This is a genomic window from Paenibacillus thiaminolyticus (assembly GCF_003591545.1).
GTDB lineage: Bacteria > Bacillota > Bacilli > Paenibacillales > Paenibacillaceae > Paenibacillus_B > Paenibacillus_B thiaminolyticus_A.
The window spans coordinates 412,414-462,909 of the sequence record NZ_QYZD01000002.1 but is presented as its reverse complement, the minus strand read 5'-3'; the positions used below and the strand labels follow the sequence as shown (position 1 = coordinate 462,909).

The window sequence follows — 50,496 nt, the reverse complement described above, 5'->3', positions numbered from 1 at the left end:
CCTGAATATATGGTTCCTGCGCATTTCGTGCATCTGTCGGAACTTCCGCTCACTAAAAATGGCAAGCTGGATCGGAATGCGCTGCCGGAGCCGGAAGAGACCGCTGTATCGTGCAATGAATTCATGCCGCCGCGGACATTAACGGAAATTAGGCTCGCGATGCTATGGCAGGACGTGTTAGGGGTTCAGCAGGTAGGTCTGAATGATGATTTCTTTGAACTTGGCGGCCATTCCTTGCGAGCAATGACGCTGGTCTCGCGGATTCATCAAAAGCTGAACGCGCAAATCAAGCTGCATGATGTGTTTCAGTCTCCTACTCTCGAACGGATGAGCCAAGTCATCGAATCATCCGCGGGTTCACCGTATGAAGGTTTGCTTCCTGCACCGAATCAGGATTACTATCCGTTATCCTCTGCCCAAAAACGGATGTATGTATTGCAGCAGCTTCAAGGAGAAGAACAGGCGTACAACATGCCGAACATCTTCCGGTTGGAAGGGCCGGTGAATCGGGATCGCATTAATGAGGCGCTTCAGGGCTTGATTAGGCGGCATGAGGTGCTCCGTACATCTTTTGAGATGGTGGAAGGCAGTCCCGTTCAGATCATACATGATACGGTGGAATTCGCCGTTTCATATACGGAATCAAAGGACGAAGAGGATGCGAGCAAAGCGATTCGCGCGTTCTACTTCCCGTTCGATCTGACCCGCGCTCCGCTGCTCCGCGTGGGACTGATACGCTTGCAAGAAGAGCAGCACCTGCTGCTGTTCGACATGCATCACATTATTTCGGATGGCGTATCGATGAGTATATTGATCAAGGAGTTCGGGAAGCTGTACTCCGGCGAGTCCATGCCGTCCCCACGACTTCAATATAAAGATTACAGCACTTGGCACGGCCGATATATGACGATGGATGGTTACAAAAAACAGGAAGCGTATTGGCTGGGGAAATACGCAGGAGAGCTTCCGGTATTGGAATTGCCATTGGACTACCCGAGACCGTCGGTACGCAGCTTTGCCGGAGGCAGGGTACACCTGGAATTGGACTCCTGTCTGACCGGAGAAATAACAAAGCTGGCGCAACATACAGGGACTACCTTATATATGCTGCTGTTGGCGACGTACAGTACGCTGCTGTCGCGTCTCAGCGGTCAGGACGATATCATTCTCGGCTCGCCGATTGCAGGCAGACCGCATGCAGATCTTGCCGATATGCTGGGCATGTTTGTCAATACACTGGCACTTCGCACATACCCGGCCGGCGAAAAAGAATTTGTAAGCTATTTGCGGGAAGTGAAGGAGAGCGCGCTTGATGCGTTCGTCCATCAAGACTATCCATTCGAAGATCTGGTGGAGAAGGTCGTCAGCCGGCGGGACATGAGCCGCAGCCCTCTCTTTGATGTCATGCTCGTCCTGCAAAATACAGAGCAAGAACCAATGGAGTTGGAGCATGTCCGGTTGTCTCCTTATCCGTACGAAGAGCACACTGCGAAGTTCGATCTCACGCTAACCGTCATTGAGCATGAAAAAGGCATGAGCCTCACTTTCGCATACGCTGCGGATCTGTTTGCCCGCACAACGATTGAACAATGGGCATCGTATTTTAAAGTGCTTTTGGAATCGGTCGTCTCGGATCCGAAGCAGCGGCTCGCGGATTTGCCGTTGCTGAACGAAGAGGAACGGCAGCGGATGCAAGCCTATTCACAAGGCGCATGGCTGGATATGAGTGCCGGACGCACTCTGGATCGATGGTATGCGGAGCAGGCTGCCAGAACGCCAGAACGGTACGCCGTCATCTCCGGGGAGCGACGGTTGACTTATAAGGAGTTGGACGAACAAGCAGAGCATGTCGCGGAGTTGTTACGGGACAGAGGCGTAGGCCCGGATCGGATCGTCGGACTCTTCCTGCCGCCATCGCCGGAAATGATCGTCGGGGTGCTCGCGATATGGAAAGCCGGCGGAGCCTACCTTCCGATCGATCCCGACACGAATTCAGATCGGGTGACATATATGCTGGAGAATTCGGGAGCTGCCTTGCTGTTGACGATGAGCGAATGGGAGTCTCGTCTGCAATTACCGGTAGAGTGCCTGAGCCTGGATCGGCTTCCTGCAAGATCGTCGGATGTCGGCACGGGGCGGATGGAAGCAAGCCGGAGCCTGGACAATTTGGCTTACGTGATTTATACATCGGGAAGCACCGGGAAGCCCAAGGGCGTTAAAGTCATGCATCGCAATGTGGCGGCCTATGCGGAATGGTTTATCGAAGAAGCTGGCATTGTGGAGGAAGATCGCACGGCCCTTGTTTCCTCCTTCGCCTTTGACCTGGGATATACGGCCGTATTTTCAGCTTTATTGTCCGGGGCGGCGCTGCACTTGCCGGGCAAAGATACCTACATGGATCCGGAAAAGTTGCTGGAGTACCTTATCCGGGAAAGAATCACTTACGTCAAAATGACGCCGTCCCTGTTCGGCCTCCTTGTGAGAAGTCATCGTTTTGCCGAGCATTCGGTCAACGGCTGTATCCGCTTGGTCGTGCTCGGCGGGGAATCAATCAACTGCGCGGATGTGGAGCTTTTCTTTGCCAAGCATGAGCGTGCCCATGTGATGCAGCATTATGGGCCGACAGAGACGACGATCGGGTCCATTGCCATGAGGATGGATTTCGAGCAGTTCCAATTCTTCCGGAACCGACCGGTGTTAGGACGGCCGATAGCGGGTGAACAGGTTTATATCGTCGACTCTGCAGGAAGACCGGTTCCGATGGGTGTTGTAGGAGAAATCGCGATTGGCGGACACGGAGTGAGCCGGGGCTATGTGAACCTGCCGAATGAGACGGAGGAGAGATTCGCGAGCCAACCATTTGCCTCGAACCAGCGGTTGTACTTGACGAGAGATCGGGGCCGCGTACTGGCGGATGGAACGATCGAGTACTTGGGCCGCAGCGATCATCAAGTGAAGATCCGGGGTTACCGGGTTGAGCTGGGAGAGATCGAATCGGGGCTGAGGCAAATTGAAAAAATCACGGAGGCGGCTGTATTAGCCATACCGGATGCCCAGGGTGTACTGGATTTGTGCGCTTTTGTAGCGGCCGAAGGTCAAGTGGACATGACAGGCTTGCGGGAACAATTGCGTTGGCAGCTGCCGGACTATATGATTCCGTCCCGCTTCCATCAGCTTGAAAAGCTTCCGCTGACAGCCAACGGCAAGGTTGATCGCGCGACGCTGGCAAAGCAGCAGATCACGATGCCTGTAGTTCAACAAGCTAGTTATGCGGCTCCTAGGAATGCGTTGGAGCAAGCGCTTGCCGACCTGTGGCAGGAGGTGTTAGGCATAGAGCGCGTTGGAATTGAGGATGATTTCTTCGAGATCGGCGGGCAGTCGTTGAAGCTGATTCAGGTGACCGGGAAGATTCGGCGAAAACTGAAGCTGGACATTTCCCTTCGCGATGCTTTTGCCTATACGACCGTGTCGGAATTGGCGCAATATTTTGAAGCACGGGGAAGCAAGGTTGAAGACAATGAAGTATCTGTGTGGAATCCGGACAACGGATTATCCTTGTTCTGCTTCCCGCCGATTGTAGGGTATGGGCAAGTGTTCATGAGAATGGCGGAGGAGCTGCAAGAGACTGCCGCGATTTATGCATTTGACTTTATCGAAGCGGAAGACGTGATCCGGCATTATACGAACAGAATCCAGACTCTGCAGCCTCAAGGAGCGCTCCATCTGTTAGGCTACTCGGCAGGAGGAAATTTGGCGTTCGAAGTGGCGAAACAACTGGAGAGCGAAGGGCGGGAAGTCGCTCATCTCATTCTGCTGGACTCTTATCCGAGGAAGAGCGCGCTTCAAGCTGCGGATCAGGCAGCGTATGCAGAGTCGCTGCAGGACGAAATCTCGCGCTTTATCGCTCATGTGCCTGAAGCGGATGTAGAGGAAGTGCTCCGGAATATTACCCAATATAAGTCATGGGTTGACAGCGTCGCGACGGATGGGCGAATTCAGGCCCGCATTCATTTGATTCAATCGGAAAGTGTTGAAGAGTCGTCGGAGCAATGTTACTGGAAGCCATGGACTGCCGGAGACCAAATACTGTACCAAGGCAGCGGGAAGCACGAACAGATGCTGGAAGGCGAAGAAGCAAGCAGGAACGGGTCTGTTGTCAGAGACATACTCCATCGAGAAATACAGTAAAAGCAACAAGGAGTATTCTTTGTTGAATTCAGATATCTTTTCATCAATTTGGCGGAAGCCGGGGGATTGCGTTCTCCCGGTTTTCCCCATATTTCACAAAATAAGAATCAACCCCATCGTAATTTCATAATATTCAGAGGGTGGCATGCTGTAGGCTTACCTGCAGCTAAAATTCACATTGACTCAATTGTCTATCTAGGCGGAAAGGAGATGAAGGCTTCGCAATAACCCCATTATTCAGGAGGTGCTTTTGGTATGACAAATGCTAAGCCAGCCAAAAAAACGACAAAATTATTGGTCGCTCTGCTCTCATTTTCTCTTCTTGTTTCCTTGTCCAGCATAAGTGCTCTGCTCCCATCGAAGGCTTCTGCCGCAAGCTCTCACGACGAAAACTTTTCACCGAAGACGCTTAAATTTCTTCGTGCCAATACGGGGCTTGATGGCGAACAGTGGGACAATATTATGAAGCTCATCAACAAACCTGAGCAGGACTCGCTCGATTGGACCAAGTACTATGGTTATTGTGAGGACATTGGCGATGACCGCGGCTATACGATCGGCATATTCGGAGCCACTACAGGGGGATCCAACGACAAACATCCGGATGGCCCGGCTCTGTTCAAGGAATTCGACGCAGCCAGCGGAGCGGCCAATCCTTCGGTGGAAGGCGGTCTGGCACGCATTGGCGTTAACGGGTCGATGAACGGTTCGATATTAAAAATAAAGGATAGCGAAAAAGTGTTTTGCGGCAAAATCAATAAATTACAAAACAATGATGCATGGAGAGAGGCAATCTGGCAAACCTTCTACAAAGTTTACATCAAATACAGCGTCCAACAAGCGCGTCAACGCGGCTTCAATTCCGCTCTGACCATCGGTTCCTTTGTCGATACGGCATTGAATCAGGGCGCTACAGGCGGTTCCGGAACGCTTGAAGGCGTTTTGTCACGCTCAGGCAAAAGTAGCGACGAGAAGACATTTATGAAGAAATTTTATGCCGAGCGCACAAAAATCGTAGACACCAATGACTACAATCAACCGCCAAATGGGAAGAACCGCGTGAAGCAATGGAGCCAGCTGTGGGATATGGGGAAGGCGGGTCTCAAGAACGCCGACGATGCGGTTGTCAAAGTCACTAGTTGGAAAATGAAGTGAGTCATCATTCCCGCGTCCGCATTGCGTCGGACCCGGGATTTTCTGCTGAACGCTTGAATTCGGTTGTATTATTTGAATATTAACGGCGGTCTTGGTTCGGCCTGCTGACATATCGCACTAAGTATATGAACGTTCCTTCTGTTATAATGGAGCTACTAATTTTTTATCTGCTGCAACGATAGCCCTACACTTTGCGACAACTTCAAGGAGGAACGGTTCGATGATGTACATATGCCAGATTGAACTAAATGACATCACCCCGAAAATATGGCGTCAGTTTCAGTTTCATGCAGACGTTACGTTTGACCAGTTGCACAATATCATTCAAACCGTCATGGGCTGGGAAAATTATCATTTGTATGAGTTCCGGCTCGGTTCAACAAGAATCAGCCTGCCGGACCCGAATTTTCCAGATGAAGGAAGACAGCTCAATGCGCGAAAAGAGACGGTCGAACAGCATGTGAATCGGGAGAAGACGGCTTTCACCTATTTGTATGATTTCGGCGACGGATGGGAACATACGATTACGGTGATGAGCATACAGACAGAGGAGTCGGCCGGCTTGCTCCCGCTCTGTCTGGAAGGAGAGCGCAGCTGTCCGCCGGAAGATGTGGGTGGTGTGCCGGCTTATTGTCATATGGCGGAGGCATTATCAGACCCCAGACATGATCAGCATGCTATGTTCAAGGACTGGTTGACGGAAGGATACGATCCTGAGCATTTTTCCTGTGATGAGGTGAATGCAGAGTTGCGGGAGCAGGGCAGCAAGCTGGTTCCCCAATCACGCCGGAAGCAGCCGGTGAAGCTAACGAAGGCCGGATTGAACAAGCGCTTGAAGCAGATGAGCCGGGAAGAGCTGATGGAGCTGGTAAAGGACGGCTATAGCGCGAGCAAGGATATGCAGCGTTTTCTCGCTGCCCGGTTGATCGGAAAAGAGGCGGTGGAGTCGCTTTTTCACGAATATCAGGATAAGATCAAGCAGGAGTTTTTCCCTGAGCGCGGTCACGCGAAGCTGCGGCTTCAAGAAGCCAAAAACGCGATCGCCGAGTTCAAGAAATTGACCGGCAGCGTCAAGCATACGCTGGAGTTGAAGCTCGTCTATGTTGAACTATCCGTCTTGTTCTCGAATACGTATGGTGATATCGATGCACGGTTCTATGACCAGCTGATGTCGATGTATGAAGATGTCATCGATATCTTGAATGAACATGAGACCGCCGAGCTATTCCATGAATATAAGGAGCGGATAGAGGCCGCGGCATGGAACGCAGCGGGCTTCGGCTGGGGCGTTCATGAAGTGATGATGGATCTGTATGACGACATAAGATGGAAATAATCAAATCAGGAAACAAGACAGGGCCCGCCTCGCTCGTGAAGAGGGATGGCGGGCTTATTTGTGCGCTCGGACACCAGGCCGCATGGGACGGAATCGGGAGATGACCGGCAGGTAAGGAAGAGGCCAATAAAGCGTTGCCCGCCCTCAAGCAGCGCGTCAGAGAGCGGGCTTCATGCGAGTCAAGGTGTGCATAGGCCCTGCAAATGCTGGTCGATAATCGCCTCGATCCGCTCTGCGGGCAGCCGTTCGGGACGCATCATGCGGTGCATGGATAAGCGTACAGCTTCTCCGCCTCCGTCCAGCCCGGGCTTGGCCAGCTTCTGCTCCAGTAGCGTGGTGACAACGAATGCCGCTGCCGTGTATAGGATGTGCTGCTTGAAGGGCTGGTGGCGAAGGAAGAAAGAGAGCGGTTCCTGAATGTGATTGCGCAGCTGAGCTGGTGGTGGAGGTGACTCGGGGGTGTTGGAACAAGGGGAATAATTGAAACTGTCAGATGTGGTGCAGTGCAGGCTTGTGGCGATGGTATCGCCGCGCTTGAGCGGATGCCGCATCCAATCGAGCGTAAGCTGCAGGTCCAGGTACTTGCCCTTGATGGCGTCTATGGAAGCTTGAAGATACGAAGCGGATAGCCGGGCAATCATCATGTCTTGGAAGCGAGAGCCGCTGTCATGAATCGGAATGGCCTGCTGGAACTCCCATACTGGCGGGTAATTGTTCTCAAAGAAGTATCCCTTCAGCATAGCGAACGTCTCACATGATAATGACCCGCCCAATCCGCGATAGGCAGAAAAACGCCGTCCTCTCGTGTGATCAAGCCAGCTTCCAGGTATCCCCTCACGATATCCTCGCGAATAACCTCATCACAGAAGAAAACGAAGTCAGTATCCGAATACTCGTCGCAGTTGCCGCGGGACACGTTGCCTTTGACAACGAGCGAGAGCTTGTCCCAGTAGCGGGACAATATCGGATGCTTGGACAACTCCTAGGCATATACGTGTGCTTGCTTCAATAATTCCTTACTTCTGTCATTCATGTTGTTCATCGGAATATCTTCTCTCCTGCCGGTAGTAGATAAGCATGTATATTGATTGTAGCCAAAAAATAAAGCCCCTGAAATAGGAGCTTTATTTCGAGGATATAGCCTGGATAGCTAGTGTAGCTACAGCAACAACGGTAGCCAAAAGACCAAAAATGGTTGTGATAACAAGGACTTTCGTATGTTTTTTCATCGAGTCGATTTTATCAACCGCCCGGTTAATTTCCTGCCGCATTTGGCTGTTCGATTCTTTTACATCGGAACGCAGCCCCTTGATCTCTTCTGAGATGCGGGAAAATAACTTTTCGTTCCTTTCTTCAATTGCTTTCATTTCTTCTCTGTATCTTTTATCCTGTTCTATTATTTGCTGGTGCAGCCTTGATTCTCGTTCGGCAGCGTCCTTAGAAAGACGTTGTTCCCACTCTCTGAGGTCGATGTCCAGTCTGTCGACATATCTTCCCAAGTCGTTGCTCATGCCATCACCATCTTTCTGATCATGCTTGCTTGGAGCGATTTGCGAATACCCTGCTATAATTTCATGGAATGGATTATATTTAAGGTCTTCAAAGGCTTGTTGGTCCATTTGATTATAATTGAATTCTAATTTTTTTGGCCATGAGGGGATGACGGGAAAAGTGTCGTTTTGATAAACTTTAAACTGTTTTTTTGCTTCGGCACGGCCAGAGCTATTCATGATCATCACCTGTGGCAAATGTTTTTAATTGATCAGCCAAGGTTTCTATTTGCTTCCGTTTTCCTTCGTCAAAGTCTGATTTTTCAAAATAAGATTCCAGGTAGACCTTAAAATTCGTAATCATGGAAATGATATTTTTTTCATTTAATTCAACATCAAAATATTGTCTATCCGCTCTTGTGATTCGTATCACCTTAGAATGATGAGATGCTGGAGCAAATCCAGTCAAGGATAAAGGCGAATCAATAAGAGATCTAAAATAACAATAAAAATCAAAATAGAAGCTGTTCTTCAAGGCCATAAAATATTCGCGGTTTTCTGTTATGTACTCATCATAATTGCGATCTGTCAGAAAGCTGCCGATAGCTAGCCCCGTGTTTTCCCCAAAAATGTCCTCCAGATAATCGTAGATGTCTTCATCCGCTCCTTTCGAAAAACTTTTCTAGGGATTTCCAGAGGAGATCTCTCATATATGGATTCTCTTTAAATAAGTTGTTAAGCGTCTGGAACCCTAATCTAATGTTTTCTTCGTTAAGTTCGATATCTCGTTCCGCAACGATTTCAGTGTTTGTAGCTGCAGTCATACGAATAACCTCCAACTTTTCATTTCGACGGACCCTTATGCATCTATTTTACCTAAATTAGGGAAGGTGTAGGATAAAGACGGAAAATGTCGAAACCTCAAAAAATATTTGCATTTACGAGGACTTGGTGCTCGTATCCGTCTTATAATGAATACATACAATAATCTACAAATCAGGAACGGGAGTCGACAATGATAGACATGAAGGAGATGCTTGTTGAATATATACGCAGCTTGAGAAGGGCAACCGTGTATACGGAGCAGTTGGAGCGTGCGGCAGAAGGCATGTTCCTCACCTATGAGGATTTTGCGGCAGCTATCCTTGATCTGGAACAGTCGGGGTTGCTGGAAGCGATCCGATCGGCAGGCAGGAACCCGAGGCCGCCGCATGTCGCCTATCGCTATCGAATTCATGCCGCCCAGTTGCGATCCGGCTTGCAGCAGCGGCTCCATCAATTGCGGCTGGAGCTTCATCCTTTGATCTCGCTAGATCGTTATTTCATGCTGGGGGAATCTATTCTTGATTCGGATCTGCCCTATATTATGAAAATCGATCGCTATTTGCAGAGATACGGTCTGCCAGCAGATAGCGCCGCTTCGCCGGAGAGAAGCTTCGCGTTAGTCGGCGACGAGAAGTGGATTAAGGAGAAGGACGGCCAAGCCCTGTTGGAACGGATTGGTCTGCTTGACAAGCTGAAGCTCAACTCATCCCCGGATCCGGTGATGTTCGCCGTGAATCCATCCCGAGGTGTTCACCCCGGCCGTGAAGAACCGCACACCCATCTTGTCGTGGAGAACAAGACGACGTTCCTGGCGCTGCTGCCTGCTCTGTCCGAGACGATCTTCCACACGCTTATTTATGGATGCGGGAACAAAATCGTCGGTAATATCGACATGTTCGCGCAGCAGTATCCTGCTGCTTCGGGAGCGCACCGCTTTTACTATTTCGGCGATATCGATTATGCGGGTATCCTCATTTGGAGCAATCTGTCCCGGAAGATTCCAATGATTCCTGCTCTTCCTTTTTATAGAGCCTGCCTGGAGAAGCAGGCCGTGCCCGGGAAGACCAGTCAACGGCCTGCCGCATCAGCCTTGCATCAATTCGGTATGTTCTTCGCTCCAGCCGAGCGGGAACGAATGGCAAGGAGCTTGACGAGCGGGCATTATTACCCGCAAGAGACATTATCCGCTCAACAACTGCAGCAGATCGGGAAGGAGGCTACATGGGAACCGTGGGAACCGTTGACGTAACTCAGATGGTAGTCGGCTTTCAGGAACGAATGGCGAAGCTGGCTTTGTTCGATCCGCTCTTCGAACTGCAGCGCCAGAGAAAATCCGATCGCAACGGAGAACCGATTGAGATGATGGAGATGGGGCTGTTGACGCTGCTGTTCTTCTTCGAGCAGAAGCTCATGCGCAATCCGAGAGCAAGCGTGAAAGATTTGGCGAAGTTTTTGCAAGAGACGGCAGCCGATGCGGTTAAGCTGGATGATGCAGCGTTCGAAGAATTGGCCAGAACGATCATTCAAGTGTTTCGGCCGTCCTCAGGCAAGAGGCGATCCTTCACTTTCTTTAATTGGGAGACGCGACAACAGGATACGGCCTATACCTCGATCTTGAAGGCCAATTCCTTCGACAGCAAGACGAACACGCAGTATTATGCGCTGGATGACGACGGGCTGGAGCTCGTATTTGCGACCAAAGAATTCTATATGGAGTTCCAGCTCTCTATTCATCAGCTTGTGCTGCGCAAGCAATTGGAGAAGGGGGAGTTCCAGGGGGCGCTGCGGCAAATCAATGAAATGCGCGTCGATGTGGAGTCGCTCCAAGAGCGCATGAGCAAGCTGGGGCATGAGATTAAGCGAAGTATCGTATCGGAAGACACGTTGAAGAAATACGGCGCCCTTCTCGAAGATATCTATTCTCGCCTGCAGCGGGAAAATGAAGAATTCGAAGAGCTTCGCAGCTTCGTCAAAGAGACGAAGGAACGAATCTATTCGGATACGCTGCAGATGAAGGAGCATCATGCGTACGAATATATTTTGCGGATATCCGCGGAATTGGAGAAGGTTCATACGGAGCATACCCTATTGCTGCAGCAAAGTATTGAATTGAAAAATGGCGCGCTGCATGCCGCCAAAGAGTCTCTTTATTATACGGGAATGGATTCTTTCAATTTTGATCAGGATATCGTGAATCTCCTGCTCGGGACTCCATTGCCATGGGAAGCGGCGAGGGGCGTGCTATCGCCGTTTCTTGGTCTGGAGCAGTTCGCATGCTGGTCGCCGCTGACGGTATTTGCGGAACAGAACATTACGGCGGACGGGGAAGAGGAGCATCGCGAGGAAGGATTTCTGGAGCCGGCCGAAGGTCAGGAAGCGGGAGCGTTCGTTCACTGGCGGGGCCGCTTGTTCAAGTCCATTATGGAAGAACTTCTGGTCCGGCTGGAGGAAGGGCAGACGATTCGTCTGTCGGAAGTCATTGAAGCATGCGATCAGCGTGAAGAGACGCGCGATTGGCTTTCTATGCGGGCATTTTATGATTTCTGGCTGATTCTGCATCAGCGGAGTCCGGTTCAAGCGGGACGGGAGAATACGGATGAGTCCAAGCCAACCGGGATGAAGGAGGCGATCCGGCTCTTGGGCAAGCATACGCTTATCGTAGAGGAAGCGGGACAGGTTATCGAGGTCAATGCGCGCTTCTCGATTCAGGAGATGGATCTGACGTTGACATTAGGAGGAAGAGACGATGCATTACCAGAATGAGGTTGTCATGCGGGCATTCCGGCTGTATGCGGAGTTGGCCCGAAGCGGGGTGGTGGAGCGGGAAGGATTGCAGCAGTATTTGGCCGATGACGGGGTGAGGGGGCTTGTCGATCAATTCGCAAGAGAGGTCGATTGCTTAACCTTGACGGCAGGCGATCAGTTGTTCCTCATTCCGCTCGTTCGCTTGTCTCCCTTCCATGTGTCCAATGAATATTTAAAAAGAACGTACATGCGAGGGCAAGCCGTCAACGCGGATTTATACCTAATGTATGTAGCTATCATCGTGTTTGTCGGAGCGTTCTATAACAGCTATCTCAGCATGGAGCCGACAAGAGATTTTATCCGGGTGGAAGATTGGCTGTTGCTTGTTCAGGAGCGGATAGACGGACTGAAGGAGCATGATCCTGAGGAGTTGAGAGAGTACGAGAAGCAATTCTCCTATAATTGGACGGCCATTATCGAGAAATGGGACGCTATGGATGATATTAAGGAGACGGCTAAGCGCCAAAGCGGGAATACGATCAGCCGCTTCAGCTTCATGGATACGGTGAAGCGACTCCTGCTGGCGGAGAAGCTTGCGGAGGAAGTCGGGGAGAATGAACTGGCGATGACGGAGAAGACCCGAATTATCGTTCAGCGCTATTTCATGGAGCTGCAGTATAATCGCGGCATATTGCAATTTCTATATCAGTTCGAAGAAGATCGTCAGGCCCATTTCACTCAGGAGGAGGAGAGAACCGGTGCCATCCATAGCCAAGATTAGATTTACGCATGTGTTATACGAAGGCGGGAATAAGCGATATAACGATGTTACGTTCCAGTTCCATGGCCATAATGGCGCGGTTATATTGGAAAATGGCGGCGGGAAGACTGTATTTATCCAGACTGCGATCCAGGCGGTGCTTCCTCATGAGGATCTCGCCGGACGCAAGGTGAAGGATACGCTGCAGTTGGACAGCGGTCCCGCGCATATCGCGATCGAATGGATTTTGACGGACAAGCCGTACCGCAGATATTTGGTCACTTGCGTCACCCTGTTCCAGTCCGGCAACGGCATTGATTCCTACCGCTATGTGTATGAATATGGCGAGCATGATGAACATCGGCTGGAGAACATCCCGTTCGCGAAGGTTCATATGGGGAAGTCCCGTCCGGCGGACAAGGGCGAGATTCATGACTATTACCAGATGATGACGCATCGGCACTCGCTTCATGCGAAGACGTTCCCTACGATTAAGGAGTATAAGGCATATCTTGAGCAGCAATATCAGATTATTACGGGCGAGTGGGAGGCCATCACGCGGATTAACGATACAGAGGGCGGGATCGAACAGTTCTTCGATGAATGCAAGACGACGAAGCAATTGTTTGATCGTCTGCTCATTCCGGCCGTGGAGCAGTCGATCGAAGGATATGAACAGGGGAGATTTGCCCGCATATTCGAGAAGCACCGGGAGGAGTTCAAGAGATATAAGCAGTTAACCGAACAGATCGACGAGAATCGGCGGATTCAGCAAGAATTGAACAACTATGTCACGCTGTTTGAACGTCTGGATCGGGAAGAAAGGAAGTATCAGGAGGCCCGGCAAGAGGCGAAAGCGTATTGGCAATCCACTGTCGAGCTGCAGCAGGCGGTCGAGAAGGAACGCCTTCAGCTTCAACTTCAGGCCGGGGAACATGGCGAGAGAAGCAAGCTTCTGCGGCGCAAGCAAAAATCATACCTCATCGCGCGGGAGATTCAGGAGCAAGAGGCGATTGCGGAGAAGCTGAATCTGGTCGAGGATGAAGCAGAACAGATCAGAGAGCGCTTGCACGATGCCGAGCATCAATATTATTCACTGCAGTATGCCGAGATCCGCGACAGATGTCTGGCAGCCGAGGCGAAGGTTATCCAACTCGGCGTGCAGTTGGAACGGTTATCCCTTACTGAGGATGAACGCAAGCTGGAAGAGCATTGGGAGCGCAACAGCGGACAGCTTCGCTACTTGTACGATGTGAAGGAACAGACGCTTGAGGAACAGCGCAGCTTGTTCGAGCGGCGTCATAGGCAGCTCATGGAACAGTTAGAGGCGATACGGGGGAGTCTGCGCCAGTTGGCTGAGGAACGCTTGCAAGCGGAGCGATCCATCGCGGAGAAGACAGCCGGGATTCAAGCAAGGCGGGATCATCAGAAGGATATCGCGAACAGCCTGCTGGCGAATCCGCAACTGGAAAAGGTGGAACAGCAGCTTCCGCTCTGGATGGAGGAAGAGCGGCAGTTGGATCAGAGCCGGATGACTCTGATGCAGGAGATGAAGCGGCTGGAAGAGGAAGCAGTGTATAAGGAGCAGAAGCGCAGAGAAGTGAGTGCGGATAGCCGCCGCGTGGGGGAAGAACTGGCGAAGCTAATGTCGCAGCATGAACGCCACCAATCCGATCTGGAGGAATTGAAGCAAGAGCTGTGCCGCCTCCGTCCCGCATGGGACAAATATTCATCCTTATATGAAAAGGAATCCACTATTCAGGAGCAACTGGCGGAAGGCATCGAGCGCTGCCGGCAGCAGAAGCAGCGGCTGCTGATGCAAGAGCGGCTGGCTTACCGCTTTGTCGATGATCATGGGCAGCAGCCGTTATTTTTCGCCGATGCTGTCGTGGCCAAATTATGCGAGCAATGGAGCCATCAATATTCGTTGCTGCAATTGGGAACGGATTATATACGCGGCCTGTCCGCAGAGAGTAAGGGAGAGCAGGCCAGCCGTGCGGATCAGCTGTGGGCCGTCACGCTGATTACGACGATGCATGAGAAGGAATCATTGCAGCAGCGCCTCCGGCAGGCGAGCGGGAGCTTCGCATTCCCGATTCGCGTCCTCGGCGCGCAGGAGGCGGCGGATATGCTTCAAGGAACGGGGGAGCCGCAATCACCTTCCTCATCCTGGATCGTGCCGCAGCATTGGTTAAGCAATGAAGAGGCGGACGCCTATGAAGAGTGGAAGTCCGAGCTTGCCCGGCAGGCGGAGCAAGCGAAGCAGGAACGGGAACGATCGGAGCAATCGTTACAGGAATGGCAGTCGGCGCAGACGCGGTTCCAGGCTTTCTTCGTGAAATATCCGCTAGCGGCTCAGCAGGAAGAGGAACAGAGAAGACTGACGCTCCAGGAGCTGAAGCTGGAACGGGCGCGTGAGCTTGAGCGGCTCGAGCATGAACTGGAGGTCAATCGCCGGACTGCCGAGCAGCGGCGCAGAGCGCTCGAAGAAATAGGAAGCCGAATTCAACAATTGCAGTATCAGCTCCAGCAGGGCCATCGGTATACGCTGCTTGGCAATGAAGCAAGCAAGCTGGAAGAAGAGCTTGCTCCTGTCCGGAATCAGCTTGAACTATTGGGCAATCAGCGGGAGCAGGAAGAGAGAGCGGAACGGCTGGTGCAAGAAGAGCTGCAGGCGATTCAGGGGCAACAGCGGGAGACGGGGCTCCGCCTCGAAGTGCTGAAGCAAGACGAGGACTACCGGAAAGTGCGGGAATATGCCACGCTGTCCTGCCAAGCTACGATCGAGGAACTGAAGGCGGAACGGAAGCGGCTGGAACTGGAACGTCATCAGGTTATGCAGGAGCAGACCCAGCTCGAATCGGCGCTTGCCAGCGAGCGGGAGAGGGTGGCGGAAAGCAATCGGTTGATGGAACAACTGCGCACGGAGCATAAGGGGATCGCCCTGGAAATGCCGCTTCCGCTAGATGTCATTGAGCGCCAAGAGCAGCTCTGGTCACGTATTGAAGAGCTGCGGCACCAGTTGAAGCGGATCGAGGGAGAGTATGCCCGGACGCGGGGTGAGATGCAGGCGAAGGAAGGAGCATGCCTCAAGCTGCGGCAGCAGTTCGGAGAGGAGTTCCCGGATACCGAGCCCGAACGGTTCGCCGAACCGCTCCGTTCGGTTCAGGATAAGCTGCGGGACGAGGAGCAGCGGCTGACGGACGAAGCGGAGCAGATTACTCGTCAGCAGAAGGTCAACCGCAAGCGTCTGGATGAGATGGAGCGGGTGCTGAACGTCTGGAACAAGCACTTGATTGTGTTCGCTCTGGAAGATGTGCGGCTGCAGGCCGCGATAATCGGAGAAGCGGATCGGACGGAATTCCCCTATAAGCTCTCTCGCTATGCCGATCACTGCATCGACAAGCTGAAGGACAGGCAGGCGCGCGTGGAGAAGGAGCAACGGTCGGTCAAGGAGGGCCGAACCCGGATGAAGGATTATTGCATTCACTCCGTCCAGGATACGAAGCTGCGGTATATGACGATTCAAGGCATCGAATCGAAGGAGCAATTCTCCGAGCTCGTGGAATTCCAGCAATCGATGGAGAAGGGCATTCGAACGGCCATTCACATCATGGAACAGAACCTGCAGACGCATGATCGGGCTCTGCAGCAGTTCATCGTGCATGTTCATTCCCATCTGAAGCTTATCGTTCAGGAACTGAAGGAGATTCCGAAGAAGACCCGGGTCAAATCGGCGGAGGGATGGAAGGAAATCTACAGCTTCACGTTGGCGGAATGGGACGAGCAGGACGGTAAGGAGCGCATCCGCAAGCATATGGATTGGATCATGACGAAGCTGGAGCGTTATGCCGATGAACAAGATCAGCCAGATTGGCAGGAGCAGCAAGCGCTGATTCGCAAAGACCTGGAGAAGTGGCTCGATTCGCGGCAGCTGCTTCAGATCGTTATGCAGGGCGAAGGGATGAAGGTCGCTTGCCGCAAAGTAACGAATGATCAGCAGATTACGCGCGCCGCCTTCTCGTGGGAGCAGTCCAACCGCTGGTCGGGCGGCGAGAAATGGAGCAAGAACATGACCTTGTTCCTCGGGCTGCTGAATTATATCGCGGAACGCAAGCAGTTCATTCAGGCACAGATGAAGCGGCATCGCACAGTGATTCTGGACAATCCGTTCGGCAAGGCTTCCAGCGATCATGTATTAAGCCCGGTGTTCTTCATCGCCGAGCAGCTTGGCTTCCAGATTATCGCCTTGACCGCCCATGTGGAAGGCAAATTCCTCCAAGATTATTTCCCGATTGTCTATAGCTGCCGTCTGCGTCATGCGGCAGACTCCGGCAAGCAGATTATCGAGGCGGTGCAGGCGATCCAGACGGCCTATTTCCGGGACAATGACCCGGTTGCGCTCGAACGGATCGACTCGCACGTCACGCAGATGGAATTGTTCTGAGCACGGATGGCCATTGCTGCCCTTGGAAGAGACAAGGGATTGTTCCATAAGCATTGAATCATGATGCAGGCCAAGACGGGACAACAGAAGGTAGAGGCGGGAAAGGGTGGTGCGGAACGAGCTGCGGAACGAGCTGGGGATGCGCTGTGGGACGAGCGGCGGAACGAGCTGGGGATGCGCTGTGGGATGAGCTGGGGGATGCCGGTGGAAGATGGCTAAGGCAGCGAATCCTGCATTTGTGCAGGAATTTACGCTGTTTAAGCCGCGATCTGATGCAATTCCTGCAAAAGTGCATCATTTTTGCTGATTTTTACCTTCCATCCATTAGCATGGCTTCAATTTCCTGCAGTTTCGCAGCAATTTAGGCAGTGGAGGAAATGTCACAAAGGAATACTGTATTTTCGCAGTATTGTCGGCAAGTCACCAAGTCGCGTTGCGAAAAGCGGGGCGGGGCTGTCTCCAAGTAGCTAAATCTGCTTATGGGACAGCCCCTTGTTGCGATCTGGGCGACCCGGAACGAACCCGGAACGATGCAACGGAACGCAAAAAAACGCATGGCCGGGTAGGGGAACAGAGGAATAAGCGGACCCAAAGGTAACCGATGTCCGGGGCAGGGAAGGCCGAGCAAAGCGCGCACCCGCAGGGGAAGACGGCGGCCGCCGTTTCATTTTAGTTCGTATATACAGCCGGCGGGACGATGTCTACTTTTATTTTGTGTTGCTGTAATTGATCGATAAAGCTTTGCGACGCGTGGGAATCCGTAATAATGGTTCCGATGTCCCGGGCGCTCGCGAACGAAGATATCGAGCGCTTCCCAAGCTTCGTGTGATCCAGAAGCCCGACGACTTGAGAGGAAGCCTGTACCATGGCCCGCTTCAGGTCAACTTCATAGACGTTGAAGTCCATCATTCCGTCTTCCAATGTAAACCCGTGAGCGGAAGTATACATCGTATCAATATGGATCTGGCTCAAAACGGAACTCCCCAACATGCCTTCCAGACCAACGGAACCGGCTCGGATGACACCACCAACCACAATAACCGTGAAATTCGGATTTTCTTTCAGTTCGAGAGCCGAGTAGATTCCATTAGTTACGACGGTAAGGCGGATCTGCCTGCTTGTGAGAGCTTTGGCCATCTCCAGCGCAGTGGAGCTTGCATCGAGCAGGATACACTGACCGTCTTGCGGCAGCATGGCCGCATTGCTTCCGATGGCCGATTTTTCTTCGTTATTTCGCTTCTCCCGCACGGCGAAGGCGGTGTCCGTTTGCATGTCTTCTGCAATCATGGCGCCGCCATGGGTGCGTTGCAGCAATCCTTCCTCTTCCATCATTTGAAGATCGCTTCGCAGCGTTGCCTCCGACACGGCAACGAGGCTGGACAATTCCTTCACCGTAGCGCGTTGCTTCTTTTTCAAGTACTCTAAAATTTTACTTTTTCTTTCCGCAGGAAACATCTTCTCCAATTGAGATCACCTTTTCAAGGTTGTTGTATTAGCTTGTGCCCATCATAACAAACAAAACCGAATTGTTCAAATAAAACTGCGCTGAAATGAAAAACCAAAACAGCAATAAATAATAAACGGAAAAATACGAAAATAATAACGAAAATGAAATTGACAAAACGAAAATAAATGATAGGATATGTGTAAATAAAACAAGAAATGAAGGTGGGGCCTAGGAAGAAAAGTTCAGGAAAACATGTCGATGTTTTGTAGCTTATTCTTATTTCTCGTCAATGAAAGTTTGACAACGGTTTCATTTTCAAGATCGGGGGAGTAATCGTGAACAAAATGTTAAGAATGATGGGGCTCTGGTTGTTGGTGCTTGTCTTATTCATGTCTGCCGCATGCTCATCGGCGGGCGATAACGCAGGAACCACGACGGCAAAGCCCCCTGAGGCCGAGAAGCGAGCCTCTGGCACAGAGTTCAGTTGGAAGCAATTCGATGGCCATGAGATTCAAGTGATGCTGAATCAGCATCCGTATGCTGAAGCGATCATACAGAGACTATCTGAATTTGAAGCCAAGACGGGCATCGCCGTGAAGTATTCCGTTACGCCGGAGGAGAACTATTTCGATAAGCTCACGACGGCATTGAATTCCCGCAACGGCAACCCGGATGTCTTCATGACGGGATCCTACCAATTGTGGGAATACGCTCCGGCGGATTATGTTCAGTCCCTGGATGAATATTTGGAAGATAAGGAAATGACGGACCCGGAATACGATCTCGATGATATCTACAAGGGAATTTTGGACGGCGTCCGCTGGGACCGGAAGCCGGGGCATCCTGTCGGAACGGGCAGCTTGTGGGCGCTGCCGCTCGGCTTCGAAGCGAGTGTTCTGCTGTATAACAAGAAAGCGCTCGCTCATGAAAATTTGAAGCCGCCCGCAACATTCGATGAATTGATCGACACCGCCTCGCAATTGAACGGTTGGAACGGTGATGGCTCATATGGCATCGCCGTTCGGGGCACCCGTTCCTGGGCCACGATCCATCCCGGCTATATGACCGCGTTCAGCCTGAATGGCGCGCAAGACTTCGCGGTTGAATCCGGGAAGCTGGTGTCCAGACTGGACAGTCCCGAATCGATTGAGGTAACGAAGAAATTTGCGGAATTGGTGAACAAAGCAGGGCCGAAGGATTGGACGAACTATACATGGTATCAAGTGTCCACCGATATCGGGGCGGGGAAAGCAGCCATGGCATTTGACGCGGATATTTTCGGTATATTCCAGGGTCAGGAAGGCGCATCCGCGGAATCAGGCAATATCGCGTTCGCCCCGCCGCCCGCCATGAAGATCGGGCAGGATGTGGGGTCGAATGAATGGATCTGGTCCATTGCCATGAACAGTTCCTCGAAGCGGAAGGAGGCGGCATGGCTCTTCATGCAATATTTCTCCGGCAAAGAACATACACTGTGGGGCGCGATCCAGGCGAGCGTCGTTAACCCGGTCCGTCAATCGGTATGGGACAATCCGGAGTTCATTGATCGTATTTCTATGTTCGAAGGTTATGAGGCCACGTTCAAGACCATTATTGATCACACATCGATTAAATTTACGCCGCAACCGGAATTTTTCAACACTACGACCGAATGGGCGGCTGCGTTTCAGGATATCGTCACGGGGCAAGCGCCGGCGGAAGAGCGGATGAAGAAGCTGGCTGAAGACATCAATAAGCGCGTAGCGAGGATTCGAACGGCAGAGTAAGCGGAGGGCCTCAGAGATCAGAGGGACCATCAACTGTCTTGCTTCTGATGTCTTAATGAAAGGAGGGCTCTCATGAGCTCGGTCGACAAGTATCGGGAGGCCCCGGCGGTGCCGCATGCTGATTCGGCAGAACACAACAACGCTGCCAATGCGATCAACATACCATGGAGAAGAAAGGCGCGCCCGTACCTCATCCTGGCGCCGGCGCTGCTTCTGACCATCGGCATTCTTATCCCTTTTTTTACTTCCGTGTATTATTCGCTGACGAATTATTCGTTTAAATATCCGGACGCTTCCTTCGTAGGATTGGAGAACTGGACGAGAATGTTTCGTGATCCGTCGTTCTGGCACAGCGTATCGGTGACCGGGCAGTATGCGTTTTTTGCAACCGCGATTGAAATGCTTCTTGGAATGGCAATTGCGCTGATGTTGAATCGGGACAATATGTTGTCGCGGGCGTTGCGGATGGTGCTTATCTTCCCGTTAATGATTGCGCCGGTCGTGGCCACGCTCATCTGGCAGCTGATGACGAACTCTTCCGTAGGCGTGATCAGCCGCTGGCTCCGTGCCATTGGAGTGACCGATTTTTTGTGGGGGGCCGATCCGGCTACAGCCATGTTCTCTGTCGTCTTGATTGACGTATGGGTATATACGCCGTTCGTTATCATTCTCGTATTGGCAGGTCTTCGTTCCTTGCCCAAGGCGCCATTTGAGTCAGCGATGATAGACGGAGGCTCAGCGTGGTTCACCTTCAAGACATTGACATTGCCGATGATTAAGCCTCTACTCTTCATTGCGCTGTTATTCCGCATGATGATATCGCTTCAGGAATTCTCTATTATTTTCGCCTTAACCCGCGGCGGACCCGGCGATACGCTCATGACGCTGCCGCTTGCGGCTTATAATGAAGCATTTATCTATAAGGAAATGGGGAGTTCCCTGCCCTATATGGTGATTCTATGGATCTTCGTCTATGTGGCGAGCCATTATATGATCCGTTATTGGAGCCGCGCGCAACAACGGGCCTCTGGCAATTAGGAGGGTGACGATGGAAATAACAAAGAAACTGACAAGCTTGTTGAAAAATTCAGCGCTCGTTCTCTATGCGGCATTTGCCTTGTTCCCCTTGTTGTGGATGTTGCTGATCTCGTTCAAGTTCGATCGGGAAATGTACGATACGGTCTTCGTGTTTACGCCCACATTGGAAAATTACCGGATGCTTTTTTCAACGGGAGAGTACCTGGGTTACTTCGTGAATAACGTAATCGTCAGCGTAGGGGCGGTGCTGCTGTCCATCGCCGTCGGCGTACCGGCGGCATACGCTCTGGCGCGATTCGATTTCAGAGGCAAGGAGAATTTGGCTTTCACTTTTTTGTCCTTCCGCTTCGCGCCTGAACTGCTGGTCATTCTGCCGCTGTTCCTTATTTATCAGAAAATAGGACTGTATGATTCGTATTTCGGATTGATATGGGTGTATCAACTCATCTCGCTTCCGTTCATCATCTGGATTCTCAGAGGGTATTTCGAGGATATCTCGCCCGAGATCGAGCATGCGGGGAGAGTGGACGGATACTCCTGGCGGCATGTGTTCATGAAGATCATGATGCCGCTAGTCAAGCCGGGGATGGTGGCTGCCGGACTCCTGTCATTCATTTTCGTATGGAACAACTTTACATTCGCGCTGCTTCTCGCGGGCCAGGGAATCGTCACTTCGACGGTGGCTTCATTAAAGTATATTTCTTCGGATACGGTTCACTACGGGCAAATGGCGGCCGCCGTTACCTTGTCCGCGTTGCCTGAGGTGGTTCTGGCGCTGCTCATTCAGAAGCATCTGGTTCGCGGATTGAGCATGGGAGCCGTCAAGGGATAGGAAGCTTGCGAGGAGGGAAACGGATGGCGGATATTTTACTGGAAAATATTACGATGAATTATAAAGGGAAAGCGGCTTTGAACAATGTATCGCTTGAGGTGAAGGATAAAGAGTTCTTTGTCGTATTCGGCCCGGCCGGAGCAGGCAAGACGACATTATTAAATGTGATCGCCGGGATTGTCTTGCCGAGCGAAGGGGTTGTCCGCATGAACGGCAACGTTATCAATGCGCTGGAGCCGGAAGAGCGCAATGTAGCTATGGTATTCGAGAACTATGCATTGTATCCGCACTTGACGGTGTTCGATAATATGGCTTCCCCCTTGCGCAGCCCCACATACCTCGAGCCGGATAGCGTCATCCGGGAGGAGGTTCGACGCGTGGCGCGTATTCTGCGTATCGACGGGCTGCTGGAGAGGCTTCCCTCGGAGCTCTCGAACGGTCAACAGCAGCGGGTGTCGTTGGGACGGGCTCTCGTAAGAAAGCCGGAGGTGTTCTTGATGGACGAGCCGTTGACGCATCTGGACGCCAAGCTGCGCCATCAGATGCGGGCCGAGTTCAAGGAGATGCAGCAAAGCTTGAATACAACCACCATTTACGTAACGCATGACTATCTCGAAGCGATTAGTCTGGGCGATCGGATAGCGGTCATTCATCAGGGCCGAATCGAACAAGTCGGCAAGCCTGATGATATCTATTACCGGCCGGCCACGGAATATGTAGCGGAGGCATTCGGCGAGCCGGAGATCAATTTGTTGGATGCGGATATCATACGGAGACCCGAAGCTGCTTATCTGAATCTCCTGGGGGACAGCGACCACTTCTCCGTTCCGGATGACATGTTAGAGCGGATAGATCAGGCGGGTTGCACGGTTGTCCGCGTAGGCTTCCGCCCGCGAGATATCTCCTACTCCTTCGAAGGAGATCCGGAAGGAGCGCTTGAAGCCCGAATCTACAGCTTCGAACCTCTGGGCGCCAAGGTGATACTTACCGTGGAACGGAACGGCCGGCAGATTCGACTGACAGCCCCGGCTGATCTGGAATGTTCGATGGATGAGCCGATCTATCTGACATTCAACACAGCGGAGGCTCTGTTCTTCGATTCCAGTACGAGATGCTTCCTGGGACGCTCTGGCGAGAAAGGGGGCCGTAAGGATGGCGGAGCTCATCATTAAAGATTTGTGCAAGGCGTACACCAAAAATAAAAAGCAGGTGCACGCCGTCCGAGCGCTCAATCTCATCTGCCGCGACGGAGAATTTATTGCCCTCTTAGGTCCGTCGGGCTGCGGAAAATCAACCACATTGCGTATGATTGCGGGCTTGGAGAACATCTCGTCGGGGGACATTATGATCGGCGGCAAGTCGGTCAGCCGATTGCATCCAAGCAGGCGCGGTGTCGGTCTGGCCTTTGAAAATTATGCGCTGTATCCGCCGTTGACCATTTACGAAAATATTGCCTTTAATCTGCGAGCCCGCAAAATACCGGAAAGTCAAATCAAGCAGGAGGTTAGCCAGATTGCGGAGCTGCTCCACATTACGGATCTCCTGCCCATGAAGCCATCCGCATTATCCGGCGGCCAGAAGCAGCGGGTCAATATCGCGAGAGCCATCGTCAGACGGCCCGGAGTACTGCTGCTGGACGAGCCGTTATCTCATCTCGACGGCAAGATGCGTCAGACGATGAGGACAGAAATCAAGCGGTTGCATACCGAAATGAAGACAACGAGCATCATCGTCACACACGATCAATCCGAGGCGATGGCCTTGGCCGATCGGATCGCCATTATTAATGAAGGAGTGCTTCAACAGTACGGCACCCCGCTGGAGATATACAACCACCCCGTCAATGAATTTGTTGCCGGATTTATCGGGGAGCCGCCGATGAACTTGTTCCATGTGAAGACGGTGCAATCGCAGGATAGGCTTCAGTTCCAGATCGAGGATTCCGAGCTGGTCTTTCCTGTACCTGACAAGTACATCCAGCGGGTGAGAGCGTCCGAGACCTATCGCCTCGGCATTCGTCCGACCGATATTTACCCGGTTGACGGGGACTCTCCTTGCACGTTGTCAGCCCGTGTAAGCATCTTCGAGCATCTGGGCGAGGAGAACCGCATTCATATCCGCATTCGCGAGCAACTGCTTAGTCTGATTACAATGCAGGATACCGTGTACCGGCCAGGGGACGAGATCCGACTGTTATTCCGGGAGGATCGCATCCATCTCTTCGATCCGCAATCGGGTAACCGGATCTGAGCAGGTCTTCTGACGGAATCGGATCATGCGAATCGAAGGGGGAGAACCATGATGACGAACGAATGGGTCGAGACGTTGGAAAGGAAAGCCATCATTCCGAAGACAATGAGAGCCATTGTCGCTTATGCGCCCGGCGATTATCGGCTGGAAGAAGTGCCGGTTCCCGAGATCGGAGAAGGCGAGATTCTGATCAAGGTAGAAGGCTGCGGGATATGCGCAGGGGATCTGAAGGCATTTGAAGGAGCTCCGAGCTTCTGGGGGGACGAGACTCAGCCCGCTTACATTAAAGCGCCGATGATACCGGGGCATGAATTCATCGGCCATGTGGCAGCGCTTGGACCCGGGGTAGAGGGGTTCGCCATTGGCAACAGAGTCATATCCGAACAGATCGTGCCTTGCTGGAAGTGCCGATTCTGCAATCGGGGGCAGTATTGGATGTGCGAGAAGCACGACTTGTACGGCTTTCAGAACAATGTGAATGGCGGCATGGCCGAATATATGAAGCTGCCGAAGGAAGCGATCAATTACAAGGTGCCTGCCAATCTTCCTTTGGAGAAGGCGATTTTGATCGAACCTTTTGCCTGCTCGTACCATGCGGTGCAGCGCGCACAGATTCAGTTGGGGGATATCGTCGTGTTGGCCGGAGCCGGAACGCTTGGGTTAGGGATGATCGGCGCGATTAAGAAATCGGGTCCGGGGAAGCTGATCGTTCTTGATTTGTTCGAGGAGCGGCTGCAATTAGCCAAGCAGTTCGGCGCCGATCTCGTATTGAATCCGAGCAAGGACGATGTTGCGTATATCGTGAAGGAGCTGACCGGCGGGTATGGCTGCGACATCTATATAGAAGCTACCGGTGCCCAGAAGTCGGTAGAGCAAGGGCTTGCCCTGATTCGCAAGCTCGGCCGCTTCGTGGAATTCAGCGTGTTCACTGACCCCGTAACCGTAGACTGGAGCATTATCAGCGACCGCAAAGAACTGGATGTGCTCGGTTCGCATCTGGGGCCATACTGCTACGAGCCTGTCATTAAGGGCATTGCCAACGGGGATCTTCCCACGGAGGGCATCGTCACGCATCAACTGCCGCTGGACCAGTTCAAGCGTGGATTTCAACTGGTGAAGAGCGGATCGCAATCGTTGAAAGTCGTACTCATCCCCTAGTCAGCGAAGAAAGCCCAATTCCCATCATGAATCATGAACAGAAAGGAACATGGCCATGAAAATCGGATTAGGTTCTGACCATAATGCGTATGCGATGAAAGAAGAGATCAAGGCGTATGTGCAAGCGCTCGGTTACGAAGTGCATGATTACGGCTGCAGTTCCTGCACGGAGGTGGATTACCCGGACGTTGCCTTCCGGGTTGCCGGCGATATCCTCTCCAACAAGATCGCGAGAGGAATCTTGATATGCGGGACAGGTATCGGCGTGGCTATCGCCGCAGGGAAAGTCCCGGGTATTCGCGCTGCCTTGTGTCATGACACTTATTCAGCGGAACGGGCACAGAAGAGTAATGATGCGCAGATCATGACGATGGGCGCGAAGGTTATCGGCGTTGAGCTGGCCAAGCAGATCGTCAAAGTATATCTGCAAGCGGAGTTTACCGGCGGCAATTCGGCGAGAAAGGTTCAGCAGATTAATGATAAAGAGCAGGATTTCTTGAAAGGGGCTGCATACCATTGAAGAAATTGATTAATGCTCCGAATGATGTCGTGGAGGAAATGATAGCAGGCTTCGCAGCGGCTCATCCGCAATATGTCCGACGGCTTCCGGAACATAGTCGTTCGCTCGTCACGGCGAAGGACACCGTGGAAGGCAAGGTTGGCATACTCATTGGCGGGGGAGCCGGCCATGAGCCTGCATTCATGGGCTATGTCGGGGGCGGGATGGCGGATGGCGTGGCGGTAGGCAATATTTTTGCTTCTCCGCCGCCCAATCCGATTCTGGAGGCGGCCAAGGCGATTGATAAGGGTGAAGGGGTCGTGTTTATTTACGGGAACTATGCGGGCGATGTGATGAACTTCGGCATGGCGGCGGAATTGGCCGCCCTTGAGTACGGTATTCCTGTAGGGGTGGTGATCGTAACGGATGACGTAGCCTCCGCCCCGACGGAAGACAGCGAGAATCGTCGCGGCATTGCGGGGGAGTTTTTGGTGACGAAGGTGGCAGGGGCTGCGGCGGCCAAAGGATATTCATTGAGCGAAGTCGTCATCGTGTCGAATAAGGCGAATGCGCGGACTCGGAGCATGGGAGTGGGTCTGACTCCGTGTTCCTTGCCCCAGACGGGACAGCCCAGCTTCGAGCTGGAAGCGGATGAGATGGAGATCGGCCTTGGTCATCACGGGGAACCGGGAATCGAGAAAGGGCCTCTGCAGACGGCCGATCGGGTAGCTGAACGTCTCGTTCATGATATTTTGGCGGATATGCCGCTCGAGCCAGGCTCCCGGACTGTCGTTCTTGTGAATGGACTCGGTTCAACGACGCGAATGGAGTTGTATATCGTGTTCCGGAGAGTCGAGCAATTGATGTCGGACAGAGGAATTATCATTCATCGTTCTTACGTAGGCGAGTACAGCACATCTCTGGAGATGGGAGGGTGTTCGGTTACGGTGTTGCATCTGGATGATGAACTGGAAGAGTTGATCGATTACCCTGCCGACTGCCCCATGTATGTGCAGAAGTGAGGAGGCTCGGTCATGAACATGACGGCGGATGATCTGAAGATGTATTTGACCCATGTTATCGCTGTAATGGAAGAGAATAAAGATTACTTATCCGAGTTAGATCGGAAGCTCGGCGACGGCGATCATGGGGTAACCATGTCGATCGGTTGGCAGGCCATCGGCGAACAATTGCGCGGTGCATTGAAGGACGAACAGGATTGCGCCAAGATTTGTACCGTTGCGGGACGCGTGTTCCTCTCTGCGGTAGGTTCTTCCGTGGGACCGCTCTATGCTATGGGGTTTCTGCGGGGCGCCAAGGCCATCCAGAACGTAGCGGTGCTGCGCGACGAGGATCTGGTGCGTTTTTGGGTCGCTTTCATGGAAGGAATCAAGGAGCGAGGGAAAGCGGAGATCGGCGACAAGACGATGATCGATACGCTAGAGCCAGCGATCACCGTGCTGCAGATCCGTTACCGGACGACGGGCGAGTTCAGGACTGCATTCGCCGACGCGGTATCGGCAGGCAGACGCGGGATGGAGGCGACCAAGGATATACTGTCGAGAAAAGGAAGGTCGAGCCGGCTTGGGGAGCGTTCTCTAGGTATTCAAGATCCGGGAGCAACATCCGCTTTTCTGATTCTTCGCGCGTTCCTGGACGTGATAAATGCCCAGGTCGGATCGCAAGCGGCTATTCCCATACGTGAGGGAGTGTGTACCATTGATAAGGAATGCGGAACGCAATGATGTGGTGGGCCAAATGTATATGGATTTTCTGGCGGTTACACAACAGGCAGCCATCGCCGCCTCTCTCTGGATAGGCAAGGGATGCAAGCAGGAGGCAGACGAAGCGGGCACGACAGCGATGAGGGAGAACATGAACCGGATCGGCATGCGCGGACGGATCGTGATCGGCGAAGGGGAGATGGATGAGGCGCCGATGCTCTATATTGGGGAGCAGCTTGGCACCGGACAAGGGCCGCGAGTCGATATTGCCGTAGATCCTGTCGAGGGCACGAGCTTGATGGCGACGGGACAGGACAATGCTATTGCCGTCATCGCCGTTTCATCCGGAGGCAGTCTGCTGCATGCTCCCGATATGTACATGAAGAAATTGGCGGTGGGACCGCAGGCGGCAGGCCGCATTCATTTGGACTGGCCTATGTCGGAGAATGTGCTCTCCGTGGCCGATGCACTTGGCAAAAAGGTGTCCGACATTACGGTCATGATTCAAGACCGCCCCAGACATGATGAATTGATCCGCGATGTGTTGGATACGGGAGCCAGAGTCCGATTATTTTCCGATGGCGACGTGACCGGAGCTATTGCGACAGCGATTGAAGAATGCAATGTGGATATGCTGGCGGGAACGGGAGGAGCGCCGGAAGGTGTGCTTGCCGCCGTGGCGCTGAGATGCCTCGGAGGTGATATTCAGGCTCAACTCCTTCCGCAACATGACGGAGAGTATGAGCGATGTATTCAGATGGGGCTGCCTCAGCCCGGCACAATCCTGACTCTCGACGATATGGTACAATCGGACGACTGTCTGTTCGTTGCCACAGGCATCACGGATGGCATGCTTTTGCAAGGAGTGCGACAGAGGAATGGAACCGCGCTAACCCATTCTTTTATCGCCTACGGGGGCAGCCATGCGAAGTTCCAGTTCATTGAATCCTATCATTAAGCTGGATGCGGCCTCGCGATTCACAGAGATCACAGACCGGTAAGGAGGAGGAGCGTGTGCGACAGAGAGGAATAGACATTGACGAGCGGTGCGTGAACACGATTCGAACATTATCGCTTGATGCCATCGAGAAGGCGGGATCGGGACATCCCGGCATGCCGATGGGAGCGGCCCCAATGGCTTATGCGCTGTGGAGCCGGTTCATGAGCGTCAGCCCTGCGAATCCGGGATGGTGGAACCGGGATCGCTTCATTCTATCTGCCGGACATGGTTCGATGCTCTTATACAGTATTTTGCATTTATTCGGCTATGACTTATCCCTGGAGGAATTAAGACAGTTCCGCCAATGGGGAAGCAGGACGCCCGGGCACCCCGAATATGGATATACCCCTGGAGTGGAGGCGACAACGGGACCTCTGGGCCAAGGCATTGCGATGGCAGTGGGCATGGCCATGGCTGAGCGGCATCTGGCGGCTGTGTACAACCGGGACGGATTTCCGGTCATTGATCACGATACGTACAGCATCTGCGGAGATGGCGATCTGATGGAGGGCGTGGCGGCGGAAGCGGCTTCGCTGGCTGGACACCTGAAGCTGGGCCGCCTGATCGTCATGTATGACTCCAACGATATATCGCTGGACGGCGAACTCTCGAAGTCGTTCACCGAGGATGTGGCGGGCCGCTTCCGTGCCTGCGGCTGGCAGGTGATTCGGGTCGATGGCGGGAACGATCTCGAAGCGATTGCCCAGGCCCTGGCCGAAGCCAGGGCCAACGCGGAGCAGCCAACATTAATCGAGGTGAAGACGGTTATTGGCTACGGATCGCCGAATAAGGGAGGCAAGTCGGATGCGCATGGCGCCCCCTTAGGCCCGGATGAGGTCAGGTTGGTCAAGCAGCAGTATGACTGGCCTTCAGATGCCGAGTTTTATATTCCAGAAGAGGTGAAGGCCCATTTCCTTGAACTGCAAATGAAGGGAGAACGCGCGGAACGGCAATGGAGCGAGCTGTTCGCCCAATATGCGAATGCGTATCCGGCCCTCGCGGCACAGCTGCAATTGGCGATGGATGGTGGCCTGCCGCCGGGGTGGGATTCCATGGTTCCCGTGTATCGCGCAGGGGAAGACAAGCTGGCGACACGCGCTTCCGGAAGCGAGACGCTGCAAGCACTGGCCAGCCGCGTTCCTCAGCTGCTGGGCGGATCAGCCGACCTGGCTTCGTCGAACAAGACATTGCTGCAAGGCGAAGCGGACTTCAGCCCGGCTGACTACAGCGGCCGCAACATCTGGTTCGGCGTGCGCGAATTTGCCATGGGCGCCGCGTTGAATGGAATGGCCTTACATGGCGGCGTCAAGGTGTTCGGAGCTACGTTCTTCGTCTTCTCCGATTACTTGCGCCCGGCGATTCGCTTGTCCGCGCTTATGAAGCTGCCTGTCGTGTATGTGTTCACCCACGACAGTATCGCGGTCGGCGAAGACGGGCCGACTCACGAACCGATCGAGCACCTGGCTTCCTTGCGCGCCATGCCGAATCTGTCCGTCTACCGTCCTGCAGATGGCAATGAGACGGCCGCCGCTTGGAAGCTGGCGCTGAGCAGCAAGGATCGTCCCTCTGTCCTCGTGCTTACACGGCAGGAGCTGCCTACGGTGGTTGATCAAGCGACTGCCGATGAAGGAGTAAGGCGTGGAGCTTACATCGTGGCACAAGCGGCGGGGGAGCCTCCTCACGGCCTATTACTGGCTTCCGGCTCCGAGGTGAGTCTGGCGCTTGATGCCCGGAAGGCGTTGGCAGCTCGAGGATTGCATGTGGTGGTCGTCAGTATGCCGAGTTGGGACCGATTCGAGCAGCAACCGGACGATTACAAAGAAACGGTGCTGCCCGCCAAGGTCACGGTGCGGCTGGCCATAGAAATGGGCAGTTCGTTGGGCTGGAGCTACTATACCGGTCCGGAGGGGAGCGTGCTCGCTATCGATCGATTCGGCGCATCGGCTCCTGCGGGCCGTTTGCTTCAGGAATATGGATTTACCGTCGATAATGTGGTGTCCGAATTCGAGAGGCTGCTTCCAAAAAACGTCCCGGATCTATGACCATACGGGCATTTTTATGAAGATGAATGAGTACGTAATAGAAAGACGAGGGTCTAGCGTAAATTGCACCTTCGTCTTTTTTTTGGTATGACATAGTTAAGAGCTGTACGGATTGGGTATTCATATTCACGGCATTCATGGGAGATGAGAGAATGCACGTCGAGGAGGGAGCAGGGATGCATTTTTATCCGCTCGGAGATGCCGCGGTCGTGGTGGAATTCGCTACGGTCATCGGACCGGCATCTCATGAACAAGTCCGATTGTTGTCGCTATATCTCGATCATCATCCGATCCCTGGAATGATCGAATATGTCCCCGCTTTTACCACGGTGACGGTATTTTACGATCCAGTGGTGCTGCGATATGCAGAGGTGCAAGCGAAGCTGGAGCGGGCCGTAGCGCAGACGGCAGAGATGCGGTTGGACAAGAAAGTGCGCACCGTCGAAATTCCGGTATGCTACGGCGGCACATTCGGTCTCGATCTGGAGGATGTCGCCGCGCATAACCGATTGACGGGGGATGAGGTTGTGCGCATTCATAGCAGTGCCGAGTACCTGGTATATATGATCGGGTTTGCACCTGGATTTCCATATCTCGGCGGTATGCCGGAGCGGATTGCCACGCCGAGGCGCTCTTCCCCGCGTCTGGCGATTCCGGCCGGATCGGTCGGGATTGCCGGGATTCAGACGGGGGTCTATCCCATTGTCACGCCAGGCGGCTGGCAGTTGATCGGCCGGACGCCGGTTCCGCTATTTCGCCCGGACATGACTCCTCCGACCTTGCTAAGGGCGGGGGATACGATACGCTTCGTCCCGATATCCGAGAAGGAATACGAGAGCTGGGAGGGGGAGCCGATATGAGCATCCGGGTTGAGGCGGCAGGCCTGCTTACGACGGTACAGGATAGCGGACGCTTCGGATTCCAGAAATACGGCGTGCTGGCGAGCGGCGCCATGGATACGGTGGGGCTCAGACTGGCCAATCTTCTGGCAGGCAATCAGGAAGGGGCGGCGGCTCTGGAGATTACGCTATTAGGGCCCAAGCTTGTATTTGAAAAGGCGGCCGTGATTGCCCTGGCGGGCGGAAATTTGTCCCCAGCCGTGGACGGTGTGTCCCTTCCACTATGGCGGCCAATCTATATACCTGCTGGCAAAACGCTCACCTTCGGCAGGGCGGTGTCCGGCTGCCGGATCTATCTTGCGGTCGCAGGGGGGATTCACGTCCCGGAGGTGATGGGCAGCCGCAGCACGTATTTGCGGGCCGGCATGGGCGGGTTCTGCGGCCGGGCGCTTCAGACGGGCGATGTGCTGGAGACGGGATCGTCGATGTTATGGCGGGACATGGCTTCGGACGGGGCCGTCGTGCTTCCGTGGGGGGCCAGTCATGAGCTTCGTCCGGCATATCAGGACCATCCGGTGCTGCGCGTGGTGCGCGGACCAGAATATTATCGCTTCGATGAGGGGAGCAGACGGAAGCTCTGGACGGAGCGCTTCCGCGTCACGCCTCAATCTGACAGGATGGGATACCGGCTGGAAGGCGTGCCGTTGGCATTGGCAGAACCGCCGGACATGATCTCATCAGCCGTTGGCGCGGGCACGATTCAGGTGCCGCCGGAAGGCAACCCGATCGTGCTGCTGGCGGACCGGCAGACGGCTGGCGGATATCCACGCATCGCGCATGTGATTAGCATCGATTTGCCGCTGATTGCCCAGGTGAAGCCGGGTGGGCAGCTACGGTTCGAAGAGGTTTCTCTGGAGGAAGCACAGGAGTTATATGTGATGCGGGAGCACAGCATCGCTCAATTCAGGCAGGGACTGGCCCTGCAAGCCCGTTAGGAGGGGGTGGCATGTACAAGATAGACATCAACTGCGATATGGGAGAAAGCTTCGGCGCCTACCGGATGGGGACGGATGAGGAGATTTTGCCGTTCGTCACCTCGGCGAATATTGCCTGTGGCTTCCATGCCGGCGATCCGTCGGTCATGAGGAAGACGGTGGCCGCGGCGCTTGCGCACGGGACCGCCATCGGGGCGCATCCGGGATTGCCTGATCTGGCGGGCTTCGGCCGCCGCAATCTCGACATCACTCCGGAGGAAGCCTATGACATTGTCGTATATCAGGTTGGCGCTTTATCCGGATTCGTCAAGGCGGCAGGCGGGAGCATGCGGCATGTCAAGCCGCACGGCGCCCTGTACAACATGGCCGCTGCCCGCCGGCCGTTGGCCGATGCGATCGCTCGTGCGGTCCATGACATTGACCCGGAGCTCATCCTGTTCGGCCTGTCTGGCAGCGAATTGGTCCGAGCGGGGCAGGCCGCGGGGCTTCGAACCGCGCATGAAGTATTTGCCGACCGGACGTACCAGGCGGACGGTTCACTGACCTCGCGCCGGGAAGCCCATGCGTTGATTACGGACACAGAGCAAGCGGTGCAGCAGGTTGTTCGCATGGTGCGGGAAGGCGTTGTCCGTTCCGTACAGGGCCATGACGTGGCGATACAGGCCGATACGGTCTGCATTCACGGCGACGGCGCCCATGCGCTGGCCTTTGCCCGCAGCCTTCGGGAGCGGTTGGAAGAGGCGGGTATTGCGGTTCAGCCTGTGAAGTAGAGAGGAAGCATAGTTGGATTGGGGGAGTTTCGGTGACCTCGTTCGAACGGGTGGAGCCTTGGGACAGGAGTCCTTTGCCGCTCCTGGCGGCATGGTTCGAGGATGAGGAAGCGAGTGCGGGAACGAAAGGACGGGATATTTCGGTTGGAAATGGTTCGGTAACACGTTGAGCAATGACACCCTGTACGATGTGAATGGATGCGCGAAGTGATGGAGCGTTGCATATACGGACTCAACAAGCACTATATTATGAAACTGCAAAATGTGGTAACTTATAGATATAGATTTAACGATAGAGAAGCCCCCATGTTCTAGTGCGAATGTATAGTGCACATGAATTTCCCGGGGGATTCGCACCATAAAATTTCTATATTATAGGTAAAGTCCATTTTATGGTTTGTTGTAAAGGTGAGAAATGACCTTCTTTAGATTGATTCTATAGCTAATTTGATTTGTTTAATCATAACAAGAACGAAAAATGATTGGAACAATCATTTTTCGCTGTCGCATCCTACGCGGATGCGTGGATTGAAATTCGATCTCCTCGCCCGTCTCTTCCTCCAGCCACTTGTCGCATCCTACGCGGATGCGTGGATTGAAATAGGATTGTTAATTACAAATGCTGCTGCTGCAACGTCGCATCCTACGCGGATGCGTGGATTGAAATCCCTTTTATACTGGCGCGAACGCATGCATCCAGACGTCGCATCCTACGCGGATGCGTGGATTGAAATGTCATGAACAACATCGGTTTATTTCGGAGATTTAGTCGCATCCTACGCGGATGCGTGGATTGAAATAGGAACGAGGGGCCCTACCTTTCGTCACATCTCAGTCGCATCCTACGCGGATGCGTGGATTGAAATCATTTTACGTGCGCAAATATCGGCGTACAGCGCTTGTCGCATCCTACGCGGATGCGTGGATTGAAATCTAATTTAGCATTACCCTTGATTCTGTCCGCAAGGGTCGCATCCTACGCGGATGCGTGGATTGAAATCGAATGCACAAGTGCGATCAACTCCCCGTATGTCGTCGCATCCTACGCGGATGCGTGGATTGAAATTCCGTTTTTTAAGGTGAAATCAATGAATTGCGTCAGGGTCGCATCCTACGCGGATGCGTGGATTGAAATCATCCATCGATGTACCGTAACCGCAGTATCATGTCGCATCCTACGCGGATGCGTGGATTGAAATATGGGGCGATCGTCTACGCGGTTCCATACGTAGAACCGTCGCATCCTACGCGGATGCGTGGATTGAAATTGGTAGAATAAAACTGAGGAGGTGCGGAAATGTCCGAGTCGCATCCTACGTGGATGCGTGGATTGAAATGTGGACCTCTCCAAGCAGCTCAAGCACACATTGAGCGTCGCAGCTTGCGCGGACGCGTAGAAAACAGTATGAAACCCAAAAAGCATCTACCCCCGTATCAAAAGATGACGTGGGGGTGGGATGCTTGTCTTTTTTTATAGAACATACGTTCCCTGACAGATTGTTGTCACTTTCTTCAACCATAATAGAGTTTAGAGTATCAATACGTAGGAAGGTGAGGATGTACGCAGCTATGAATACGACAGTTAGCGAGCAGCAACAATTGCATCCCAATGTGGTGCCATATTGGCGAATTTATCGTCTTTTCTCTGCATTGAAGCGGACTGCGCTGACAAGCATTCCTATCATCGTTTGTTTGATGTGGTTGCCCCAATGGAAGTGGATTATATATGTTTCTGCAGCTTATCTTTTGCTTCATTGGAGCAAGGACTTATTCTATATCATATATGGAGTTCGCTTCAGCTATGCCCGAAGAAGTTACGTTCTGACAAAGGATGAAATTGTGATTCGGTGGGGCAACATATGGTCCGTTAATTCATCGATTATTCCACTTAGCCGTGTTCAGCATGTAGATATTGAACAGGACGTCATTCAGAAAAAGCTAGGCATATCTGAAGTCGTTATCGTTACGGCAGGTGATGGGACTGGCATTGTCGGTTTATTGGAAGATGATGCGAATAAACTGAGGCGCCAGGTTATTGAACTGGCCAAGATAGGTGAGACTGATGCATACAATTCATAGGCAACATCCGATCAAGATTGCCGTACATTTGTATCGAACGATCCGCTACATGATCATCCCCTATACTCTCTTGTTATTCAGGGAGATCAAGGCTGGCACAGGTCAACAGCCTTATTGGGTATATGGGGTGGCTGTCGTTATTGCTCTATCTATCTTGCTGTGGTCTGTTATTTCTTGGTGGAAAGACACTTATCAGATTGGGGAATCTGAAATCGTCATTCAAAGAGGTGTACTTATCACCACCCAGCGAACAATTCCGCTGGAGCGAATAACGAATATATCGATAGAACAGACTTGGACCGATCGACTAGTAGGTTCGGCTACTGCCGAATTGCACACTTCAGATTCGAACGAAGAGGCTGATGCTAGGTTCGTATTGACTCGACGCAACGCAGACATGCTCCTTGCCAAAATGAATCGACCGATGTCGGGTGTCTCGAACCAAGCGAAGCCGAATTGGGTCCTTCAACCCAAGGATATTTTGATGAGGGCAATTAGTTCCAATTCGTTCTGGCTAGGGGTTCCTCTATGTCTCACTATCGTAACGTATGTATGGGAGTGGGTTGAACCAAGCACGGAAGAAGGAGTAAGCCTGATCCGTTTTTTTCAAGATGAAATATGGAAAGAAATATTGACGACGGAGCTTATCCCCGTTCTGCTTGCGCTTCTTGGCATTATTGCCTTGTGCGTATTCGCGTCTTGGTTGTTGTCTTTGGCCATGATGCAAGTTCGCTATCACAAATGGTCCGTTATCCGAGACAGTGACTATATTCATATCCAGTACGGATGGTATGAGAGGAAATCAATCTCTCTCCGCACTACGAAGATTCAGTCGATCCGGGTCAAGGAGCAGGTGTTCAGTCGTTTTTTTGGTTATGTGTCCATCTGGATGGACAGCGTAGGGTATGCAGGGGAGAAGAAGGTGAAACTGCTGCTGCCCGCGATCCACTGTTCAGAGATGCATGCTGCATTGGAGATGCTGTTGCCCGAATTTACAATCGTGACCCCGCAGCGTCATTTACCAGCCGGAAAGGCGATGTATTTTGTGTGGCTTCCGGTCATAGTTGTAAGCCTTGTCATAGTAGTCTCCGCAATTTTGTCGCTGTGGGCATGGTTGACGATTCCGTTCGCGGCAGCAATATATTGGCGAGAAAGCCGAAAATATTCGGGAACGCTATGGGAAGTTCATGGGAATCAATGTGTGATCGCGAAGCCGGGTCTTACGCGAACTACAGTCTATGTACAGCGCCAATCGATCCAATCGATAACTTCTCGTCAAACTCGGATCCAACGCATATTTGGCATTTTCCAGATTGAACTCGTGATAGATTCCCCATCCAAAGCGAAGGAATACGTCTTTACGGGCGCATCCCAAGAGGATGTACAGCAGCTCTTATATTGGTATAAAAATAGAGGAACTTCCAAATACCTATGGATTGTTAATGAGGAAAAGGTTGTTTAGTCCGATTTTTTTTGCAGAAGAAGGCAGGTAGACCTATAGATGATGTCGAATATCCAATATTTATAGGATATTATGAGAGCATCTGGAGGAGAGTACAACGATGTCAGATAAAATGATTCGGCTCATGAAAATGGTCATAGCCATACAGGCGAATCCTGGCATATCGGCGCAGGAACTGGCCGACAAATGTGAAACTTCCGAGCGAACCGTATATCGGGATTTGAGAATACTAGATCTTGTCGTGCCTATAACGAATGATGGATACGGAACAGGATATCGCTTTATAGGCAATTTTGCGATGTATCCGCTTAATTTTACAGAAGAAGAGGAGATGGTCTTCTCTATCCTCCCTTCCATGTTGGACAAAAGCAAGCTTTCGCCCTTGATCGATTCGGTTTACGACAAAGTCATGGCGACGCATGTCAAGGAGAAGCAAAAACGCAGGGAAGCAATAGAGAACTTCACGAATCTAATTCAGATGGGAACGCCTGCTTACAAGGCAGATGATGATAGTCCCAATTACCTACTCCCTATTATGGAAGCGATTATAGCCGAGAAGACACTTCGTGCAGTATACCATACCCAAAGTCGCAATACAGTGACAGAGCGCGAGATCGATCCGTACTGTCTTGTCCCTCGCGAGCAACGCTTCTACTTAATCGGGTATTGTCATCGGAAGCAGGACATTTTGATGTTCCGCATGAGCCGGTTTCATGGCGTCGAAATGACGACTAAAAACTTCGACAAAGGCGACTTCGACATCCACCACTATATGAAGCATACTTGGTCGGTACATCGGGGCGATTCGCTAATTACGTTCAAGGTCAAATTTCAGCCCGATGTGGTCAGATATATCAAGGAAGAGGAAATGTTCGTGCGCCCCAAAATGACGGACTTGCCCGATGGAAGCTTATTGTTCGAGGCGACAGTCAACCATGAGCAAGGCTTCCTGAATTGGCTCGCCCAGTATGGCCCGTCTGCCGAAATTCTGGAACCGCTATCAATAAGAAAGCAGTTCATCGAGCGGTTACAGCGTTGGATGGAGATTTATAACTAATGCATCATCTGGAATATATAAGTTCCCTGACATTCAGTTGTTACCTGTGGGCGGTACAGTAAATACGAGAGGTGTAGAAAGGAGTGCTGAAATGCAATCAATTGCTCATATTCGGGTGAGTGATAAGAAGGTGCAAACCGTGGAACGGCATTTGCTCGAAGTGAAGACGTTGGCGGAAGAGTACGGTAAGAAATTGAATATTCCTCATGTCACCGGGCTGGCGGGCATGCTTCATGATATGGGGAAATATACGGAGAAGTTCAAGACATACATATTGGAGGCTGTGAGCGGAGTCGAGAATCGGCTGCGTCGGGGGGATGTTGATCATTCTACGGCCGGAGGACGGTTGCTGTATGATCGTTGTCATGATGCGAAAGCGCCCTATAAAGCGATTTTGGCTGAGGTTGTAGGCAATGCGATTATTTCGCATCACTCCTATTTGCATGATTTTCTGGATCCGGATTTGGAATCTCCTTACTTGAGACGGGTTGCTTGCAAAAAGTTGGAAGAGTTTGATCAGAGCGTCGCAGCCTTTTTTACACATGTCATGAACGAGCAGGACTTCAAGCAATATGTGGAGCAGGCAGCTGTGGAGATAGAGCAGTATCTAGCTAGAGTACCTGCCACAACTATGGAACTGAAGCTTATGCTCCTGACGAAGTTCGTATTTAGCGCATTAATTGATGCTGATCGAACGAATACGAGATGGTTTGAAATGGGCGAGCCTGACGAGCCGGAACGGAATACTAAAGAATTGTTTTCAAGTTATTATGAAAGACTGATGGCGCAGATTCATTCTTTTAAGAAAAAGAAGGACGCCCATACGCCGATTGCCCTGTTGCGAAGCGAAATGTCCGAGCTATGCGAACGTTTTGCCGCGAAGCCGTCTTCTATTTATACGTTGTCGATTCCAACCGGGGGCGGCAAGACGCTGGCCAGCTTGAGATATGCCTTGAAGCACGCGTTAAACTTTGACAAAAAACGGATTATTTATGTCGTCCCTTTTACGACGATTATTGAGCAGAATGCAGCTACGGTACGAGAAATATTGCAAGATGAAGTGAATATTCTGGAGCATCATTCCAACGTCGTAGAAGTGGAGGTGGAGGAAGACGACGAGGATCAGGACGGGCTGGCGCTGACTGCGCGGCAAAAGGCGAATCTGGCTAAGGACAATTGGGATGCGCCGATTATTTTTACGACGATGGTGCAATTTCTAAACGTGTTTTTCGCTCACGGGAGCCGGAACATACGCAGGCTCCATAACTTGTGTGATGCCGTCATTATATTTGACGAAGTGCAGAAGGTCCCTACGCATTGCATCTCGCTGTTCAACCAGGCGCTGAACTTTTTGAAGGAGTACGGAGGCTCCAGTATTGTGCTGTGTACGGCGACGCAACCGGCGCTCCAGTTCGTGGAGCAGAAGCTGGAATTGGCAGAGGACGCTGAGATGATAAGTAATCTCGATGAGGTAATTGATGCGTTCAAGCGTGTTGATTTGATCGATAAAGCTACCGAGCGGGCCACGAGTACGGAAGAATTGGCATGCTTTGTCCAAGACACCATTCAGGAAGCAGGCAATATTCTGGGCATCTTGAATACGAAGTCGGTCGTGAAGTCGTTGTATGAGCGGTTGCAGGTGATGTGGGAACAACACCAGTTCGGCGAGGACGAGGAAATCTTTTTGTACCATTTGAGTACGTCGATGTGTGCCGCTCACCGGTCTGCCATTTTAAAAAAAGTAAGGGCGCATCTCGAAGCAGAGGAAAAAGTGATTTGCGTCAGCACACAGTTGATTGAAGCCGGAGTAGATGTCAGCTTCGAGTGCGTTATACGCTCCCTGGCCGGATTGGATTCGATCGCGCAAGCGGCGGGACGGTGCAATCGGCATAGGAAGGATGAGATCCGGAACGTCTACATTATCGACCACGCGGAAGAGAATCTGAAGCATTTGAAGGAGATTCAAATCGGCAAGGAACTGACACGCACGATGCTTGTCGATATGAAGCGGGATGCCGCGGCGCATGGGGGCCATTTATTGTCGCAGCAGGCGATGGAATTTTATTTTCAGAGGTTCTATATAAGGATGGAAGCGGATTTGAATAATTTTGTACCTAAGCTACACAAAAATATGACGGACTTGCTATATGCCGGACGGTATGAAACGGACAGCTATTTCCAGGCCTATCACAAGAAGAAGGAAGAGGAGAAGGCGAAGGACACATGGTTGCCGCTAGTTCTCGCCAATAGCTATGGCACCGCCGCGAAATATTTTCATGTTATTGACGATCATACCCGCGCTGTCATTGTTCCCTATGGAGGAGGCGCAGAAGTGATTGCCGACCTGAACGGAAGCGGCACGATCGATGATATGACGCGTCTGCTGAAGAGGGCGCAGCAGTTCACGGTCAACCTGTATGAACACGATCTCCGCCAGTTGGATCGCAGTGGCGGAGTGGAGAACTGTCTGGACGGAAAGGTGCTCGTATTAAAAGAGGGAGCCTACAGCGAGCATTTTGGAGTTGAACTGAACAGCGACAGCGCCATGGGATTTTTGGGTTGTTTCTAGAAGAGTGAAGCCTATCTTTTACAGATAGGCTCCTAATAAAATACTATATTTTTCAATCCGCGCTATTCCAGCGACAACTTAAACTATTATAGCACAATTAAGGTATTTGAGAATGCGGACATTTTTTGGTTTTCTGTTCAGGTGTGAAACAAAAAGTTCATATAATATTTTATTAGATTATCATTGACCCTGTTTAGAAGAGAGTATAGTATAAAAGGTGTAAGAAAATTATGGAAAGGGGGCAGCGCATTGATACGCAACAGCATTGAGTTCGAAGTGTTCGGGACTTACGCGTTGTTTACAGATCCGTTAACGAAACTGGGCGGGGAGAAGATGTCATATCCCGTCCCAAGTTATCAAGCATTAAAGGGGATCGTCGAGTCAATCTACTGGAAACCTACTATCCTCTTCATTGTGGATGCCGTTCGCGTCATGAACCCGATTCGGATGGAGTCCAAAGGAGTCCGACCGATTGATTATGGGGGAGGAAATACGCTTGCGTACTATTCCTATTTGAAGGATGTTCGCTACCAATGCCGGGCTCATTTCGTATTCAACCCGAACCGGGCGGACTTAGAGTATGATCGCAACGAAAATAAGCACCACAATATTTTGAAGCGCGCGTTGCGGGCCGGAGGACGCCGGGATATTTTCTTGGGAGCAAGAGAATGTCAAGGTTACGTAGAACCATGCGAGTTTGGCTCAGGAGAGGGCTTCTATGACAATTATGGCGAACTTCATCTCGGAACGATGGTGCACGGCATTAACTATCCCGACGAGACAGGAAGGCAGCAGATGGAGACGCGGCTATGGAATCCGGTCATGAAAAATGGTGTCATTGAATTTATCAAACCGGAAGAGTGTAAGATGGTTCGTCCCGTGGCTGAGATGCAACCGAAGACGTTCGCGGCCGGGGAGATCGAGGCGGTTGAGGAACTGGAGGCCCGCCTGGAAGCGGAGGGAAGCCGATGAGTTGGATGCAGCAATTATATGAGACGTATGAATCGAACCTGGATCGGGTCGGGGTTGTCGAGAAGAAGCATAACGGGCAGGAGTTTACGCTGCTTCCGATTTCTCATACGACACAGACGGCGCATATTGAAGTTCGTGTCACGGAAGACGGGGAATTCCATTCAGCCATCGTCGTTGACAAGAGCGATGCCAGTACTTTGATCCCGTGCACAGAGGACTCCTCCAGCCGTTCGGGGACTGCCGTATTTCCTTATCCGCTGCATGATAAGCTAAGCTATGTGGCTGGAGACTACATTGACTATGGCGGACAAGCCAAGAAAGCGGATCAGTTCAAAGCCTATATCGAAAAGCTGGAAGAATGGGCTTTATCGCCATTTTGCCATCCTCATGTGGCCAGTATTTTTAAGTACCTGAATAAAAAAAGGCTCGTTCGCGATCTGGTCGAAAAAGAGAACCTGTTGTCCCTCGATGGGATCGGGTGTCTGCTTGGGAAATGGGATAAAAAATACGGTGACGAGAAACCGCCGTTGTTTGGCGTGCTCAATGGCGAACAAGAAAGCGCATTCATTCGGTTTGCGGTCTACTCCCCGGTGCGGCCGCTCAAGGAAGTGTGGAAAGATCCGAAGGTGTATGATTCGTTCATTCGCTACTATAACAGTAAGCTGGGCAACAACAAGCTATGTTATGTGACGGGGCAATTGGTGCCAGGTACGGACAAGCATGCGAACAAAATACGAAATCCGGCAGACAAAGCGAAATTGATCTCGGCCAGCGATACAAGCGGCTTTACGTTCCGAGGCCGGTTCAGCAGCAGTCAGGAAGCGGCGGGCATTAGCTATGAGGTATCGCAAAAAGCCCATAATGCGCTGAAATGGCTGATTAACCGCCAAGGGAAAATCATTGATGGGCGCGTATTTCTCGTGTGGTCGAACGATGCGGTAGACGTGCCGGCTCCCGGAGAGGATACCTTTGCCCTATTTCCGGAACAAAGCGCGGCGCATAAAAGGGAGTCTTTCACGAACGAAGGGCTGGCGCGGGACATTGGGGGTTACCTGGCTGGGTATGGAGCAGGACAGAAGCTGTCGATTACGAATCCCGCTGTGAACCTGTTGATTCTTGATTCTGCGACGACCGGGCGTATGGCTGTGCTCTATTATCGCAATCTGGACAAGAAGCATTATTTTGAGAAGCTGGTGGAATGGCATTCCAGTTGCGTATGGCTGCACCGTTACCGTAAAGATGAGCAAGGCGACTATGTTCAATTTTTCGGTACACCGGCGACGAAAGATATTGCTTATGCCGCTTACGGAACATCAGCCAGCGACAAGCTCATAAAAGGGCTGATGGAACGCATGCTGCCGTGCATGGTCGACGGCGTCAAAATTCCGGCGGATATTGTGAATAGCGTTGTTCGCCGGGCGTCCAATCCGGTGGCGATGGAGAAGTGGGAATGGGAGAAGACACTGAGCATTGCTTGCGCGTTAGTCAATAAAGCTTATGAGAAGGAGGGGTTCCAGGTGGCGCTGGACAAGGAGAATACGGACCGAAGCTATTTGTTTGGAAGATTGTTGGCGGTGGCTGACGTATTCGAACGGAGGGTTTTGGACGAAGAGGCGAAACGTTCAGGCAAATCTGGAACGGGGCATGCAAGAGTCAGCAATGCCATCCGTTACATGAATTCCTTTGCGCAGCACCCTGCGAGAACTTGGAAAACGATACAAGCCGCTTTGCAACCCTATCAAATGCGGTTAGGTTCTAAGGGATATTATTTATCGAGTTTAATTGATGAGATAGCCTCGAAGTTCAATTTTGAGGATATGAACAACAAGCCATTATCTGATAAGTACTTGCTCGGCTTTTATAGTCAAAGGCACGAACTTTATCAAAAAAAGGACAAAAATCATGATTCAACCGAAACTAATCAATCCAACGAAGGAGCGAACGAACAATGACAATTCTCGATCATAAAATTGATTTTGCGGTCGTATTCTCAGTCACGAAAGCGAATCCGAACGGTGATCCGTTAAACGGCAACCGGCCCCGTCAAAACTATGACGGGCACGGCGAAGTATCGGATGTGGCTCTAAAGCGGAAAATTAGAAACCGACTGCAAGATAGCGGTGAGTCTATTTTTGTCCAATCTAATGATAGAAGCGATGATCAGCTCAAAAGCTTGCGCGAGCGCGCAGAAGCAAATGAAGCACTGGCGAAAATATTAAAACAAAAAGACAGTTCCGGCGAAGAGTTCGCGAAGATTGCTTGCGAGCAGTGGATCGATGTCCGCAGCTTCGGCCAGGTATTTGCCTTCAAGGGCAGTGGAGATAAAGGGGTATCTGTTGGTGTGCGCGGTCCGGTGTCGATTCATACGGCAACGAGCGTCGATCCGATTGATATTACGAGTATGCAAATTACAAAGAGTGTCAACTCGGAGCCGGGCAAAGAGAGAGGCTCGGATACGATGGGGATGAAGCACCGCGTAGACTTCGGCGTGTACGAATTTTATGGCAGCATCAATACGCAGTTGGCGGAAAAGACGGGCTTCACCGTGGAGGATGCGGAGAAAATCAAGCATGCGCTCGTTACGCTGTTCGAAAATGACGCTTCTTCCGCCAGACCGGAAGGAAGTATGGAAGTGCACAAGGTATATTGGTGGGAGCATAGCTCCAAGTTGGGTCAATATTCATCCGCGAAAGTGCACCGCTCATTGCATGTCAGCAAAAACAAGGAAGAACCAAAATCCTTTGAAGAAGACTATGACATTACGCTGAACGAGCTGGAAGGGCTGAAGGTTGAGATCATCGATGGCCTATAATGATGAGGACAACTACTTATTGCTGTCTGGCATCCAGCATTTTCAATTCTGCAAGCGGCAATGGGCGTTGATTCATATCGAACAGCAATGGGAAGAAAATGTGAAGACGATCGAAGGGCAACATCTCCATCGCAATGCAGATCAACCGTTCACGAGGGAAAAGCGCGGCGACAAGCTTGTCGTTCGCGCTATGTCTGTCAAGTCGCATGAATTGAAGCTAACAGGCATCTGTGATGTGGTGGAATTCGTACAAGACAGCCGCGGAGTAGAGATTCGTGGGGCTGAAGGCAAATATATCGCTTATCCTGTTGAGTACAAGCGCGGCAAGCCGAAGACGGATGAATCAGATGTATTGCAACTGGCTGCGCAAGCGCTCTGTCTGGAAGAGATGCTGTTGTGCGATGTACAGACCGGATATATTTTTTATCAAGAGTTGAAGCATCGAATTGAAGTTCCGCTTACGGATGATGTGAAGCAGAGGGTCAGAGTTGTCGCAGCGGAGATGCATGATTATTACAAGCGCAACCATACACCCAAAGTAAAAGGCGGGCCATATTGCAAAAACTGCTCGCTGCAATCCATCTGTCTCCCAGCTCTGATGAATAAACGGACGGTAAAAAGTTATATTGAGGGGAAGATCAGAGATGAAGCGTCTTCTTAACACGTTATATGTAAACCAGCCGGACGTTTATATGGCATTGGACGGGGACAATATTGTGCTGCTGAAGGGAGAAGAGAAGCTGGGCCGTCTTCCGTTGCACAATCTGGAAGCTATCGTCGCTTTTGGTTATACAGGAGCAAGTCCTGCGTTGATGGGGTATTGTGCGGATCGGAATATAGCGATCACCTTTATGACGATGAGTGGGCGGTTTTTGGCGCGTGTCATTGGACAGAGCAAAGGGAACGTTGTTCTGCGAAAAAAACAATATCTTGTCTCCGAGAATGAGACTTCGTCAGCCCAAATTGCACGCAACTTTATAGTGGCCAAAATTTTCAATCATAAATGGATGATTGAACGAATGACGAGAGACTACCCGCTAAGGATAGATGTCGCTCAGTTCAAGGAGATTTCCGGGCAGTTGTCATCCTTTATGCTGGAAGTGAGAGAGTGTGAGGATCTGGAGCGGTTAAGAGGCTTGGAAGGACAGGCTGCGGTCAGTTACAATAAGGCGATGGGTCAAATGATTCTGCAGCAGACAGACGATTTTTATTTTCGTTCCCGTTCGCGCAGACCACCGCTGGATAATGTGAATGCAATGCTGTCCCTTGCATATACGTTATTAGCGAATGATATGGCAGCTGCCGTGGAAGCGGTTGGTCTGGATGCATATGTTGGGTTCCTGCATCGGGATCGTCCAGGGCGGGCTTCACTGGCGTTGGATGTTATGGAAGAATTGCGGGGAATCTATGCAGATAAATTTGTTCTAACTATGATCAATAAGAAAATCGTGAACAAAGATGATTTTTATACAAAGGAAAATGGCGCTGTTCTTATGACAGATGAGGCCAGAAAGAAATTTTTAACGGCATGGCAAAATAAAAAACAAGAGAAAATCATGCACCCGTATTTAGGTGAGAAAATAAGCTGGGGCTTAGTGCCACATGCCCAAGCATTGTTGCTGGCGCGTTATTTGCGCAATGATCTGGATGAATACCCTCCATTTCTATGGAAGTAGGTGTTTCGATTGCTAGTGTTAATCACATATGATGTAAAGACGACGACCAGTGCGGGCCAACGAAGGCTGCGCAGAGTCTCAAAACTGTGCCAGAACTACGGCCAGAGAGTTCAAAACTCCGTCTTTGAATGTAATGTAGACGCTGCTCAATTCGCCAGCCTGAAGATTCAATTGGCGGATATTATAGAACAAAAGGAAGACAGCCTGCGCTTTTATCAATTGGGGAACAACTATAAAAACAAGGTTGACCATATCGGCGTGAAAGAATCAATTGATATGGAAGGGCCACTAATTATCTAGTGCGAATGTAGAGTGCACATGAAATCCCTGGGGGATTCGCACCATGTTTTTTCTATATTATAGGCAAAATCCATTATATGGTTTGTTGCAAAAATGAAAAAGACCTATTTTTAGCTTGATTCTATAGCTCTTTTGATTAATTCCATCATATTAAGAACGAAATGTGATTTTCACAATCATTTTTCGCTGTCGCATCCTACGCGGATGCGTGGATTGAAATCTTCTCCGATCATCGCCAACGTCGGCCCTGTAGCGTCGCATCCTACGCGGATGCGTGGATTGAAATATTCAGCTCCAGGAGCCGGCACCACTCAAATCACGTCGCATCCTACGCGGATGCGTGGATTGAAATGTCTAAACAAATGATGCTACTCGGCTGCTGCGCAGTCGCATCCTACGCGGATGCGTGGATTGAAATTCGACTTCGTAATGCAGATCCCTGATCGTGTAGGGGTCGCATCCTACGCGGATGCGTGGATTGAAATAAGCAACATAGAAGACTTTCCGCCTCCAGATTTAGTCGCATCCTACGCGGATGCGTGGATTGAAATCGGGTGGAAATGCCACTCATAGAGAACAACATATGTCGCATCCTACGCGGATGCGTGGATTGAAATTTCGTAACGCCAACCGAGTCCGTCAACGTACTATGTCGCATCCTACGCGGATGCGTGGATTGAAATCCTGATATTGCGCCGTGGCCGTTTTTTGGAGCTGTCGCATCCTACGCGGATGCGTGGATTGAAATTTACTTTCAGGATATGGATGGATTGCTTACATAAGTCGCATCCTACGCGGATGCGTGGATTGAAATGTAGATCCCCATATTCCAGTGTTTCATCTCATCGTCGCATCCTACGCGGATGCGTGGATTGAAATTGTAACGCTATCGCTAAAGCTTCATCTTTCGAAAGTCGCATCCTACGCGGATGCGTGGATTGAAATTCGATCCGTGAGTCCATGTCGGTCTCGGATCTCACGTCGCATCCTACGCGGATGCGTGGATTGAAATCAGAAAACTGGACGAGGATCGATTAAGAGCATTGGGTCGCATCCTACGCGGATGCGTGGATTGAAATATTGCTCCATGAATTGTACGAAGTCAGAGAGATGTCGCATCCTACGCGGATGCGTGGATTGAAATATAATACCCATAGGTATGAAAATGACATTTTCAAGTCGCATCCTATGCGGATATGAAATTAAAGTTAAAAGAGGAGGATAGTAAAATGGAAGCGATGCTAGACAAGTATAAAGGATGCCTAGTCGGGCTGGCCGTAGGGGACGCATTAGGGACTACGGTGGAATTCCGTTCTCCGGGAACTTTTCCTCCGGTAACGGATATGGTCGGAGGCGGCGTATTTGATCTGCAGCCCGGTCAGTGGACGGACGACACTTCGATGGCGCTCTGTTTGGCAGATAGTCTGCTCGCTATGAAGGGATTTGATCCCGTTGATCAGATGGAGCGATACAAAAAATGGATGAGAGAAGGGTATATGAGCAGCACGGGAGAATGCTTTGATATAGGCAATGCGACACGTGAAGCCATCCTCCGGCACGAAAGAACGGGCGAAGGCTACTGCGGGTCCGATAATCCGAACGCTGCTGGCAACGGCTCTATTATGAGACTGGCGCCAATCCCTATGTATTATGCAGAGCAGCCGAGGCCGGCAATGATCTATGCTGCGGCAAGCTCCAGGACGACCCATGCCGCTGCGGTATGCGTGGATGCTTGCAAGTTGTTCGCAGCTTTTATAATGGCTGCACTGAAAGGATGGCCAAAGGAACGGTTGCTGGACTCCGCGGCATTTGATGAATGGTTGGGAACAGAGCCCTTAATGCCGCGAATCGAGGCTGTTCGCAAGGGCTCTTATCGCTTTAGTGAGCCGCCTGATATTAAGGGCTCGGGATATGTCGTAAAATCGCTTGAAGCCGCTTTGTGGGCCTTCGCCAAGTCGTCATCTTTTGAAGAAGGCGCATTGTTGGCGGTTAATCTCGGCGATGATGCCGATACGACCGGAGCGGTTTATGGTCAGTTGGCAGGAGCTTATTATGGTTACCAGGGCATTCCGCAGCAATGGTTACATAAGCTGGCGATGAGAGAAATGATAATGAGTTTATCTGTCGATTTATATAATAATAGGATTGCTGGCAATTGCTAATAGCGGTGTATGCTGCAATCGCTGTGTTCTATACCCTTAGCGATTCCTGCCTCTTGATTGAAAAACAATACATTAACGCAGCCCGGCTTATAGGAATTTGACAGGGGGAATAACCTGCATGAGAGGTCGTCGAAGTATAGTGTGGCTTGTTGTGGTAGGCATATTTTTAGTTGCTGGAATGGCGGGAATCGGTTGGGATAATCTTCAGAGCGGCACTAGGGCCAAACCTGTATCGTTGGGGACGACGATAAAAGGGGATCCGCGTACTTCCCGGGCATTTACTTGGCATACCGCAAGCACTGGCTTGCAAGGGAAAGTGCAAGTGAAGGAGGGAATGGAAGCTGACACTTGGGACGGAGAAAATGTACTGACCTTTACTGCAGACTCAGCGAGTATCATTTCCGAGAAGGGGAAGCCGGAGAGCATACATAAAGCGGAGGCGATTGGCCTTAAGCCGGGTACGACTTACGTGTATCGCGTAGGCAACGGAGAAAACGGGGGATGGAGTGAGCCAGCTGTATTTGTGACGGAAGAGGCGGAGCCAGATACATTTTCGTTCATTAACGTAACCGACTCGCAAGGCGTAACCGAAGCGGATTTTACTTTGTGGGGACGCACGCTGAATCAGGCATTCGCGACTTTTCCTGATGCCCGGTTTATTGTTCATAACGGTGACTTGACGGAAGAACCGGACAATGAAAAAGGATGGGAGTCTTTTTTTGGACAAGTTGCTAAGTGGCTGGTCAGTGTTCCGTTGATGCCGGTAACAGGCAATCATGATGAAATTGAAGGCAACGCAGAGCGCTTCACTTCTCATTTTAACGTGCCGGATAATGGGGCGGACGGATCGATTCAGGGCACGAGTTATTCGTTCGATTACGGCTATGCTCACATCGTAGTGTTAAATACGGAGTCGAACATTAAGCGGCAGACCGACTGGCTGCGGGAGGATTTGGCGAACAATGACAAGCCTTGGGTTATCGCGGCAATGCATCGTCCGGCTTACGGAGGCAACACCAATAAGAAGGTACAGGATTGGGTAAAGGTATTCGATCAATTCGGCGTCGATTTGGTGCTGCAAGGCCATAATCATGAATATTCGAGATCGCATCCAGTTCGCAACGGACAGATCGCCCCTGAAGGAGAGGGCACGGTATATGTTGTCACTAACGCAGCAGGCCCCAAATTTAATGCTTTGAAAAAAAACAAGTTTTATCATGCCGTCCATTTTCAAAACAACAAGCAGATGTTTGCGGGGATCACTGTCAGTGAGCACACCCTCAGCTATCAAGCCTATGATGTGGACGGTATTCTACAGGATGAATTCGTGCTAACTCGTGAGTAGAGGCCGGAATGATTGACTCGTTTGCGGTAGAAGTCTTAGGGACGAGCTTTATGCTTCTTCTAGATCTTATTAATGGCGAAATCGTATCCGTCAATGTTTCAGGATTTTAGATATTTGCTGGGAACAACGGTAGAGGCAAAAATACGATGCGAACTGTGAGCGTGGACAGGTTTGGCATTAGTAACTTGCTCAGCACTATAAAAATATACACATAGGCAACAGCCCTTTATTAGTGGATAACAACTTTAAAAACAAGACTGAGCATAATTGGTGTGTACGAGTTGCACGATATGGAAGAGTCACTGATTATCAAGTGCGAATGTATAGTGCACATGAAATCCCCGGGGGATTCGCACCAGATTTTTTCTATATTATAGGTAAAATCCATTTTGTGGTTTGTTGCTGAAATGAAAAATAACTTACTTTTAGATGATTCTATAGTTATTTTGATTAATTGAATCATATCAAGAACGAATTGTGATTGTTACAATCATTTTTCGCTGTCGCATCCTATACGGATGCGTGGATTGAAATAGCTCCTCCGCTTGCTTGCGCCAATTGTGAACGTCCGTCGCATCCTATACGGATGCGTGGATTGAAATAAATCTCTGACCCTGAATGACGTCGAATCCGTCGTCGCATCCTATACGGATGCGTGGATTGAAATGGCTATAACAGCCTCTTGCTTTGCCGGATCCATGGTCGCATCCTATACGGATGCGTGGATTGAAATCTGTGCTGTTTGGCTCATTTTGG

At 51.4% G+C, this 50,496-nt stretch carries 40 protein-coding genes and 2 CRISPR repeat arrays; of the genes, 35 read left to right on the top strand and 5 right to left on the bottom strand.

Annotation, left to right across the window (positions count from 1 at the left end; genetic code table 11):
• From DQX05_RS04990 to DQX05_RS04980, 3 genes are all read left to right on the top strand, one after another.
• On the top strand, positions 1-4,188 hold a 4,188-nt coding region (locus DQX05_RS04990), incomplete at its 5' end, for an amino acid adenylation domain-containing protein (RefSeq protein WP_147385152.1).
• A 255-nt stretch (positions 4,189-4,443) separates the two neighbouring features.
• Positions 4,444-5,343, top strand: coding sequence for a chitosanase (locus tag DQX05_RS04985; protein WP_119791406.1), 900 nt, complete (start codon positions 4,444-4,446; stop codon positions 5,341-5,343).
• 220 nt (positions 5,344-5,563) lie between these two features.
• Positions 5,564-6,679 (top strand): plasmid pRiA4b ORF-3 family protein, encoded by a 1,116-nt coding sequence (locus tag DQX05_RS04980; RefSeq protein ID WP_119791404.1) that lies wholly within the window; start codon positions 5,564-5,566, stop codon positions 6,677-6,679.
• Positions 6,680-6,858: 179 nt separating this feature from the next.
• Here DQX05_RS04980 and DQX05_RS30550 read toward each other — a convergent pair whose 3' ends face one another.
• The 4 genes from DQX05_RS30550 to DQX05_RS30545 form a co-directional block, all read right to left on the bottom strand.
• The gene (locus tag DQX05_RS30550; protein ID WP_182914623.1) at positions 6,859-7,419 is read right to left on the bottom strand and encodes a hypothetical protein; all 561 of its coding nucleotides are present in this window, start codon (positions 7,417-7,419) and stop codon (positions 6,859-6,861) included.
• A gap of 384 nt (positions 7,420-7,803) precedes the next feature.
• Positions 7,804-8,409 carry a hypothetical protein gene (locus DQX05_RS04965; RefSeq protein WP_119791400.1) on the bottom strand — a complete coding sequence of 202 codons (606 nt, stop codon included), beginning with the start codon at positions 8,407-8,409 and terminating at the stop codon, positions 7,804-7,806.
• Complete coding sequence (locus DQX05_RS04960) at positions 8,402-8,710, bottom strand: hypothetical protein (protein WP_119791398.1); 309 nt, start codon at positions 8,708-8,710, stop codon at positions 8,402-8,404. The genes DQX05_RS04965 and DQX05_RS04960 overlap by 8 nt, the downstream gene beginning before the upstream one ends.
• 115 nt (positions 8,711-8,825) lie before the next feature.
• Positions 8,826-8,993: a hypothetical protein gene (locus tag DQX05_RS30545; RefSeq protein ID WP_182914622.1), complete on the bottom strand. Its 168-nt coding sequence runs from the start codon at positions 8,991-8,993 to the stop codon at positions 8,826-8,828.
• 191 nt (positions 8,994-9,184) lie between these two features.
• On the opposite strand from DQX05_RS30545, the gene DQX05_RS04955 reads away from it, so the two are divergent.
• From DQX05_RS04955 to DQX05_RS30540, 5 genes are read left to right on the top strand one after another with little or no spacing between them, the layout of a single operon-like run.
• A complete protein-coding gene (locus DQX05_RS04955) occupies positions 9,185-10,243 on the top strand; it encodes a Wadjet anti-phage system protein JetD domain-containing protein (RefSeq protein ID WP_119791396.1) in 1,059 nt (352 codons plus the stop codon).
• Positions 10,216-11,757: a replicative DNA helicase gene (locus DQX05_RS04950; protein ID WP_119791394.1), complete on the top strand. Its 1,542-nt coding sequence runs from the start codon at positions 10,216-10,218 to the stop codon at positions 11,755-11,757. The genes DQX05_RS04955 and DQX05_RS04950 overlap by 28 nt, the downstream gene beginning before the upstream one ends.
• Positions 11,741-12,520, top strand: a complete 780-nt coding sequence (locus DQX05_RS04945; protein WP_119791392.1) for a DUF6063 family protein — start codon at positions 11,741-11,743, stop codon at positions 12,518-12,520. The genes DQX05_RS04950 and DQX05_RS04945 overlap by 17 nt, the downstream gene beginning before the upstream one ends.
• Positions 12,498-16,946 carry a coiled-coil domain-containing protein gene (locus tag DQX05_RS04940; protein WP_119791390.1) on the top strand — a complete coding sequence of 1,483 codons (4,449 nt, stop codon included), beginning with the start codon at positions 12,498-12,500 and terminating at the stop codon, positions 16,944-16,946. Before DQX05_RS04945 ends, DQX05_RS04940 begins: the two co-directional genes overlap by 23 nt.
• A gap of 60 nt (positions 16,947-17,006) precedes the next feature.
• The gene (locus DQX05_RS30540; protein WP_182914621.1) at positions 17,007-17,165 is read left to right on the top strand and encodes a hypothetical protein; all 159 of its coding nucleotides are present in this window, start codon (positions 17,007-17,009) and stop codon (positions 17,163-17,165) included.
• 450 nt (positions 17,166-17,615) lie between these two features.
• Here the strand turns inward: DQX05_RS30540 and DQX05_RS04935 are convergent, their stop codons facing one another.
• Entirely contained in the window at positions 17,616-18,401 is a 786-nt protein-coding gene (locus DQX05_RS04935) for a DeoR/GlpR family DNA-binding transcription regulator (RefSeq protein ID WP_119791464.1), read from the bottom strand.
• A gap of 336 nt (positions 18,402-18,737) precedes the next feature.
• On the opposite strand from DQX05_RS04935, the gene DQX05_RS04930 reads away from it, so the two are divergent.
• The 27 genes from DQX05_RS04930 (at position 18,738) to DQX05_RS04805 (ending at position 49,740) form a co-directional block, all read left to right on the top strand.
• Entirely contained in the window at positions 18,738-20,159 is a 1,422-nt protein-coding gene (locus DQX05_RS04930) for an ABC transporter substrate-binding protein (RefSeq protein WP_259391780.1), read from the top strand.
• Positions 20,160-20,231: 72 nt separating this feature from the next.
• Positions 20,232-21,197, top strand: coding sequence for a carbohydrate ABC transporter permease (locus DQX05_RS04925; RefSeq protein WP_119791389.1), 966 nt, complete (start codon positions 20,232-20,234; stop codon positions 21,195-21,197).
• Between the two features lie 10 nt (positions 21,198-21,207).
• Entirely contained in the window at positions 21,208-22,029 is an 822-nt protein-coding gene (locus tag DQX05_RS04920; protein ID WP_119791387.1) for a carbohydrate ABC transporter permease, read from the top strand.
• A 23-nt stretch (positions 22,030-22,052) separates the two neighbouring features.
• The gene (locus tag DQX05_RS04915) at positions 22,053-23,201 is read left to right on the top strand and encodes an ABC transporter ATP-binding protein (protein ID WP_119791385.1); all 1,149 of its coding nucleotides are present in this window, start codon (positions 22,053-22,055) and stop codon (positions 23,199-23,201) included.
• Positions 23,182-24,279 (top strand): ABC transporter ATP-binding protein, encoded by a 1,098-nt coding sequence (locus tag DQX05_RS04910; protein WP_119791383.1) that lies wholly within the window; start codon positions 23,182-23,184, stop codon positions 24,277-24,279. The genes DQX05_RS04915 and DQX05_RS04910 overlap by 20 nt, the downstream gene beginning before the upstream one ends.
• 51 nt (positions 24,280-24,330) lie before the next feature.
• Positions 24,331-25,437, top strand: coding sequence for an MDR/zinc-dependent alcohol dehydrogenase-like family protein (locus DQX05_RS04905; protein WP_119791460.1), 1,107 nt, complete (start codon positions 24,331-24,333; stop codon positions 25,435-25,437).
• A 55-nt stretch (positions 25,438-25,492) separates the two neighbouring features.
• A complete protein-coding gene (gene rpiB / locus DQX05_RS04900) occupies positions 25,493-25,957 on the top strand; it encodes a ribose 5-phosphate isomerase B (RefSeq protein ID WP_119791381.1) in 465 nt (154 codons plus the stop codon).
• Positions 25,954-26,958, top strand: a complete 1,005-nt coding sequence (locus DQX05_RS04895) for a dihydroxyacetone kinase subunit DhaK (protein WP_119791379.1) — start codon at positions 25,954-25,956, stop codon at positions 26,956-26,958. Before rpiB ends, DQX05_RS04895 begins: the two co-directional genes overlap by 4 nt.
• Positions 26,959-26,970: 12 nt before the next feature.
• The gene (gene dhaL / locus DQX05_RS04890; protein ID WP_119791378.1) at positions 26,971-27,681 is read left to right on the top strand and encodes a dihydroxyacetone kinase subunit DhaL; all 711 of its coding nucleotides are present in this window, start codon (positions 26,971-26,973) and stop codon (positions 27,679-27,681) included.
• Positions 27,682-27,694: 13 nt separating this feature from the next.
• Positions 27,695-28,618 carry a class II fructose-bisphosphatase gene (gene glpX / locus DQX05_RS04885; protein ID WP_119791459.1) on the top strand — a complete coding sequence of 308 codons (924 nt, stop codon included), beginning with the start codon at positions 27,695-27,697 and terminating at the stop codon, positions 28,616-28,618.
• Between the two features lie 56 nt (positions 28,619-28,674).
• Positions 28,675-30,702: a transketolase gene (tkt, locus tag DQX05_RS04880; RefSeq protein ID WP_259391776.1), complete on the top strand. Its 2,028-nt coding sequence runs from the start codon at positions 28,675-28,677 to the stop codon at positions 30,700-30,702.
• Between the two features lie 152 nt (positions 30,703-30,854).
• Complete coding sequence (pxpB, locus tag DQX05_RS04875) at positions 30,855-31,562, top strand: 5-oxoprolinase subunit PxpB (protein WP_259391775.1); 708 nt, start codon at positions 30,855-30,857, stop codon at positions 31,560-31,562.
• On the top strand, positions 31,559-32,536 hold the full coding sequence (locus DQX05_RS04870) for a 5-oxoprolinase subunit C family protein (RefSeq protein ID WP_119791372.1): 978 nt from the start codon (positions 31,559-31,561) through the stop codon (positions 32,534-32,536). The genes pxpB and DQX05_RS04870 overlap by 4 nt, the downstream gene beginning before the upstream one ends.
• A gap of 11 nt (positions 32,537-32,547) precedes the next feature.
• Positions 32,548-33,306 (top strand): 5-oxoprolinase subunit PxpA, encoded by a 759-nt coding sequence (gene pxpA / locus DQX05_RS04865; protein ID WP_119791371.1) that lies wholly within the window; start codon positions 32,548-32,550, stop codon positions 33,304-33,306.
• Positions 33,307-33,338: 32 nt separating this feature from the next.
• Positions 33,339-33,476 carry a hypothetical protein gene (locus DQX05_RS30535; RefSeq protein ID WP_182914620.1) on the top strand — a complete coding sequence of 46 codons (138 nt, stop codon included), beginning with the start codon at positions 33,339-33,341 and terminating at the stop codon, positions 33,474-33,476.
• Positions 33,477-33,809: 333 nt separating this feature from the next.
• Positions 33,810-34,643: a CRISPR direct-repeat array (repeat unit 32 nt; unit sequence GTCGCATCCTACGCGGATGCGTGGATTGAAAT).
• A gap of 232 nt (positions 34,644-34,875) precedes the next feature.
• On the top strand, positions 34,876-35,385 hold the full coding sequence (locus tag DQX05_RS04860) for a PH domain-containing protein (protein ID WP_182914619.1): 510 nt from the start codon (positions 34,876-34,878) through the stop codon (positions 35,383-35,385).
• Complete coding sequence (locus tag DQX05_RS04855; RefSeq protein WP_119791367.1) at positions 35,369-36,847, top strand: PH domain-containing protein; 1,479 nt, start codon at positions 35,369-35,371, stop codon at positions 36,845-36,847. The genes DQX05_RS04860 and DQX05_RS04855 overlap by 17 nt, the downstream gene beginning before the upstream one ends.
• 100 nt (positions 36,848-36,947) lie before the next feature.
• A complete protein-coding gene (locus tag DQX05_RS04850; protein WP_119791366.1) occupies positions 36,948-37,904 on the top strand; it encodes a helix-turn-helix transcriptional regulator in 957 nt (318 codons plus the stop codon).
• Positions 37,905-37,995: 91 nt separating this feature from the next.
• The gene (cas3, locus tag DQX05_RS04845; protein WP_119791364.1) at positions 37,996-40,473 is read left to right on the top strand and encodes a CRISPR-associated helicase Cas3'; all 2,478 of its coding nucleotides are present in this window, start codon (positions 37,996-37,998) and stop codon (positions 40,471-40,473) included.
• A 252-nt stretch (positions 40,474-40,725) separates the two neighbouring features.
• Positions 40,726-41,445, top strand: a complete 720-nt coding sequence (cas5c, locus tag DQX05_RS04840; protein WP_119791457.1) for a type I-C CRISPR-associated protein Cas5c — start codon at positions 40,726-40,728, stop codon at positions 41,443-41,445.
• Positions 41,442-43,397, top strand: coding sequence for a type I-C CRISPR-associated protein Cas8c/Csd1 (gene cas8c / locus DQX05_RS04835; protein ID WP_119791362.1), 1,956 nt, complete (start codon positions 41,442-41,444; stop codon positions 43,395-43,397). The genes cas5c and cas8c overlap by 4 nt, the downstream gene beginning before the upstream one ends.
• On the top strand, positions 43,394-44,257 hold the full coding sequence (cas7c, locus tag DQX05_RS04830; protein ID WP_119791361.1) for a type I-C CRISPR-associated protein Cas7/Csd2: 864 nt from the start codon (positions 43,394-43,396) through the stop codon (positions 44,255-44,257). Before cas8c ends, cas7c begins: the two co-directional genes overlap by 4 nt.
• Positions 44,247-44,918 carry a CRISPR-associated protein Cas4 gene (cas4, locus tag DQX05_RS04825; RefSeq protein WP_119791359.1) on the top strand — a complete coding sequence of 224 codons (672 nt, stop codon included), beginning with the start codon at positions 44,247-44,249 and terminating at the stop codon, positions 44,916-44,918. Before cas7c ends, cas4 begins: the two co-directional genes overlap by 11 nt.
• Complete coding sequence (cas1c, locus tag DQX05_RS04820) at positions 44,902-45,933, top strand: type I-C CRISPR-associated endonuclease Cas1c (protein WP_119791358.1); 1,032 nt, start codon at positions 44,902-44,904, stop codon at positions 45,931-45,933. Before cas4 ends, cas1c begins: the two co-directional genes overlap by 17 nt.
• Before the next feature lie 9 nt (positions 45,934-45,942).
• Positions 45,943-46,233 (top strand): CRISPR-associated endonuclease Cas2, encoded by a 291-nt coding sequence (gene cas2, locus DQX05_RS04815; protein ID WP_119791356.1) that lies wholly within the window; start codon positions 45,943-45,945, stop codon positions 46,231-46,233.
• Positions 46,234-46,421: 188 nt separating this feature from the next.
• Positions 46,422-47,377: a CRISPR direct-repeat array (repeat unit 32 nt; unit sequence GTCGCATCCTACGCGGATGCGTGGATTGAAAT).
• An 85-nt stretch (positions 47,378-47,462) separates the two neighbouring features.
• The gene (locus tag DQX05_RS04810) at positions 47,463-48,395 is read left to right on the top strand and encodes an ADP-ribosylglycohydrolase family protein (RefSeq protein ID WP_119791319.1); all 933 of its coding nucleotides are present in this window, start codon (positions 47,463-47,465) and stop codon (positions 48,393-48,395) included.
• Between the two features lie 118 nt (positions 48,396-48,513).
• The gene (locus tag DQX05_RS04805; RefSeq protein WP_119791317.1) at positions 48,514-49,740 is read left to right on the top strand and encodes a purple acid phosphatase family protein; all 1,227 of its coding nucleotides are present in this window, start codon (positions 48,514-48,516) and stop codon (positions 49,738-49,740) included.
• Positions 49,741-50,496: the final 756 nt, after the last annotated feature.

Bases quoted from the DNA above. Each gene is read 5' to 3' on its own strand.
- DQX05_RS04985 (WP_119791406.1), top strand. From the start codon at position 4,444: ATGACAAATGCTAAGCCAGCCAAAAAAACGACAAAATTATTGGTCGCT.
- DQX05_RS04980 (WP_119791404.1), top strand. From the start codon at position 5,564: ATGATGTACATATGCCAGATTGAACTAAATGACATCACCCCGAAAATA.
- DQX05_RS30550 (WP_182914623.1), bottom strand. From the start codon at position 7,419: ATGCTGAAGGGATACTTCTTTGAGAACAATTACCCGCCAGTATGGGAG.
- DQX05_RS04965 (WP_119791400.1), bottom strand. From the start codon at position 8,409: ATGAATAGCTCTGGCCGTGCCGAAGCAAAAAAACAGTTTAAAGTTTAT.
- DQX05_RS04960 (WP_119791398.1), bottom strand. From the start codon at position 8,710: ATGGCCTTGAAGAACAGCTTCTATTTTGATTTTTATTGTTATTTTAGA.
- DQX05_RS30545 (WP_182914622.1), bottom strand. From the start codon at position 8,993: ATGACTGCAGCTACAAACACTGAAATCGTTGCGGAACGAGATATCGAA.
- DQX05_RS04955 (WP_119791396.1), top strand. From the start codon at position 9,185: ATGATAGACATGAAGGAGATGCTTGTTGAATATATACGCAGCTTGAGA.
- DQX05_RS04950 (WP_119791394.1), top strand. From the start codon at position 10,216: ATGGGAACCGTGGGAACCGTTGACGTAACTCAGATGGTAGTCGGCTTT.
- DQX05_RS04945 (WP_119791392.1), top strand. From the start codon at position 11,741: ATGCATTACCAGAATGAGGTTGTCATGCGGGCATTCCGGCTGTATGCG.
- DQX05_RS30540 (WP_182914621.1), top strand. From the start codon at position 17,007: ATGATGCAGGCCAAGACGGGACAACAGAAGGTAGAGGCGGGAAAGGGT.
- DQX05_RS04935 (WP_119791464.1), bottom strand. From the start codon at position 18,401: ATGTTTCCTGCGGAAAGAAAAAGTAAAATTTTAGAGTACTTGAAAAAG.
- DQX05_RS04930 (WP_259391780.1), top strand. From the start codon at position 18,738: ATGTTAAGAATGATGGGGCTCTGGTTGTTGGTGCTTGTCTTATTCATG.
- DQX05_RS04925 (WP_119791389.1), top strand. From the start codon at position 20,232: ATGAGCTCGGTCGACAAGTATCGGGAGGCCCCGGCGGTGCCGCATGCT.
- DQX05_RS04920 (WP_119791387.1), top strand. From the start codon at position 21,208: ATGGAAATAACAAAGAAACTGACAAGCTTGTTGAAAAATTCAGCGCTC.
- DQX05_RS04915 (WP_119791385.1), top strand. From the start codon at position 22,053: ATGGCGGATATTTTACTGGAAAATATTACGATGAATTATAAAGGGAAA.
- DQX05_RS04910 (WP_119791383.1), top strand. From the start codon at position 23,182: ATGGCGGAGCTCATCATTAAAGATTTGTGCAAGGCGTACACCAAAAAT.
- DQX05_RS04905 (WP_119791460.1), top strand. From the start codon at position 24,331: ATGACGAACGAATGGGTCGAGACGTTGGAAAGGAAAGCCATCATTCCG.
- rpiB (WP_119791381.1), top strand. From the start codon at position 25,493: ATGAAAATCGGATTAGGTTCTGACCATAATGCGTATGCGATGAAAGAA.
- dhaL (WP_119791378.1), top strand. From the start codon at position 26,971: ATGAACATGACGGCGGATGATCTGAAGATGTATTTGACCCATGTTATC.
- glpX (WP_119791459.1), top strand. From the start codon at position 27,695: ATGTATATGGATTTTCTGGCGGTTACACAACAGGCAGCCATCGCCGCC.
- pxpB (WP_259391775.1), top strand. From the start codon at position 30,855: ATGCACGTCGAGGAGGGAGCAGGGATGCATTTTTATCCGCTCGGAGAT.
- DQX05_RS04870 (WP_119791372.1), top strand. From the start codon at position 31,559: ATGAGCATCCGGGTTGAGGCGGCAGGCCTGCTTACGACGGTACAGGAT.
- pxpA (WP_119791371.1), top strand. From the start codon at position 32,548: ATGTACAAGATAGACATCAACTGCGATATGGGAGAAAGCTTCGGCGCC.
- DQX05_RS04860 (WP_182914619.1), top strand. From the start codon at position 34,876: ATGAATACGACAGTTAGCGAGCAGCAACAATTGCATCCCAATGTGGTG.
- DQX05_RS04855 (WP_119791367.1), top strand. From the start codon at position 35,369: ATGCATACAATTCATAGGCAACATCCGATCAAGATTGCCGTACATTTG.
- DQX05_RS04850 (WP_119791366.1), top strand. From the start codon at position 36,948: ATGTCAGATAAAATGATTCGGCTCATGAAAATGGTCATAGCCATACAG.
- cas3 (WP_119791364.1), top strand. From the start codon at position 37,996: ATGCAATCAATTGCTCATATTCGGGTGAGTGATAAGAAGGTGCAAACC.
- cas8c (WP_119791362.1), top strand. From the start codon at position 41,442: ATGAGTTGGATGCAGCAATTATATGAGACGTATGAATCGAACCTGGAT.
- cas7c (WP_119791361.1), top strand. From the start codon at position 43,394: ATGACAATTCTCGATCATAAAATTGATTTTGCGGTCGTATTCTCAGTC.
- cas4 (WP_119791359.1), top strand. From the start codon at position 44,247: ATGGCCTATAATGATGAGGACAACTACTTATTGCTGTCTGGCATCCAG.
- cas1c (WP_119791358.1), top strand. From the start codon at position 44,902: ATGAAGCGTCTTCTTAACACGTTATATGTAAACCAGCCGGACGTTTAT.
- DQX05_RS04810 (WP_119791319.1), top strand. From the start codon at position 47,463: ATGGAAGCGATGCTAGACAAGTATAAAGGATGCCTAGTCGGGCTGGCC.
- DQX05_RS04805 (WP_119791317.1), top strand. From the start codon at position 48,514: ATGAGAGGTCGTCGAAGTATAGTGTGGCTTGTTGTGGTAGGCATATTT.